At 67.3% G+C, this 57497-nt stretch carries 51 protein-coding genes and 1 pseudogene (1 of these 52 only partly in view); 14 read left to right on the top strand and 38 right to left on the bottom strand.

Going from position 1 to position 57497, the window contains the following annotated elements:
* Positions 1-253: 253 nt before the first annotated feature.
* Complete coding sequence (locus OU994_RS25235) at positions 254-748, top strand: GNAT family N-acetyltransferase (RefSeq protein WP_281608168.1); 495 nt, start codon at positions 254-256, stop codon at positions 746-748.
* 144 nt (positions 749-892) lie between these two features.
* Here the strand turns inward: OU994_RS25235 and OU994_RS25240 are convergent, their stop codons facing one another.
* The 7 genes from OU994_RS25240 to OU994_RS25270 all read right to left on the bottom strand — a co-directional run bounded on the left by OU994_RS25240 (position 893) and on the right by OU994_RS25270 (position 11996).
* Complete coding sequence (locus OU994_RS25240) at positions 893-2302, bottom strand: efflux transporter outer membrane subunit (protein WP_281608169.1); 1410 nt, start codon at positions 2300-2302, stop codon at positions 893-895.
* Positions 2303-2314: 12 nt separating this feature from the next.
* Positions 2315-5455, bottom strand: coding sequence for an efflux RND transporter permease subunit (locus tag OU994_RS25245; protein ID WP_281608170.1), 3141 nt, complete (start codon positions 5453-5455; stop codon positions 2315-2317).
* A 15-nt stretch (positions 5456-5470) separates the two neighbouring features.
* Complete coding sequence (locus OU994_RS25250) at positions 5471-6667, bottom strand: efflux RND transporter periplasmic adaptor subunit (RefSeq protein ID WP_281608171.1); 1197 nt, start codon at positions 6665-6667, stop codon at positions 5471-5473.
* A 458-nt stretch (positions 6668-7125) separates the two neighbouring features.
* Positions 7126-7899, bottom strand: a complete 774-nt coding sequence (locus OU994_RS25255; RefSeq protein WP_281608172.1) for a hypothetical protein — start codon at positions 7897-7899, stop codon at positions 7126-7128.
* Between the two features lie 129 nt (positions 7900-8028).
* Entirely contained in the window at positions 8029-9942 is a 1914-nt protein-coding gene (locus OU994_RS25260; RefSeq protein WP_281608173.1) for an MFS transporter, read from the bottom strand.
* Positions 9943-10032: 90 nt separating this feature from the next.
* Complete coding sequence (locus OU994_RS25265) at positions 10033-11343, bottom strand: ATP-binding protein (protein WP_281608174.1); 1311 nt, start codon at positions 11341-11343, stop codon at positions 10033-10035.
* The gene (locus OU994_RS25270) at positions 11343-11996 is read right to left on the bottom strand and encodes a response regulator transcription factor (protein ID WP_281608175.1); all 654 of its coding nucleotides are present in this window, start codon (positions 11994-11996) and stop codon (positions 11343-11345) included. Before OU994_RS25270 ends, OU994_RS25265 begins: the two co-directional genes overlap by 1 nt.
* 152 nt (positions 11997-12148) lie before the next feature.
* On the opposite strand from OU994_RS25270, the gene OU994_RS25275 reads away from it, so the two are divergent.
* Positions 12149-12796 carry an energy transducer TonB gene (locus tag OU994_RS25275; protein WP_281608176.1) on the top strand — a complete coding sequence of 216 codons (648 nt, stop codon included), beginning with the start codon at positions 12149-12151 and terminating at the stop codon, positions 12794-12796.
* A gap of 52 nt (positions 12797-12848) precedes the next feature.
* On the opposite strand, the gene OU994_RS25280 is transcribed toward OU994_RS25275, so the two are convergent.
* The gene (locus tag OU994_RS25280; protein ID WP_229420719.1) at positions 12849-13580 is read right to left on the bottom strand and encodes a class I SAM-dependent methyltransferase; all 732 of its coding nucleotides are present in this window, start codon (positions 13578-13580) and stop codon (positions 12849-12851) included.
* An 81-nt stretch (positions 13581-13661) separates the two neighbouring features.
* On the opposite strand from OU994_RS25280, the gene OU994_RS25285 reads away from it, so the two are divergent.
* Complete coding sequence (locus OU994_RS25285; protein WP_281608177.1) at positions 13662-14594, top strand: polysaccharide deacetylase family protein; 933 nt, start codon at positions 13662-13664, stop codon at positions 14592-14594.
* A gap of 218 nt (positions 14595-14812) precedes the next feature.
* Here the strand turns inward: OU994_RS25285 and OU994_RS25290 are convergent, their stop codons facing one another.
* The 20 genes and pseudogenes from OU994_RS25290 to OU994_RS25380 all read right to left on the bottom strand — a co-directional run bounded on the left by OU994_RS25290 (position 14813) and on the right by OU994_RS25380 (position 32598).
* The gene (locus OU994_RS25290) at positions 14813-15409 is read right to left on the bottom strand and encodes a 4'-phosphopantetheinyl transferase superfamily protein (protein ID WP_281608178.1); all 597 of its coding nucleotides are present in this window, start codon (positions 15407-15409) and stop codon (positions 14813-14815) included.
* Positions 15410-15856 (bottom strand): excinuclease ATPase subunit, encoded by a 447-nt coding sequence (locus OU994_RS25295; RefSeq protein WP_131144531.1) that lies wholly within the window; start codon positions 15854-15856, stop codon positions 15410-15412.
* A 40-nt stretch (positions 15857-15896) separates the two neighbouring features.
* The gene (locus OU994_RS25300) at positions 15897-17123 is read right to left on the bottom strand and encodes a beta-ketoacyl-ACP synthase (protein ID WP_281608179.1); all 1227 of its coding nucleotides are present in this window, start codon (positions 17121-17123) and stop codon (positions 15897-15899) included.
* On the bottom strand, positions 17120-17905 hold the full coding sequence (locus tag OU994_RS25305; RefSeq protein ID WP_281608180.1) for a 3-ketoacyl-ACP reductase FabG2: 786 nt from the start codon (positions 17903-17905) through the stop codon (positions 17120-17122). The genes OU994_RS25300 and OU994_RS25305 overlap by 4 nt, the downstream gene beginning before the upstream one ends.
* Positions 17902-18393, bottom strand: a complete 492-nt coding sequence (locus OU994_RS31795; RefSeq protein ID WP_373922630.1) for a 3-hydroxylacyl-ACP dehydratase — start codon at positions 18391-18393, stop codon at positions 17902-17904. Before OU994_RS31795 ends, OU994_RS25305 begins: the two co-directional genes overlap by 4 nt.
* Positions 18382-19554, bottom strand: a pseudogene (locus tag OU994_RS25310) (beta-ketoacyl-ACP synthase); the annotation flags it as partial. The pseudogene OU994_RS25310 and the gene OU994_RS31795, both read right to left, overlap by 12 nt.
* A 32-nt stretch (positions 19555-19586) precedes the next feature.
* A complete protein-coding gene (locus OU994_RS25315) occupies positions 19587-20165 on the bottom strand; it encodes a DUF3261 domain-containing protein (RefSeq protein ID WP_373922487.1) in 579 nt (192 codons plus the stop codon).
* Positions 20150-21397, bottom strand: coding sequence for an NAD(P)/FAD-dependent oxidoreductase (locus OU994_RS25320; protein WP_281608181.1), 1248 nt, complete (start codon positions 21395-21397; stop codon positions 20150-20152). Before OU994_RS25320 ends, OU994_RS25315 begins: the two co-directional genes overlap by 16 nt.
* Positions 21372-23750 carry an MMPL family transporter gene (locus tag OU994_RS25325; protein WP_281611716.1) on the bottom strand — a complete coding sequence of 793 codons (2379 nt, stop codon included), beginning with the start codon at positions 23748-23750 and terminating at the stop codon, positions 21372-21374. The genes OU994_RS25320 and OU994_RS25325 overlap by 26 nt, the downstream gene beginning before the upstream one ends.
* Before the next feature lie 2 nt (positions 23751-23752).
* Positions 23753-24409, bottom strand: coding sequence for an outer membrane lipoprotein carrier protein LolA (locus OU994_RS25330; protein ID WP_281608182.1), 657 nt, complete (start codon positions 24407-24409; stop codon positions 23753-23755).
* A gap of 8 nt (positions 24410-24417) precedes the next feature.
* Positions 24418-24855, bottom strand: coding sequence for a thioesterase family protein (locus tag OU994_RS25335; protein ID WP_281608183.1), 438 nt, complete (start codon positions 24853-24855; stop codon positions 24418-24420).
* On the bottom strand, positions 24848-26410 hold the full coding sequence (gene hutH, locus OU994_RS25340; RefSeq protein ID WP_281608184.1) for a histidine ammonia-lyase: 1563 nt from the start codon (positions 26408-26410) through the stop codon (positions 24848-24850). The genes OU994_RS25335 and hutH overlap by 8 nt, the downstream gene beginning before the upstream one ends.
* Positions 26397-27329 carry an acyltransferase gene (locus OU994_RS25345; RefSeq protein WP_281611717.1) on the bottom strand — a complete coding sequence of 311 codons (933 nt, stop codon included), beginning with the start codon at positions 27327-27329 and terminating at the stop codon, positions 26397-26399. The genes hutH and OU994_RS25345 overlap by 14 nt, the downstream gene beginning before the upstream one ends.
* A gap of 113 nt (positions 27330-27442) precedes the next feature.
* On the bottom strand, positions 27443-28198 hold the full coding sequence (locus OU994_RS25350; RefSeq protein ID WP_281608185.1) for a glycosyltransferase family 2 protein: 756 nt from the start codon (positions 28196-28198) through the stop codon (positions 27443-27445).
* The gene (locus OU994_RS25355) at positions 28191-29990 is read right to left on the bottom strand and encodes an AMP-binding protein (RefSeq protein WP_281608186.1); all 1800 of its coding nucleotides are present in this window, start codon (positions 29988-29990) and stop codon (positions 28191-28193) included. Before OU994_RS25355 ends, OU994_RS25350 begins: the two co-directional genes overlap by 8 nt.
* Positions 29983-30543, bottom strand: coding sequence for a hypothetical protein (locus tag OU994_RS25360; RefSeq protein WP_281608187.1), 561 nt, complete (start codon positions 30541-30543; stop codon positions 29983-29985). Before OU994_RS25360 ends, OU994_RS25355 begins: the two co-directional genes overlap by 8 nt.
* Before the next feature lie 4 nt (positions 30544-30547).
* Positions 30548-30817: an acyl carrier protein gene (locus OU994_RS25365; protein ID WP_281608188.1), complete on the bottom strand. Its 270-nt coding sequence runs from the start codon at positions 30815-30817 to the stop codon at positions 30548-30550.
* A gap of 9 nt (positions 30818-30826) precedes the next feature.
* On the bottom strand, positions 30827-31081 hold the full coding sequence (locus OU994_RS25370; RefSeq protein WP_130188152.1) for a phosphopantetheine-binding protein: 255 nt from the start codon (positions 31079-31081) through the stop codon (positions 30827-30829).
* The gene (locus OU994_RS25375) at positions 31074-31862 is read right to left on the bottom strand and encodes a 1-acyl-sn-glycerol-3-phosphate acyltransferase (protein WP_281608189.1); all 789 of its coding nucleotides are present in this window, start codon (positions 31860-31862) and stop codon (positions 31074-31076) included. Before OU994_RS25375 ends, OU994_RS25370 begins: the two co-directional genes overlap by 8 nt.
* Positions 31855-32598, bottom strand: a complete 744-nt coding sequence (locus OU994_RS25380) for a beta-ketoacyl synthase chain length factor (protein WP_281608190.1) — start codon at positions 32596-32598, stop codon at positions 31855-31857. The genes OU994_RS25375 and OU994_RS25380 overlap by 8 nt, the downstream gene beginning before the upstream one ends.
* Positions 32599-33060: 462 nt before the next feature.
* Between OU994_RS25380 and OU994_RS25385 the strand changes: the two genes are divergently transcribed.
* The 4 genes from OU994_RS25385 (at position 33061) to OU994_RS25400 (ending at position 37022) form a co-directional block, all read left to right on the top strand.
* On the top strand, positions 33061-34479 hold the full coding sequence (locus OU994_RS25385) for an ATP-binding protein (RefSeq protein ID WP_281608191.1): 1419 nt from the start codon (positions 33061-33063) through the stop codon (positions 34477-34479).
* Entirely contained in the window at positions 34469-35101 is a 633-nt protein-coding gene (locus OU994_RS25390; RefSeq protein ID WP_281608192.1) for a hypothetical protein, read from the top strand. Before OU994_RS25385 ends, OU994_RS25390 begins: the two co-directional genes overlap by 11 nt.
* Positions 35101-36480 carry a sigma 54-interacting transcriptional regulator gene (locus OU994_RS25395; RefSeq protein WP_281608193.1) on the top strand — a complete coding sequence of 460 codons (1380 nt, stop codon included), beginning with the start codon at positions 35101-35103 and terminating at the stop codon, positions 36478-36480. Before OU994_RS25390 ends, OU994_RS25395 begins: the two co-directional genes overlap by 1 nt.
* A 224-nt stretch (positions 36481-36704) precedes the next feature.
* Complete coding sequence (locus OU994_RS25400) at positions 36705-37022, top strand: BON domain-containing protein (protein ID WP_131144517.1); 318 nt, start codon at positions 36705-36707, stop codon at positions 37020-37022.
* Positions 37023-37288: 266 nt separating this feature from the next.
* On the opposite strand, the gene OU994_RS25405 is transcribed toward OU994_RS25400, so the two are convergent.
* Together OU994_RS25405 and OU994_RS25410 are read right to left on the bottom strand one after the other, a co-directional pair.
* The gene (locus tag OU994_RS25405) at positions 37289-38611 is read right to left on the bottom strand and encodes a homoserine dehydrogenase (protein WP_281608194.1); all 1323 of its coding nucleotides are present in this window, start codon (positions 38609-38611) and stop codon (positions 37289-37291) included.
* A gap of 77 nt (positions 38612-38688) precedes the next feature.
* Positions 38689-39918 carry a pyridoxal phosphate-dependent aminotransferase gene (locus OU994_RS25410; protein WP_131144515.1) on the bottom strand — a complete coding sequence of 410 codons (1230 nt, stop codon included), beginning with the start codon at positions 39916-39918 and terminating at the stop codon, positions 38689-38691.
* 179 nt (positions 39919-40097) lie between these two features.
* Here OU994_RS25410 and OU994_RS25415 point away from each other — a divergent pair, with 179 nt between their 5' ends.
* The 3 genes from OU994_RS25415 to OU994_RS25425 all read left to right on the top strand — a co-directional run bounded on the left by OU994_RS25415 (position 40098) and on the right by OU994_RS25425 (position 43385).
* Positions 40098-40484 carry an Mth938-like domain-containing protein gene (locus OU994_RS25415; RefSeq protein WP_281608195.1) on the top strand — a complete coding sequence of 129 codons (387 nt, stop codon included), beginning with the start codon at positions 40098-40100 and terminating at the stop codon, positions 40482-40484.
* A 224-nt stretch (positions 40485-40708) separates the two neighbouring features.
* The gene (locus OU994_RS25420; protein WP_131148909.1) at positions 40709-41152 is read left to right on the top strand and encodes a peroxiredoxin; all 444 of its coding nucleotides are present in this window, start codon (positions 40709-40711) and stop codon (positions 41150-41152) included.
* A gap of 334 nt (positions 41153-41486) precedes the next feature.
* A complete protein-coding gene (locus OU994_RS25425; RefSeq protein ID WP_281608196.1) occupies positions 41487-43385 on the top strand; it encodes a PhoH family protein in 1899 nt (632 codons plus the stop codon).
* A 388-nt stretch (positions 43386-43773) separates the two neighbouring features.
* Here the strand turns inward: OU994_RS25425 and OU994_RS25430 are convergent, their stop codons facing one another.
* Positions 43774-44682: an alpha/beta hydrolase gene (locus OU994_RS25430; RefSeq protein WP_281608197.1), complete on the bottom strand. Its 909-nt coding sequence runs from the start codon at positions 44680-44682 to the stop codon at positions 43774-43776.
* A gap of 137 nt (positions 44683-44819) precedes the next feature.
* On the opposite strand from OU994_RS25430, the gene OU994_RS25435 reads away from it, so the two are divergent.
* The 3 genes from OU994_RS25435 to OU994_RS25445 are packed head-to-tail and all read left to right on the top strand — an operon-like array spanning position 44820 to position 46947.
* A complete protein-coding gene (locus OU994_RS25435; RefSeq protein ID WP_281608198.1) occupies positions 44820-45932 on the top strand; it encodes a sensor histidine kinase in 1113 nt (370 codons plus the stop codon).
* Between the two features lies 1 nt (position 45933).
* On the top strand, positions 45934-46692 hold the full coding sequence (locus tag OU994_RS25440) for a LytTR family DNA-binding domain-containing protein (RefSeq protein WP_281608199.1): 759 nt from the start codon (positions 45934-45936) through the stop codon (positions 46690-46692).
* 54 nt (positions 46693-46746) lie between these two features.
* Positions 46747-46947 carry a heavy-metal-associated domain-containing protein gene (locus tag OU994_RS25445; RefSeq protein WP_281608200.1) on the top strand — a complete coding sequence of 67 codons (201 nt, stop codon included), beginning with the start codon at positions 46747-46749 and terminating at the stop codon, positions 46945-46947.
* A 3-nt stretch (positions 46948-46950) separates the two neighbouring features.
* Here the strand turns inward: OU994_RS25445 and OU994_RS25450 are convergent, their stop codons facing one another.
* From OU994_RS25450 to OU994_RS25460, 3 genes are all read right to left on the bottom strand, one after another.
* Positions 46951-47670, bottom strand: coding sequence for a glutathione S-transferase (locus OU994_RS25450; protein WP_281608201.1), 720 nt, complete (start codon positions 47668-47670; stop codon positions 46951-46953).
* Between the two features lie 66 nt (positions 47671-47736).
* The gene (cueR, locus tag OU994_RS25455) at positions 47737-48138 is read right to left on the bottom strand and encodes a Cu(I)-responsive transcriptional regulator (protein ID WP_281608202.1); all 402 of its coding nucleotides are present in this window, start codon (positions 48136-48138) and stop codon (positions 47737-47739) included.
* A 5-nt stretch (positions 48139-48143) separates the two neighbouring features.
* Positions 48144-50411: a cation-translocating P-type ATPase gene (locus tag OU994_RS25460; protein ID WP_281608203.1), complete on the bottom strand. Its 2268-nt coding sequence runs from the start codon at positions 50409-50411 to the stop codon at positions 48144-48146.
* Positions 50412-50570: 159 nt separating this feature from the next.
* On the opposite strand from OU994_RS25460, the gene OU994_RS25465 reads away from it, so the two are divergent.
* The gene (locus OU994_RS25465; RefSeq protein WP_281608204.1) at positions 50571-51524 is read left to right on the top strand and encodes an IS1595 family transposase; all 954 of its coding nucleotides are present in this window, start codon (positions 50571-50573) and stop codon (positions 51522-51524) included.
* Positions 51525-51661: 137 nt separating this feature from the next.
* Here OU994_RS25465 and OU994_RS25470 read toward each other — a convergent pair whose 3' ends face one another.
* From OU994_RS25470 to OU994_RS25485, 4 genes are all read right to left on the bottom strand, one after another.
* Positions 51662-52474, bottom strand: coding sequence for a FecR family protein (locus tag OU994_RS25470; RefSeq protein ID WP_281608205.1), 813 nt, complete (start codon positions 52472-52474; stop codon positions 51662-51664).
* Positions 52440-55496 carry a filamentous hemagglutinin N-terminal domain-containing protein gene (locus OU994_RS25475; RefSeq protein ID WP_281608206.1) on the bottom strand — a complete coding sequence of 1019 codons (3057 nt, stop codon included), beginning with the start codon at positions 55494-55496 and terminating at the stop codon, positions 52440-52442. The genes OU994_RS25470 and OU994_RS25475 overlap by 35 nt, the downstream gene beginning before the upstream one ends.
* A 15-nt stretch (positions 55497-55511) precedes the next feature.
* Positions 55512-57104, bottom strand: a complete 1593-nt coding sequence (locus OU994_RS25480; RefSeq protein ID WP_281608207.1) for a ShlB/FhaC/HecB family hemolysin secretion/activation protein — start codon at positions 57102-57104, stop codon at positions 55512-55514.
* A 268-nt stretch (positions 57105-57372) separates the two neighbouring features.
* Positions 57373-57497: the final stretch of a CHASE2 domain-containing protein gene (locus tag OU994_RS25485; protein WP_281608208.1), read on the bottom strand. Its footprint extends 2161 nt past the window's final position; the window shows 125 of its 2286 coding nt (coding positions 2162-2286); its start codon lies beyond the right edge, outside the window; it ends in the stop codon at positions 57373-57375.

Genomic DNA, 57497 nt, shown 5'->3' on the forward strand with positions numbered 1-57497 from the left:
CGGGTCGCTCGACAACGGCGTGGCAAATAAAAGTGATGGATTTTCGTGCCAGGCTAGGCGCAAATGCCCCGGGATAGTTACTTATCCCGGGGTATTTGCAACAACGCCTGGCGCGGAAAGCCGCGCTTTTATGCCATGATCAGTTGTCGAGCGACCGGCCTATGGCTGGCAGCCCCGGTTTGTCAAACGGATCGCCCGTGCACCGGCACGGATGCTATCATTTTCTACGACCGCCACTTGCGCAAGGATGACCATGTCAACCAGGACCTCACGCACGATCGAAATGCGGCCGGCGGAAGCCGCCGACCAGGTTTTCATGGAAGTGCTGTTCGCCAGCACCCGCACCGCCGACCAGCGGATGGGGGCTTGCGACGCCTCCACGGAGGCCCTGCTGATGGCCCTGCAATTCCGCGCCCGGCAAACGCAGCTGCATGCGTACTATCCGTATGCCGACGTGGCCATCATCGTCGAGCGCGAGCGGCCGATCGGCGCGCTGCACGTCAACTACGGCTCCGACGAAATCCGCATCCTCGACCTCAGCCTGCTGCCGGAGTGCCGCAGCCGCGGCATCGGCCTGGGGCTGCTGCGCAGCCTGCAGGCGCAGGGCGTGCGCATGCGCGTGCCCGTGCGGCTGGACGTCCTGCCCGGCACCCGTGCCCAGCGCCTGTTCCAGCGCTGCGGCTTCACGCTCAACGGAGCCAACGGCCTGTATCTCTGCATGGAGTGGATGCCGGCGTTGCTGACCTGACGGCTGTTCAGCCGCGGCCCAGCCTTTGCGGCGCGTAGCGGCTGCTCATCATTACTACCCCAGACCAGGATCAGGGGTCCGACCCGCCGGGTCGGACCCCTGGTTCATGCCGTTGGGTCAGTTGCCGTCAACGGCTCGCTGGCCTTATTGCCAGCCACCACCAAGTACTTTGTAAAGAGTAACTTGGTTCGACGCCTTCGCCAGCCGCGCACTGATATACGTCTGCTGGGCCGCGTACAGGTTGCGCTGCGATACCAGCGCGTTCAGGTACGATTCCGCACCCTTCTGGTAACGCTGCTCGTGGATACGGTAGCTCTTGCCGGAAGCTTCCACCAGCGCGGCCTGCGACGCCACGCGCTCATCGATCGTGCCGCGCTGGGCCAGCGCATCCGACACTTCGCGGAAGGCCGACTGGATCGCCCTTTCGTACTGCGCCAGCGCGATATCCCGGTTGGCCCTGGCCAGGTCCAGGTTGGCCTGGTTGCGGCCGCCGGCGAAGATCGGCAGGTTCAGTTGCGGGATGAACGACCACGTGCCGGCACCCGCCTTGAACAGGTTCGACAGGTCGCCGCTGGCGGCACCGGCCGATGCCGTCAGCGAAATGCTGGGGAAGAACGCGGCACGGGCCACGCCGATATTGGCGTTGTTGGCCTGCAGCGTGCGCTCGGCGGCCAGCACGTCCGGGCGGCGCTGCAGCACTTCGGAAGGCACGCCTTCCGGCAGTTCCGCCAGCTGCGTCACCGATTGCAGCGCGCCTTGCGGCAGCAGCTCGGCAGGCACCGGGGCGCCGGCCAGCAAGGCCAGCGCGTTCTGGTCCGCCGCCACCTGGGCGGTGTAGACGGCCACGTCGCTGCGCGCCGTTTCCACGCTGGTCTGCGCCTCATACATGTCCAGGCCCGAGGTGGCGCCCGCTTCGAAGCGGCGCTTGCTGAGCTCATAGCTGATCTGCTGGCTCTTCAGCGTGTCCTGCGCCAGGCGCAGGCGCTCCTGGTCCGCCGCCAGGGTCAGCCAGGCATTGGCTACTTCGGCCACCAGACTGATCTGCTGCGAACGGCGCGCCTCTTCGGTGCCCAGGTATTGCTGCAGCGCGGCTTCGGACAGGTTCTTCACCCGGCCGAAGAAATCCAGCTCGAAGGCTGGAATGCCCAGGCCCGCCGAATACTGGCGCGAGATATAGGCTTCGCCGGTCGCCGACGAGTTGGCCGGCACGCGCTGGGCCGTCTGGCCCACGCTGGCGTTCACGTTCGGCACGCGATCGGCGCGCTGCACGCCGTACTGGGCGCGCGCGGCTTCGATATTGAGGATCGACACGCGCAGGTCGCGGTTATTGGCCAGCGCCAGTTCGACCAGCTTTTCCAGCTGTTCGTCGGCGATGAATTCGCGCCATTGCACGTCATACGCGCCCTTGGCATCCGCGGAGGCCGCGGATGGCTGGTATGCGTCGCCCTGCGGCCACGCCGGGGTTACCGGTGCCGCGGGCCGTTCGTACGTCGGCGCCAGGCTGCAACCGGCCAGCAGCGCGGTCACGGCCAGGGTAATCAGAGTCTTGGTCATTTCTCTACTTCCTTAAACAGTGGTGCCGGCGGCGGGCTGCGCGTTCTTCGCCGCTTTCGACGCGAACATGCTGCGCACCATCACGAAGAACACCGGCACGAAGAAGATGCCGAGGAACGTGGCCGACAGCATCCCGCCCAGCACGCCCACGCCGATCGCGTTCTGGCTGCCGGAGCCGGCGCCGCTCGCCAGGGCCAGCGGCAGCACGCCCAGGCCGAAGGCGATCGACGTCATCAGGATCGGGCGCAGGCGCAGCTTCACCGCTTCCAGCGTGGCCTCGCGCACGTCCATGCCGCCTTCCTGCAGTTCCTTGGCGAATTCCACGATCAGGATCGCGTTCTTCGCCGCCAGGCCGACCACGGTCAGCAGGCCCACCTGGAAGTACACGTCGTTCGCCAGGTGGAAGCCCCACGTGGCGATCACGGTACCGATGATGCCCAGCGGGATCACCAGCAGCACCGAGAACGGCACCGACCAGCTTTCATACAGCGCGGCCAGGCACAGGAACACGATGAGGATCGAGATCGTGTACAGCAGCGGCGTCTGCGAACCGGATTCGCGTTCTTCCACCGACAGGCCGGTCCACTCGTAGCCGATGCCCGGCGGCAGTTGCGCGATCATCTTTTCCACTTCGGCCATGGCCGCGCCGGAGCTCACGCCCGGCGCCGGGCTGCCCTGGATGTTCACGGACGACAGGCCGTTGTAGCGTTCCAGGCGCGGCGATGCGTAGATCCACTCGCCGGTGGCGAAGGCCGAGAACGGCACCATCTCGCCGGCGTTGTTCCGCACGAACCACTTGCCCAGGTCTTCCGGCACCATGCGCGAATCCGCCTGGCCCTGCATGAACACCTTCTTCACGCGGCCGCGGTCGATGAAGTCGTTCACGTACGACGAGCCCCAGCCGACCGACAGCACGCGGTTCACGTCCGCCACGGCCAGGCCCAGCGCCGTCGCCTTCTGCTGGTCGATCGTCACCTTGTACTGCGGCGTATCTTCCTGGCCGTTCGGGCGCACGCCCACCAGTGCCTTGTTCTGCGCGGCCATGCCGAGCAGCTGGTTACGCGCCGCCATCAGCGCGGTGTGGCCCACGCCGCCCACGTCCTGCAGCTGCAGGTCGAAGCCGGAAGCGTTACCCAGTTCGATCACCGCGGGCGGCGCGAACGAGAACACCATCGAATCGCGCAGCTGCATCAGCGCGCCCATGGCGCGGCCGGCAATCGCGCTGACCTTGTTTTCATCGCCCGAACGCTCGGACCAGTCCTTCATCCGCACGAACGCGATACCGGTGTTCTGGCCATTGCCGCCGAACGAGAAGCCGGCCACCGCGAACACGGAAGCGACATTGGCCTTTTCCTGGTTCATGAAGTAGTTTTCGACCTTCTCGATCGTTTTCAGCGTGCGTTCCTGCGTGGCGCCGGTCGGCAGCTGGATCTGCGTGAACAGCACGCCCTGGTCCTCTTCCGGCAGGAACGAGGTTGGCAGGCGCATGAACACCACGGCCAGCACGGCCAGCAGCACGGCGTAGATGATCATCGACGGCGCGCGGCGGCGGATCATGCCGGCCACCACGCCCTGGTATTTATCGGTACTCTTCTCGAACGTGCGGTTGAACCAGCCGAAGAAGCCGCGGTTGGTCAGGTGATGGCCCTTCTCGACCGGCTTGAGGAACGTGGCGCACAGCGCCGGCGTGAAGATCATCGCCACCAGCACGGACAGCACCATGGCCGACACGATCGTGATCGAGAACTGGCGGTAGATCACGCCGGTGGAGCCGCCGAAGAACGCCATCGGCACGAACACGGCGGACAGCACCATGGCGATACCGACCAGCGCGCCGGAGATCTGGCCCATCGACTTCTTGGTCGCTTCCTTCGGCGACAGGCCTTCTTCCGTCATCACGCGTTCGACGTTTTCCACCACCACGATCGCGTCGTCGACCAGCAGGCCGATGGCGAGCACCATCGCGAACATGGTCAGCGTGTTGATCGAGTAGCCCAGCGCGGACAGCACGGCGAAGGTACCCAGCAGCACCACCGGCACCGCCATCGTCGGGATCAGCGTGGCGCGGAAATTCTGCAGGAACAGGTACATCACGAGGAACACCAGCACGATCGCCTCGATCAGCGTCTTGACCACTTCCTCGATCGACAGCTCGACGAACGGCGTGGTATCGAACGCCACGACGGCCTTCATGCCTTTCGGGAACAGCTTGCTCATTTCCTCGACCTTGGCCTTCACGGCTTCGGCGGTGTCCAGCGCGTTGGCGCCGGTGGCCAGCTTCAGGGCGATACCGGTGGCCGGCTTGCCGTTGAAGCGCGCCACGGTGGCGTAGTTCTCGCGGCCCAGTTCCATCTTCGCCACGTCGCGCAGGTGCACGGTGGCGCCGTTTTCCTGCGTCTTGAGCAGGATCGCGCCGAACTGCTCGGCCGTCTGCAGGCGGCTCTGCGCCGTCACGGTGGCGTTCAGCTGCTGGCCCGGCACGGCGGGCGCGCCGCCCAGCTCACCGGCGGAAACCTCGGCATTCTGCGCCTGCACGGCGGTGATCACGTCGGCCGGCGTCAGTTGATAGCTGGTCAGCTTGGTCGGGTCGAGCCAGATGCGCATCGCATACTGGGAACCGAACAGCGTGACGTCGCCCACGCCCTCCACGCGCGACAGCGGGTCGAGCACATTGGCCGCCACGTAGTCGCCCAGGTCGGCCTGGTTCATGCTGTTGTCTTCGGACACGAAGCCCAGCACCAGCAGGAAGTTCTTGGTGGCTTTCGATACCACCAGGCCCTGCTGCGTGACGGCGGTGGGCAGCAGCGGCGTGGCCAGCTGCAGCTTGTTCTGCACCTGCACCTGCGCGATGTCCGGGTTGGTACCGCTCTTGAACGTCAGCGTGATACCGATGCCGCCGGTCGAATCGGACGAGGAGCTCATGTAGCGCAGGCCGTCGATACCCTTCATCTTCTGTTCGATGACCTGGGTGACCGCGTCTTCCACGGTCTTCGCGGAGGCGCCCGGGTACGAACCGGAAATGGAAATCGAAGGCGGCGCGATGCTCGGATACTGCGCGATCGGCAGGCTCCAGATCGCGAGGCCGCCCGCGAGCATGATGACGATGGCGATCACCCACGCGAAGATGGGGCGATCGATGAAAAATCTTGCCATGAAATGGACTCCTGCTTAGTGGGCCGCGGCGGCCGGCTTGGCGGCGGCGGTGTTTGCCGCGGCCGGTGCCACGACGGCGGGCGCGCCCGGCTTCACCTTCTGGATGCCTTCGACGATCACGCGGTCGCCGGCGGCCAGGCCGGATTTCACCAGCCACTTGTCGCCCAGCGTGCCGGTGGTGGCGATCACGCGCTGCTCGACGATGCCCTGCTGGTTCAGCACCAGCGTGGTGGCTTCGCCTTTCTGGTTGCGCGTCACGCCCTGCTGCGGCACCGCGATGGCCTGCTCGTTCACGCCGTTCTCGACGATGGCGCGCACGAACATGCCGGGCAGCAGGTCATGCTTCGGATTCGGGAACAGCGCACGCAGCGTGACGTTGCCGGTACCCGGATCGACCGCCACGTCGGCGAATTGCAGCTTGCCTGCCTGCGCATAGGTGGAACCGTCGGCCAGCTTCAGCGTGACCTTGCCCTCGGCCTTCTTCACGCCGCCGCCTTCCAGCGATTTCTTCAGGCGCAGCAGGTCTTCGGACGATTGCGTGACGTCGACATAGATCGGGTCCAGCTGCTGCACGGTGGTCAGCGCGGTTTCCTGGCCGGCCGTCACCAGCGCGCCCGGGGTCACGTTCGAACGGCCGATGCGGCCCGAGATCGGCGCATGCACCCTGGTGTATTCGACATTGATGCGGGCCGTCTGCAACTGCGCCTTCGCCGATTCCACGTCGGCGCGTGCCTGCGCCTCGGCGGCCACCGCGTCATCGTAGTCCTGGCGGCTCACGCCTTCGATCTCCACCAGCTCCTTGTAGCGCTTCACTTTCGGGCCGGCCGTCAGCAGGTTCGCCTCGGCGCGTGCCAGCGCGGCCTTGGCGGCGCTGAACGTGGCTTGATAGGCGGCCGGATCGATCTGGTACAGCTGGGTGCCGGCCTTCACGTCGGTGCCTTCGGTGAACAGGCGCTTCTGCACGATGCCGGCCACCTGCGGGCGGACTTCGGCGATCTGGTAGGCGGACGTGCGGCCCGGCAGTTCAGTGATGACCGGCAGCGCTTCGGCCTTGACGGTGTAGACGGACACCTGCGGCGGCGGCATCTTGCCGCCCGGCGCGCCGGCCTGTTGCTGCTTGTCGGAGTCGCAGCCGGCGGTCAGCGCCGCCGCGCATGCGAGGAAAAGGATGCCGGCCGAACGCAGCGGCGGGCGGGAGAGCGAGTTGTTCATAAAGACTGAACCTTCTGATTTTGAGGGGGGTGCTCGGTAGAATGAACGATCATTCTAATACAAATTAGAATCCTACGCATTAACTGACTTTAGAGTCATGAGTCAAAGGGAGCGCTAACAAGCGTTGCCAGAAATCGGGGACAGTCCCCCGTGTTGTTTTGCAACCAGCTCAACAGTTGATGCTTCCCGGCATCTTCGGCGAATGTGGCCGAAGAAGAAATCGGGGACAGTCCCCCGTGTTGTTTTGCAACCAGCTCAACAGTTGATGCTTCCCGGCATCTTCGGCGAATGTGGCCGAAGATGCGCTAATACCGCCGAACGCCTCGGCTGAGAATGTTGCCAAAAATCGGGGACTGTCCCCGGTGTTGCCCGGTGTTGTTTTGAGACCAGCTCAGCAGTAAAAACAAAAAAGCCTCCCAGCCGGTGGCGGGGAGGCTTTTTGCGGAGAGACGGCCGGATCAGGTCGTCGTGGTCGGCGGCACGTAGGGCACGAACGTCATCGTGACGTTCTGCAGGTAGATGCCGGTGGTCGCTTCGAAGCCGGAGTCGATGCCGAGCAGCACCCAGACCTTGCCCTCGCCATCGGTCTTCACCCGGATGCCGGTGTTGTTGGTGACCAGTTTCGATGCGTAGGTCTGCTTGCCGTCGCAAGGCAGGCCGTTGGCGATGTTCCCCAGCATCATCGAGGCGGCGCCCGGCGCGGCCTGATTGCCGTGGTCGATGTTCAGGCGGGTGTCGCCGTTGGTGGTCACCGGTTTCGGTTCGGTCGGCGAAGCCGCCGCGATCACCCAAACCGATTCGCCCGGCGCGCCGCCGACACCCATGCAGCCGGAGTGCGCGTTACTGAGCAGGTTCATCGACGGGACCGTGAACGTGTACTCGGTATTCACCGCCAGGCCGGTGATCTGCTTCTTCACGTACAGCAGCAGGTCGTCGCTGCGGTTGGTGCCGCTGATGAAGTAAGCCTTGGTGTCCTTGTAGGTGGCGCCGTACTGGCTGATGTCGCGCAGCTCGAAGACGACATTGGCCGGCGCGGTCTCGGTGGTGTAGTCGCTCGATTCGCCGGTCCAGCCGCCGGTTTCCACCTTGAAGTCCTGCGTCACCAGCACCGCGCGGGCGGTGGGCGTGGTGCCGCCTGTGGACGTGCCCGCGGGATCGTCGTCGTCACCGCCGCAGGCGGCCAGCAGGGCCAGGGTCGCTACCGACAAAGCGGCTTTCCAGGTACGGGTCATTGCGTGATCTCTTTTCTGTGCAGGGGAACGGAGGCAACATTTTAGAAAGGAATAAGCAACTCGTGTGATCTATTTGTAACGAGTTGTACGGGCGCCCCCGGCGCCCCTGCCTGATCCCTTCCTGATTCATTACTTCCAGTCGCCGCGCAGCGCCAGCACTTCCTCCTGCAGCCGCTCCGGCGTGGCCGCATGCGGTTCCACCGGCACACCCACCGCCAGCGCGAGGCGCGAACGCAGGCCCTTGCGGAAGGCGCGCTCGAACACGTTGTCCTGGCTGCGCGACAGCAGGTGGCCCCACAGCCCGCGCAGCGCCATCGGGATCACCGGCACCTGCGAGCGCTCGATGATCTTGGCGATGCCACCCTTGAATTCGTTGATCTCGCCGGTCGTCGTCAGGCGCCCTTCGGGGAAGATGCACACCAGTTCCCCCTCGTGCAGCGCGCGGGCGATGTCCACGTAGGATTTCTCCAGCAGCCACGGGTCTTCCTTGGCGGGCGCGATGGGGATCGCCTTCCCGGTGCGGAAGATCCAGCCCAGGATCGGGGTCTTGAAGATGCGGTGGTCCATCACGAAGCGGATCGGCCGCGGGCTGGCCGCCATGATCACGACGGCGTCGACGTAGCTGACATGGTTGCAGACCAGTACCGCGGCGCCCTCCTCCGGAATGCGGCCAGGCTCGATCACCTTCACCTTGTGCACCGTGTGGATCAGCAGCCAGGCCAGGAAGCGCATCAGGAATTCCGGCACCAGCGAGAAGATATAGACGGCCACGATGCCGTTCATGATGGCGGTGGCCAGGAACAGTTCCGGGATCGTCAGGCCCTGCCCCAGCAGCAGGATCGCCACGCCGGCCGCGGCCACCATGAACAGCGCGTTCAGGATGTTCATGCCGGCGATCGTGCGCGACAGGTGCTTCGGATCGCAGCGCAGCTGGATCAGCGCGAACAGCGGCACGATGAAGAAGCCGCCGAACACGCCGATCATCACCACATCGAACACGATGCGCCAGCTGCCCGGCTGCGCCAGCATGGCCATCGCATCGACCGACGCCGCGGGCGCGGCATAGCCCTGGCTGGCGAAATACAGGTCGATGCCGAACAGCGACAGCCCGATCGAGCCGAACGGCACCAGGCCGATTTCCACCTTGCGCCCGGAAAGCTTCTCGCACAGCAGCGAGCCGGCACCGATCCCCAGCGAGAACACCGTGAGCAGCAGCACGAACACGCTGTGATCGCCCTTCAGGTACGTCATCGCGTACACCGGGAACTGCGCCAGCACCATCGCGCCGTAGAACCAGAACCACGAGTTGCCCAGCATCGACAGGAAAACGGTGCGGTTGCCGGCCGAGTACTTCAGGTTGCGCACGGTTTCCGCGAACGGGTTCCAGTTGATGCGCAGGTCCGGCGCCGGTGCCGGCGTGACGGGAATCCGGTAGCTGGCCAGCAGGCCCAGGACCGCGAAGCCGACGGTGCCGGCGGCCACCACCGGGATGCCCAGGCCGGCATGCATCACCAGCACATCGCCGAACACCTGCCCGAGCAGGATGCCGACGAAGGTGCCCATCTCCACCATGCCGTTGCCGCCGGTGAGTTCCTCGGGTTTCAGCTGTTGCGGCATGTACGAATACTTGACGGGGCCGAACAGCGTGGAGTGCGTGCCCATCGCGAACACCGCCAGCACCAGCAGCCACAGGCTGTGCGTCATCCATCCCAGCGCGGCGACGCCCATGATGGCGATCTCGGCCCACTTGACGAAGCGCACCAGCCGCGACTTCTCGAACTTCTCGGCGATCTGGCCGGAAGTGGCCGAGAACAGCACATAGGGCAGGATGAACAGGCCGGGGATCAGGTTCGTCACCATCGATGGCGACAGGGTCGTCCAGCTGGCGGCGTCGAACGTGAGCACGACGATCAGTGCCGTCTTGAACAGGTTGTCGTTGAAGGCGCCGAGGAACTGGGTCCAGAAAAATGGCGCGAAGCGGCGTTGGCCGAGCAGCGCGAACTGGCTGGTGTGCTGCGTGGCAGCGGGAGTTGTCTGGCTCATGGGCAGGCAGGGAATCGATCGAACCGACAACATACCGCACATCGCCGTGGACAACAACACACCGGCGCTCGCGCCGGCGCCCAGGCCTGGCTAGCCGAGTGGCAGGCGGATCGCAATGCACGTGCCGCCGCCGTCTTCGCCGCCGCTGCCGATCGAGAAGCTGCCGCTCACCGCGTGCACGCGCTCGCGCATGCCGGCGATGCCGATGCCGTCGGTGCGCACCCCCGGCAGGCCCACGCCATCGTCGCACACTTCGATGTCCAGCGCGTCGCCATGCCGCGCCAGCGCGACACTTGCATGGCGCGCCCCCGCATGCTTGACGATGTTCGACAGCGCTTCCTGGATGATGCGGTAGGCGGAAATCGCCAGCTCCGGCTCCACGCCCGCCATGTCGCCTTCGATGCGGCAATCGAAACGGCAGTCCGGCTGGCTGTCGCCGACCTGGCGCACCATTTCCTCGACGGCTCCGCGCAGGCCCAGCATGTCGAGCACTTCGGGCCGCAGCCGCCGCACGAGCGCCCTGCCATTGTTGTACAGCCCCAGCGCCAGCTGCGTCACGGAGGTGGCGCGGCGCGCGATTTCCTGCGCCACCTCCGCCGGTGCGGCCTGCCCCGCGAGCGACGCAATGCGCTGCGATTCCAGGCGCACGGCGATCAGCGAGGCATTCAGTTCGTCATGGATTTCCAGCGCGATGCTCTGGCGCTCATGTTCCACCGCCGTGTTCAGCCGCCGCAGCAGCCGGCGCTTCTCGGCATCCGCGTCGCGCAGCGCCTGCATGGAAGCCTGCAGCGACGTATCGAAACCTTCCGACAGGCGCCAGGCCAGCGCGCCGCACAGCACCAAGCCGAGCGCGGCGGCCAGCAGTTCGAGGCGGAAGCGCGCCGCCTGGCGGGCCAGCATCGCATCCGGCGTCATCCGCACCTGCACGTAGCCGACCGTTTCAAAAGCTGGCCGTTGTGTACCGTTCGCGGCGCCGAATACCACGCGGCCATCCGGTGCCCGCATGTTCAGCCACACCAGCCGCTTCAGGACGGCCGCCTCGTAGTAGCGGCCTTCCGGCGCCCCCGTGGCGCGGCCGCGTAGCCGCACCAGTTCGCGGCGCCGCGCATCGAACAGGGCGACTTCGCGGATCGCGGGGTCCGTTTGCAGCACGCCGCGCACGCTGCGCCGCAGTTCATTGTACTGGCCCGAGATCACCGCGTACTCGCTGCTGTCGGCCAGCACCCGCGCCAGCAGCGTGCCCCGCTCGGCCAGTTCGGCGCGCACTTCGTCCTGGCGCGACTGGTAGCTGAACCACAGCAGCGACAGGCACAGCGCCACCAGCGGCGCCAGCGTGATCGCCAGCAGCCGCGTGCGCAGGTTCCAGCAAAGGCGCCAGTGCCGGCGCAGGAAGGCCAGCATCAGGCTTGCAGCAGGCCGTAGCGCACGGCCAGGCGCGTGATGTCGGCGGCGCGGTGCACGCCCAGCTTGTCCTTGATCGCCTGGCTGGCGTTGCTGATCGTCTTCGACGATACCGACAGCCGGTCGGCGATTTCCGCATTGGTCAGGCCTTCCGCCATCAGCGTGAAGATTTCCAGCGCACGCTCGTCGAGCACCGATTGCGGCGACATGTCGCCCTGTACCGACAGGCTGGCGAGCCGCTCGGCGATGCGGGGCATGAAGTACAGCGCGCCCGCATGCGCGCGGCGCACCGCCGCCGCCAGCTCCTCGGGGTCGCAATCCTTGGTGATGAAGGCGCGCGCGCCGATCCGGTAGCACTCCTTGATCAGGCTGTCCTGGTCGAATTGCGTCAGGAACACGATGCGTGCTTCCGGCTCGCGCTCGAGGATGGATCGCGCCACGTCCAGTCCCGTCAACGCTTCGCCGAAGCGGATGTCCAGCACCAGCACGTCCGGCCGCAGCGCCGCATGCTGCTCGAGCACCTCGTCGGGACTTTTCGCCTGCGCCACCACGTCGATGTCCGGCCCCGCCAGCGACATCGCGAAACCGGTCATCACGATCGGGTGGTCATCCGCCAGCATCACCCGGATGCGCGCTTCCCCTGCCTTCTTCACTTTCCACCTCCACGCAATCGTATCTGCTCACAGGCAGAAGCATAACATTCCACACGATTACTCGTTAACCCCTTCCATTTTTGCCATTACATGGAATAGTATACTTCCAACACGTAGCAAAAACCTCTACCAACCATGGCAAGGAGAATGGCATGAACTTCGTCAGTCAACGCAGGAACCCCACCGGTATCGCCGTCGTCGTGCTGCTGCACGTGCTTGCCGGGTTTGTCGCCCTGCAGAATTCCACGGTGCTGGTCGGCCGTACGCCGCCCGGCGTCGTCGACCTGATTCCGGTGGACCAGACGCCGCCACCGCCGCCCCCGCCGCCCGTGCCGATGCCCGATCTGGTGCAGCCGCCGACCACCACGATCGCCGTGCCGGAGTTGCCGAACGATGTGTTCCAGCCCACGGACCAGGTGCCGATGGCGACGCGTCCGGCCAGCGAACCGGCGCCGCCGGCCACCGCGTCGACGGGCACGGCGGCGCAGCAGCCGGCGGAGCCCGCACCCAGGGCGCCCGTGCGGGTGGCGGCGGTGGTCGATGCGAAAGCCTGCGCGCGGCCCGAGTATCCGCGCAGCGCGCTGCGCAACGGCGACACCGGCACCGTCACGCTGGCGCTGCTGGTCGGTACGGATGGCCGGGTGGCCGAATCGAGGGTGGAGAAATCGAGCGGCGTGCGCGACCTGGATCGCGCCGCCCAGGCGGGGCTGTCGCTGTGCCGCTTCCAGCCCGGCACGGTGGATGGGGTGCCCCAGCAGTCCTGGACGCGGATGGACTACGTGTGGAGCCTGGAAGACTGAAGGGATGCCGGCCGCGCGGTGGCGCGGCCGGCATGAATCACGGCTTGCGCGATCACGGCTTGCGCGCCACCAGGTTGATCAGCGTTTCCTCGCGCACGGCGCGCGGCTTGATGCGGAACACGCGCTCCAGCAAGCCCAGGTCCTCGCGGCTCCACCACAGGAACGGGTACGACACGGCGCTGTCCGGCACGTCGAAGCCGGCGCCGCGCACCATCGCCAGGTATTCCGGCGCGGTCTTCTGCACGTCCATCGGGTGGCGGAACAGCAGCCGGATGATCCATGAATGGATGTAGCGGCGCGTCGATTCCGCGAACAGCAGCACGCCGCCCGGCTTGAGCACGCGGAAGAATTCCGCGATCGCCCGTTCCTGGTCGATCAGGTGGTGGAAGGTCTGGTGGCAGAACAGCAGGTCCACCGACGCATCGGGCATGGCGATGTTCGAGCTGGAACAGCAGATGAATTCGGCCGGGATGCCATGTACCGCCACCTCCATGCCGGACGCCTCGATCATCTCGGGGTCGATGTCCATGCCGATCAGCCGCTTCGGCGCGAAGCGCGCGTGCAGCTTCGGCAGCGAGCGGCCATAGCCGCAGCCCACGTCGGCCACCACGTCGAAGCGCGTGCGGCCGGCCGGCATCAGGCGGCCGAGGTCCTCCAGCGCGCGCTCCAGCACGTGCACGGTCCACGTCTCGGTGCGCAGGAACCACTTGCCGAACTCCGTTTCCGGCACGTGCGGGTCGGTGGGCAACGGAGCCGGCTGCATTTTCGGTGGCTGAACATCCATACAATTTTCCTCAAATTTGATGCGGGCGGGCCCGCGCTGACCAATCTATAATGCAGCCCGTTTTTATGTGAAGCCACCAACGTGCCGATCCGACCACTCTTCTGTTTCATCCTTGCCGCCGCCGCGCACCTGGCACATGCGGGCGAGGAGCCTGCGCCGGCCGCGCCGGCACCTATCCCATCGGCGCCGGTTTTTACATCTTCTGCGCCGGCTCCCATTCCGTCGGCGCTGGCCGCGCCGGCACCTATCCGTTTCCTGCTCAGCTTCGACGACGGTCCGAGCGGTTCGCGCGGCGACAACTCCACCGCGCGGGTGCTCGACACCCTGGACCATAACGCCGTCCAGGACGGCATAAAGGCCGTGTTCTTCACGCAAACCCGCCACTGGCACGGCGGCGGCACCGAGACCGGCCGCGCGCTGATCCGGCGCGAGCACGCCGCCGGCCATGTCGTGGCGCTGCATTCGGCCACCGCGCTGCACGCGAACCACCGCTTCATGGCCGCGCCGGAACTCGACGAGTCGCTGCGCCGCGGCGTGGACGACCTGCGCGAGCTCACCGGCAACGCGCCGCGCCTGGTACGCCCGCCGTTCTGGGCCTACGACGCCGCCACGCTGGAGGGCTACCACCGCCATGGCCTGCGCATGCTGCTGACGGACCTGAACGCCAACGACGGCAAGATCTGGGGCGTCAACTTCAGCTGGCACAAGCGTTCCAACATGCTCAGGATGCTGGCCGACACCCGCGCGCGCTGGGCCGCCGGCACCATGCAGGTGGTCGATGGCCACACGCCGGTCATCGTCACCTTCCACGACGTGAATACCTACACGGCGCGCAACCTCGAGGTCTACCTGCGCATCCTCGTCGACGTGGCGCGCGAACTCGACATGCCCGTCGCCGCCAAGCCGTTCTACGACGCCCACGATGCGCTGGAGCGGGCCGCGCTGGCCAGTACCGTGAACAGCGCCGCCGAACATCCGCGGCTGCCGGGCTTGTGGAACTGGCTGTGGCAGTAGCCTCCTACCGCCCTGGTGTCTGACACTATTTTCTGGGCGGTTCCCAGAGAACGGTGTCAGACACTGCTGCCGTTAAGTTAAGTGTTACCCGACACATTGAGAGCGCATGCATTCACCCCAACAGCGAAGGGCGGGGGTCAGACCCGCCGGGTCTGACCCCGGACTTTGCACTTGGGGTTTGCTTAACCAAGCGGCATACGTGTCAGACACCAGCGACCTCACAAGTCCACGATTTGCAACCGGGGCACATCCGCCAGCGGCACGGCGCTGCACACCACCACCGACAATTCATCGTGCGGCAACGCATGCGTGCCGCCCGCTTCCACGCTTAGCTTGATGCGCGCTTCCTGCGTACTCCACGCCTCATAGAACGCATCGACCCGCGCGCCATCGGGCAGCGCGGCAAGCCGCGCGCAAGTGGCCGCGTCGAACGCCTGTTCGGCCAGCGCAGCGACATCGCGCGCGGCATCCTTCATTTCAATATCCAGCCCCAGCGCCGTAGCGAAGCTGACCGCACAGCCGACCCAGGGCCCGCTGTGCGACACCGACAGTCCCGGCAGCGGCACCGCCGGCGCGACCAGCCACGGTGCCCGCCCAGGCGCGCCGCCCAGTTCCACCGTGTCCGGTGGCACATCGAGCAGCGTGCCGATGGCGATCCGCAGCAGCGCCCGCGCGGCGATGAACTGGCGGCGGCGCGCTTCGCGCACGAAGCCGCGTTCCCGCTCGCCAGCGCCCAGCCAGCGCCCGTATTCGTGCAGCCGCGCTTCGTCCAGCCCGTCGCAACGGGCCAGCCACACGTGCGCGGCTGCCGTCACTTACTTGGCCAGCTTGACGAAATCGCCCTTCAGCGCCACGCCGCTGACGATATTGCCGTCATGGCATTCGAATTCCGTCTGGCTCGACATTTCCTTGTGCTTGTAGTTGCTGACGATGTTCACCACCGCATCGGCGCCCACCGAGTCGGCCTTCTTCTTCAGTGCCAGCATCGCCGACAGGAAGGCCCAGTGGCAGGCTTCCTCGGGCGACTTGCCCACGCTGTTGGTCTTCTGGCTGGTGCTGTCGGACGTGATCTTCGAGGCCACTTTCGGGGTCTTCTGGTCGCCGAAGTAGAACTTCACCGTGTCGCCCAGGCGGCCCTTCGCATCGTTGCTGTTCAACGCGTTCTCGATCGGCACCATCATCGCGCGATCGGCCGCGGTGGCCGGCAGGGAGGCAGCGACGGCGCTTGCCGCCAGGACCATCGTCAACATTGCTTTTTTCATTTTTCTTCCTTTGTTGTGGTGAGTGAACTTTGAATTGTTTTCAGGGGCGCTTGAAGATCAGCGACGTATTGATGCCGCCGAACGCGAAATTGTTCGACATTACGTAATCGCACCGCAGCGCGCGGCCCTCGCCGACGATGTAGTCGAGTGCCGCGCATTGCGGATCGACGCCATCGAGGTTGATGGTCGGCGCGAACCAGCCTTCGCGCATCATCTCGATGCTGATCCAGGCTTCCAGCGCACCGCAGGCGCCCAGCGTGTGGCCCATGTAGCTTTTCAGTGAACTGATCGGCACGCCGCCGCCGAACACCTGTTGCGTGGCCTGCGATTCGGCCACGTCGCCCTGGGCGGTGCCGGTGCCGTGCGCGTTGATGTAGCCGATCGCGGACGGTTCCAGCCCGGCTTCCTCGAGCGCCAGCAGCATCGCCGTCTTCATCGTTGCCGCGTTGGGCTGCGTCACGTGCACGCCGTCGCTGTTGGTGCCGAAGCCCACCAGCTCGGCGTGGATCGTGGCGCCGCGCGCCAGCGCATGCTCGCGTTCCTCCAGCACCAGCGCGCCGGCGCCTTCGCCGATCACCAGGCCGTCGCGCTGCGCATCGAACGGCCGGGGCGACGTGTGCGGCGCATCGTTGCGCGTGCTGGTGGCGAACAGCGTGTCGAACACGGCCGCCTCGGTGGCGTCGAGTTCCTCGGCGCCGCCGGCCAGCATGGCTGTCTGCGCGCCGCTCTTGATCGCTTCATACGCGTAGCCGATGCCCTGGCTGCCGGAGGTGCAGGCCGACGACGTGGTGTACACCCGCCCGGTCATGCCGAAGAACACGCCGATGTTGACCGGCGCGGTGTGCGCCATCATCTTGATGTAGGTGGTGGCGTTGATGCCTTTCGTGGTGCGGTCTTCCATCATGCGGCCGAAGTCGCCGATGGCGCTGGGCGTACCGGCCGAGGAACCGAAGGACACGCCCATCCGGCCCGAGGTCAGCAGCGGATGGTCGAGCAGGCCGGCGTCGAGCAGCGCCAGTTCGCTGGCGCGCGTGGCCATCAGCGCCACGCGGCCCATGCTGCGCGTGGTCTTGCGGTTGTAGCGCGCGGTGAGCTCGAACGGCGCGGCCGGCGCGCCCAGGTTCGTGTTCAGGCCTTCATAGCTGGCCCACTGTTCCATCCGCACGATGGCGTTGCGGTACTCGCCCAGCCGCTGGCGCACGCTGGCCCAGTCGTTGCCGATCGGGCTGATGCCGGCCATGCCGGTGACGACGACGCGGCGGCTCATGCCAGGCCACCGTTGACGGAAATAACTTGCCGGGTGATGTAGCCGGCATCCTCGCTCATCAGGAAGCTGACGGCGGCGGCCACCTCTTCCGGCCTGCCGACACGGCGCGCCGGGATCATCTTCAAGGCTTCCTCCATGGGCACATCGCTCGTCATGTCGGTATCGATCAGGCCGGGCGCCACGCAGTTCACCGTGATCGCGCGCTTCGCCAGTTCCAGCGCCAGCGCCTTGGTGGCGCCGATGATGCCGGCCTTGGCGGCGCTGTAGTTGACTTGCCCGCGGTTGCCGACCAGGCCTGACACGGAAGCCAGGGTGACGATGCGGCCCGGCTTGCGGCGCTGCACCAGCGGCATCACCAGCGGGTTCAGCACGTTGTAGAAGCCATCCAGGTTCGTGCGCAGCACGAGATCCCAGTCTTCGCCGGACATCGCCGGGAAGGCGTTGTCGCGCGCGATGCCGGCGTTGGCGACCACGCCGTAGTAGCAGCCATGTTCGGCGATGTCCGCCTCCAGCGCAGCGGCGGTGGCGGCGCGGTCGCTCACGTCGAACTGCAGCACACGCGCCGGGTTTTGCGAACCCGGGTTCATGGCGGCGATCTGCGCGGCCACCGCCTCGGCTTCGTCGCGCCCGCTGCGGCAATGCAGCACCACGTCGTAACCGTCGCGCGCCAGGCGCAGCGCGATCGCCTTGCCGATGCCGCGCGACGAACCCGTCACCAGCACACTGGGCGGCGTGGCCGCGGGCTTGCCCATGGGCGCATTGTTAAGTTGATCCGTACTCATACCGCTGTTCCACCTGAAAGAAACTCATTGACATTGTCGGGCTGGAATACCGTCACGGTAGCCGTGGCCACGGTATTCCCCCCTGCGTCGATCCTGCATTCGAACGCGCCCAGGCCGTTGTCGCCCTGCAGCGCGCGGTGCGCGTGCACGTGCAGCACGCTGCCCACGTCGAACGCGGGAACGCCCGCCTCATACTTGCGCGACCCCAGCAGGAAGCCCACCTTGACGGCGTCGCCGCGGCGCCGCGCCAGCCAGCCGGCATGCGCCGCGATGGCCTGCGCCATGTACTCGATGCCGACCCAGGCGCCGACGGCCGTGCCGTCGCAGAACATGCTGTCCGGCCGGATCACCACCTCGGCGCACAGGTCGTCTTCGCCGACGCTGACGACACGGTCGAGCAGCACCATCTGGCCGGAATGCGGAAGGATGTCGGCGACCGGTGGAAGGGTCGCCGCATCCTGCGCCGGCGGCGCCGCGCGCCCCAGCACCAGTACCGCGTTCGAACCGCCGAACGCGAAGGAATTGCTCATCACATGGCGCACTGGCCGGCCCAGCGTGGCGCCCACCGGCACCAGGTTCAGGGCCGGCAGCGCCGCATCCGGCACGCCATCCCACAGGTGCGGTGGCAGCGCGCCGCGGTCGTTGTCCGGCTGCAGCGCCAGCCAGCACAGCGCCGCCTCGATCGCCGCCGCCGCGCCCAGCGTGTGGCCGGTGAACGGCTTGGTCGAACTGGCCGGCACTTCGCAGCCGAACAGCCCGGCGATCACCTTCGATTCCATCGCATCGTTCTGCGGCGTGGCGGTGCCGTGCATGTTGATGTAGTCGATGTCGGCCGGTTGCAGGCCGGCGCGCCGCAGCGCGTCGAGCATGGCGATGCGCGCGCCGCCGCCGGCCGGATCGGGCGCCGACATGTGATGCCCGTCGGACGATTCGCCCCACCCGGCCAGCGTCACCGCCGCCGGCTCGCGCGTCAGCAGGAACAGCGCGGCGCCTTCGCCGATATTGATGCCGTCGCGGTTGGCGCTCATCGGGTTGCAGCGCGCCGCGCTGACCGATTCCAGCGCGGAAAAGCCGGCCACCGTGAAGGTGCACAGCGAATCGACGCCGCCCGTCAGCACCGCGTCGCACAGGCCCATGCGGATCAGCCGCGCGGCGCTGGCCATCGCCTTGGCGCTGGACGAGCAGGCGCTCGAATGCGCGTATGCCGGCCCGGCGATGCCCAGCTCGTCGGCCAGCAGTGCCGCCGGCGAGCCCATTTCCTGCTGCCCGTAATGGAAGCCGGGCGCCAGCTCGCCATGCGCGGCGCGGTGCATCAGCGCCTTTTCCGTTTCGGCGATGCCGGACGTGCTGGTGCCGATGATGACGCCCACGCGATCGGCGCCGAAGCGCGCCACGGCCGCGTCCACGGCCGGCCGGATCTGCGCCAGCGCGGCCAGCGCCAGTGCGTTGTTGCGGCTGCGCTGCGCCGGCGGCAGGTGCGCGACCGGCGGCAGCGCCGCGCGCACCTGGCCCAGCGGCAGCTCGCGGCCCGGCGAGCATTCGGTGGCGGGCAGCGTGCCGGGCGTGCCGGCGAACAGGTTCGCCCGCACCTCTGCGAGGCCGGTGCCCAGCGCGCACACGATGCCGCACTCGTTCAGGTAGACGTTCATTGCACTCATTGACAACTCGATATCAAAACTCTTTACTCGGCGGCGAACTGGATCGTCAGCCGGTATTTATACCGCAGGTTGTCCAGCACCACCGTGCCGCTCCAGCGCGGGCTGCCGCTGTAGGCGATGCGCATGATGGGCTCGTCGTTCAGGTACAGCGTCCGGCGCAATCCATCCTCGGCGATGCGCCAGCCGGGCGGCAGCGCCCGCGCCACCGCTTCCACGGGCCACAGGGTCAGCTGCATGTCTTCCAGCACGTCGTCCGCGCGCACCTGGCGCGGCAGCATCACGTGCCGCCATTCCTTCACTTCCTTGCCGTCGTAGTGCACGGTCAGCACGCGCTGGCCGAACGCCAGGCCGACCATGTCGATCGCTTCCGGCTCGACCTGCAGCGCCACGTCCATGTCGTCGATGCGGCCGGCGCGTTCCACCTTCAGGTGCTGCTGCACGCTGATCGACTGGCCCAGCGCGGCCGGGTGCAGCTTCAGCCCGAGCCGGGCCGGCACCGGTGGCGACGACGCACAGCCGGCCAGCGCGGCGGCCAGCACCAGCGCCGGAACCAGCCGCCGGTTCGACCACGCCCTCAGGCGCGCCTTCAGCCCAGTTTGCACGCGGCCTCCAGCGCCGCCAGCCGGCGCGCGGTTTCCTTCACGTACGGGTTCGACTGGTCCCACGCGTAGCCGGCCAGGATCGCCGAGATCATGCGGCGGATTTCCGGCTGCTGGCGTTCATGGAAGATGATGGCCTGGAAGCCGCCCTCGTACCACGATTCGACGAACGCGCGGAAAGTATCGACACCCTTGCGCAGCGGCGCGCCGTAGTCGGCCTGCCAGTCCACCGTTTCGCCGGCGAACTGCCGCTTCAGCGCGGCGGCGGCCAGGCTGGCCGAGCGCACCGCGATCGTCACGCCGGACGAGAACACCGGGTCGAGGAATTCGCCGGCATTGCCCAGCAATGCATAGCCCTCGCCCCACAGCTTGTCGACGTTCGCGGAATAGCCGGTGATCTGGCGCGCCGGGGTATCCCATGCGGCATCCTTCAGCAGGCCGGCCAGCGACGGCTCCTCGGCCACGATCATCTGCAGCCGTTCGGTCGGCGAGCCCTGGTACTGCTCCAGGTACGAGGTTTCCGCCACCACGCCCAGCGAACAGCGGCCGCCGGCGAACGGGATGGTCCAGAACCATACATTGGTGTGCTTCGGGTGCACCGTGACGCGGATCTTGTTGCGGTCGAAGCCGGCATCCGGGCCGATGCCATCCTTGACGTGCGTGAAGATCGCGCCACGCACCGGGAAGTTCGATGGCGTTTCCAGCTTCAGGAGCCGCGGCAGGATGCGGCCGAAACCGCTGGCATCGAGGATGAAGCCGGCATCGACCTGGTACTGCATGCCGTCGGGATCCTTCACCGTGACGAGCGAGCGGCCGCCCGGCTGGCCCAGTTCGATGTCCAGCACTTCATGGCGGAAGCGGATCTCGGCGCCCTGCTTCGCGGCTTCCTTTGCCAGCAGGTGATCGAAGTCGGCGCGCTGCACCTGGTACGTGGTGCCCCAGCCTTCCGAATGCTTGTCGCGGAAATCGAAGTCCGTGTACACGCCGTCCTTCATGAAGGCGGCACCGTTCTTGTACTGGAAGCCCGCCTCGACGACAGCGCGCAGCATGCCCGCTTCTTCCAGGTACTGCATGCTCTGCGGCAGCAGGCTCTCGCCGATCGAAAAACGGGGGAACTGTTCGCGCTCGATGACGAGCACCTGGCGGCCCTGCTTGCGCAGCAGCGCCGCGGCCACTGATCCGGCGGGGCCGGCTCCGACGATCAGGATGTCAGCTGATTCCAATTGCTTCTGCATTTTCTTTCTCTTTGTTGAAGGTCACTACACCGAAACAGGGAACCGCCAGCCATACCAGCAGGGTACCCAGCAACATCGTCAGTCCGAACGCCTGCAGCGCCGGGGTGTTCGACAGGCCGAGCAGGCCGAACGCCAGCAGCGTGTTGGCGGCGGCGAGACCCACGGCCAGCCATGGCGTGGTGTCTTTCCTGTCCGGGTGTTCCTGCATGAAGATGCCGTAGTCGACGCCCACGCCCAGCAGCAGCATCAGCGCCAGCACGTGGAACAGCTGCAGGTTCTGGCCGGCATAGCCGAGGATGGCCAGCGTGGCCACGCTGGCCAGCGCGGTCGGCGCGATCACGCGCCATGCCTTGCCCCGGTAGCGCGGCAGCAGCAGCACGAACACCACGCAGTACGCGCCCAGCACGACGAAGCCCATGTTGACGCGATAGCGCCCCAGCACGGACGAGATCTCTTCCACCTTGTCGACCCACTGCACGCCGGCCAGGCCGTCGGCCAGCGGGCGCACGCGCGGCACGCTGGCCATCGACAGGCCGCGCAGCGCGACGATGCTGGCATATTCGCCCTCTTCCTTGCCGAGCCACAGGTGGCGCCACGGCTCGCTGGCCGGCGCCTTCATGAAGGCATCGACATCGAGCGGCGTGCCGGCCGCGCGCAATGCGTCGGCGGTGGCTTTTACCCAGCCGGCATCCTCGCCGGCCTGCCGCGCGACCGCGGCCAGCGGCCCTTCCGGTCCCAGCAGCTTCAGGTCCACCAGCGCGCGGCGTTCGGCCTGCGTGCGGGCCGACGGTACCCAGTTCGAGATGGCCTGGTAGCCCGACAGCTGGCCGGCGGCGATCAGCCGGTCGAGCCGCAGCTTCAGCGCTTCTTCGCGCTGCAGGACCGTTTCAGGCGACTCGCCGCGCACCAGGAAGAACTGCACGGGCGTGGCCGCGTCGAGCAGCTTGCCCAGCTTGATCTGGTCATCGACCAGGTGCTTAGGCGGATTCTGCAGCAGGCGGATATCGTCGTTGGCGCCCAGTTTCGCGATGCCGAAGGCGGCCGCCACGCCGAACAACGCCACGGCGATCCACGTACCGGCATTGGCGCGCAGCAGCGGCCAGCGCGCCAGTGCCGCGCCATAGGCATGCACCAGGGCGCCGCTCTTCAGGCTGCGCGGCCCGATCAGCTGGGGGAACCAGAACACCACCGTCAGCCACGCGAACACCAGGCCCAGCGCGGAAAACACGGCCATCTGCCGCAGGCCCGGGAACGGCGTCAGGGCCAGGCCCATGTAGCCGATGACGGCGGCCAGCAGCGTCAGCGCCAGGCCCGGCAGCAATTTCTTCAGCAGCGCGCGCGAATCCAGCGATTCACCGGCCGACAACCGGTTGCACAGGAAGTAGATACCGTAGTCCTGCGCCACGCCGACCAGGCTGGCCCCGAACACGAGCGTCATCAGGTGGATCTGGCCGAACAGCAGCCAGCACACTGATAGCGCGCCCAGCACGCCGACGCCGATCGACAGCAGGATCAGCACGATCGGCTTCAGGGTGCGGAAGCTCAGCCACATCAGCAGCACGATGCCGGCCACCGAACCCGCGCCGATGGTGTGCATCTCGCGGCTGGCCTGGGCACTGGCATTGGCGGCATGCAGGATCACGCCGGCCTGGATCACCTGCGCCCGCGGCGTGGCCTGGCGCGCCGCGGCGACGGCCTGCTCCAGCAGCGGCAGCACGCGGTCCTGCGCGGTCATCGACAGGGCCGGCACTTTCAGGGTCAGCGGCAGCAGCACGTACTCGGCGCCCCCGCCGCTGACGAACAGGTGGCCATCGCGCGGACGCACCGGCGTTTCCTGCGCCCGTTCCTGCACCCAGCCGGAGAACAGGCCGAAGGGATCGTCCTGCCAGGCGCCCAGCTTCGGGCCGCCGAACGGCGCATACAGCTTGGCCAGCGCCTGCTGGGTCCAGAACGCGGTGCCTTCCTTCTGCAGTTGTTCCTGCTGCGCCGGCGACATCAGCACCAGCCGGTGCCGCTGGAACAGCGACAGCCATTCGGCCTGCACGTTCGCGCCGGCGCTGGCCGCTTCGAACAGGTCGGGATGCTTCGCCAGCACGGCGGCATACGCATCGGCGGCGCGCTTGGCACCGTCCCATTCGGCGGCGCCGACCAGCACGATCACCCGCTGCTGGGCCGCGTCGACCATGTGCGCGAACGAGCGCTGCAGGATCGGGTCGCGTTCCTGCACCGGCAGCAGCGCCATGATGTCGGTGTCCGGCACGATGCGCTTGACCAGCCACAGGTAGCCGTTATGGCCCAGCAGCAGGGCCACGGCCACCAGCCACACCAGCGCGAGCGTGCGTCCCCTGGCCATCATCAGAACAGCGCCGCCTCGTCGGCGGTCATTGCCTTGTCGCCGGATTCGATCTTCGAGAACACGATGCTGGTACGGTCGCCCGACGCTTCGCTGATGACGATGTTGTTTACGTAGGCGCCGCCATCGAGCCGGATGGTGCCGATCGCCTTGGCGAGCGCCGGTTCGCGCGCTTCCAGCGTGACCTTCCAGCTGTCCGCGCCCACGGTGCCGTCCACCCTGAACAGCTGTTCGAGCTGCGCCAGGTCGCCGGCCAGCAGCGAGAACAGCACCTGGTTGATCATGCGCACCGTCGGTTCGGTCTTCGCGTCGAGCCGCATCGCCACGCGTTCGCCCTGGTAGTGGACGATCTCGCCCTTGGTCAGGCGCAGCGTGTTCGGGAACGGCTGCAGCGTGCGCCACAGCACGCCCTTTTCCTGCACCACGCAGAAGCGGCCATTGGCGGCCAGCGGCTTTTTCATGCCGGCCAGCGTCTTGCTCTGGTCGAAGCGGCCGCACATCACCTTCGGCTTGGCCAGCATGGCCTGGATCTTCGCCACCGGCACGGCTGAATTCGTGGCCGCATTCGTGGCGGAATTCGTGGCGGAATTCGTGGCGGAATTCGCGGCGGCGGCCAGGACGGGCAAGGCCAGCGCCAGCGGCAGCAAGTAAGTCAACATCGGTTTTTTCATGCGATCCCCAGTTTTTCCATCAGCACGGGCGGCGACACGTAGCACATTTCCTGCGTGGCCATGTTCACCGCCACCATCGTGGTGGTGGCGCGGTTCAGGCGCTTGCCCGATTGCGCATCCGTGATCAGGTAATCGATCTTCAGGCAGTTTTCCCACTCGACGATGTCGGCGCGCAGCCGGATCTTCTGGCCGAAGGTGGCCGGGGCCACATAGCGCAGGTGCATGTCGACCACCGGCCACGCAAAGCCGGACTGCTTCATCTGCGGGTAGTTGTAGCCGATCTTGTCGAGCAGCGCACAGCGCACCACTTCGAGGTACTTCACGTAATTGCCGTGCCAGACGATCTCCATCGGGTCCAGGTCGAAGAACTGGACTTCCATGTCGACCTCGGCGAACCAGCGGCTTTCCGCGAGTTTTCGTGCACCGTTACGCATACAGCTCCCATGCCTTGGCGCGGATGCTGGCCAGCAGCGAATGCAGGTCGCTGTCCAGGCGGCGGTCTTCGTCGATCGGCGCGATGTCCAGCGCCTCGATCATCGCGGCCAGGTGCGGCTGCAGCGCCAGTTCCGGACTGACGCGGCCACGCAGCCAGGCACCCTGCCGTACCGTGATCAGCAGGGCCGCCACGACCTGTTCGGTCAGTTCCAGCACGCGCAGGCAGTCGCGCGCGGCGATGGTGCCCATGCTGACCTTGTCCTGGTTGTGGCATTCGGTCGAACGCGAGAACACCGAGGCCGGCATGGTCAGCTTCAAGGCCTCGGCCGTCCAGGCCGAGGCGCTGATCTGCAGCGCCTTCAGGCCATGGTTGATGGCGGCGCGCGGCCCCGTGCTGCCGGACAGGTTGGCCGGCAGGCCGTTGTTGTAGCGCGCATCGACCAGCAGCGCCATCTGGCGGTCCAGCAGATCGGCCACGTTGGCCACCGCGTTCTTCATGCCATCCATCGCGAAGGCGATGTGGCCGCCATAGAAATGGCCGCCGTGCAGCACGCGCTCGTTGTCGCCATCGATCAGCGGGTTGTCGTTGGCGCTGTTCAGTTCATTCTCGATATTGCTGCGGAACAGCGGCATCGCATCGGCCAGCACGCCGATCACGTGCGGCGCGCAGCGGATCGAATAGCGGTCCTGCAGGCGCTTGCCGTTGCGTTCCCACACGGTGGTGGGCAGGTCTTCGCGCAGCATGGCGGCCACGCGGCCCATGCCGGGATGCGGCTTGACGGCGAACAGTACTTCGTCGAAGTGGTGGGCGTTGCCGTCGAGCGTGTACGAAGCCAGCGCCGTGATGCGCGTGGCCAGCTTGACCAGGTAGTCGGCGCGATCGTAGGCCAGGCAGGCCAGCGCCGTCATCACGGCGGTGCCGTTCATGATGGCCAGGCCTTCCTTCGGACGCAGGCGCAGCGGCGTGATGCCGGCTTCGCGCAGTGCCACCGACGCGCAGACCACCTGCCCGTTGCGCCATACTTCGCGCTCGCCGCACATCACGGCGGCCAGGTACGACAGCGGCGTGAGGTCGCCGGAGGCGCCCACCGATCCCTCGGACGGGATCTGCGGCAGCAGCCCGGCATCGAGCAGCCGGGTGATCTGCAGCAGCAGTTCGACCGAGACGCCGCTGAAACCCTTGGCCAGCGATGCCAGCCGCGCGGCCAGGATCGCCCGCGTCTGCGCCGGGTCGAAGAACTCGCCCAGGCCGCAGCCGTGGTAGGTGTACAGGTGATGCGGCAGTTCCGCCACCAGTTCGGGCGGCACGGCCACCGTGCACGAATCGCCGTAGCCGGTCGTCACGCCATACACGTTGCCGTCCTCGCGCAGCAGGCGGTCGAGGAAATCGGCGCCGCGCGCGATGGCGGCACGGAACGCCGGGTCGGGCGACAGCTCGGCGTTGGCGCGGCCCTGGGCGATATCGACGATGTCTTCGATGGTCAGCCGGTCGCGGTCGAAGCGGACGGTGCGTGGCGCGGCGTGCAGCACGGCAAAGTGTTCAGCGAGTTGCATCGTGGTTTTCCTGAAGTTCTTCCTGGGGGTGCTTCTGGGTATCGTGCTGGCCGGGACCAGCGTCCGGCAAGTGCCAGAAGTCGTAAAAATTGAACCACTGCAGCGGCGCGCGCGCGGCGTGGTGTTCCAGCCGGGATGCGTAGCCCTGCGCCATGGCGGCCAGCGCCTCGGTGCGCCCCTTGCGCGGCAGCCGCACGCCATCTCGGAAGCGCTCGATATGCACTTCGGTGACGCCGTTGACGCGCACGGTGAACAGCAGGTACACCGGGCATTGCAGGATGCCGGCCAGCAGGTAGGGCCCGACCGGGAACGGCGCCGGTTCGCCCATGAAGTCGGCGGTGGCGACGTGTTCGTTGCCGGTGACGGGAACGCGGTCGCCGGCGATGACGACGAACTCGCCGCGGCCGATGCGTTCCGACAGCATCATGGCGGTGGCCGGCGTCATTTCCGTCACCTGCAGCAGGTTGGTCTGGCTTTCCGGATTGAGCTTGCCCATCAGCCGGTTGAAGGCCTGGGCGTGCTTGGTGTGCACCAGCACGGTGGACTTGATGTCGTCGCGCTGGCGCGACAGCAGGCGCGTGAGCTCCACATTGCCAAGGTGCGAGCAGACCAGCACACCGCCGGTGCGCCGGGCGATAGCCTCCTCGATCACGTCGGCGCCATGGAACTGCACGCCGTCGAGCCGGTACAGGCCGCCCCACAGCAGCAGCTTGTCGAGCAGGTTTTCGCCGAAGCAGGCGAAGTGCGCCAGCACGCCGGCGACCGGCTTGCCCGTGTGGGCCCGCACGCGGCGCAGGTAGTCGCGCGAGGCGCGCCGTGCGCGGCCCTGCGTGAGCAGGTACCACGCCAGCACCGGGTACAGCGCGACGCGGAACGGCCAGCGGCCGAACATGCGGCAGATCCAGAACAGGAAGCGCATGCCGGCGACGAAGCTGACCTCGTCGATCGAGGCCCAGTGGCGGCGGCTGTCGTCCGCGGCTGCCGTCTTTGCTGCCGTCTTTGCGGCTGCCTTCGCGGTGGTCCTTGCGCTGCTCACCGGCGCCTCCATTTGCGGGCCAGCAGCAGCGGAATGCGCGGCAGCATGCCGAAGAACAGCGCTGTGTGCATGCCCGAGATCAGCACGTTGTCGCGCCAGACCAGGAAGTGCGATACGCCATCTTCCGGATAGCGCACGCGCGTGGGCAGGTTGACGATGTCCACGCCGCGCCAGTACAGCCGCACCAGCACGTCGGTATCGAAATTCATGCGGCGCCCCAGCTGCCTGCGCGCCGCCAGCGCGTTGATCGCCGCCACCGGGTAGACGCGGAAGCCGCACATCGAATCGCGGATATCGAACGAGAGCGTGTTGATCCACACCCAGACATGGGTGGCGTAGCGGCCGTACAGCCGCGCCTTGGGCACCGACGCGTCGTAGACCGGGCAGCCGCAGATCACCGCGCCGGGCCGCGCCCGGCCCAGCTCCAGGAAGCGCGGCACGTCGTTCGTATCGTGCTGGCCGTCGGCATCGATCTGCAGCACGTGGCTGTAGCCCAGCTGCGTGGCGCGGGCGATACCGGCCATCACGGCGGCGCCCTTGCCGCCATTCACGGCCAGGCGCACCAGCGTGACGCGGCGCGGTTCGGCGGCGGCGATCCCGTCCAGCACGCGCGCGCAGGCGGCCGTGCTGCCATCGTCGACCAGCACGCAGTGCAGCCCGTGCGCCAGCAGCCGCGCCGTGACGGCGCCGATGGCGCCTTCATGGTTGTAGACCGGCACCACCACGCAAGGATTGAACAGGGCATCAGCCATGCGCGGCCTCCGGGCGGAACAGGATGCGGCCGCTGGCATGCTGGCCGGACGGCGAGCGGAAGGCGAACGCCAGCTGGCCCTTGGCCGGGTCGTGCAGCAGTTCCAGCTCCACCGGCTGGCCGGGCTGGATCACATGCTGGAACTTCAGCGCGTGCATGGCGCGGAACACGGGCGGCAGCGAAAAATGCTCGCGGCCATAACGGATCGCCCATTCCACCTGCGCCACGCCGGGCAGGATCGGCGCCTGCGTGAAGTGGCCGTCGAAGTACACCAGGTTGGCGGGCGCGACGATCTCCAGCAGCACGCGGCGGCCATCGACATCGCGCGCCAGCTCGCGGACCTGCGGCAGCCGTGGCGCGGCGGCCGGTGCCGACTGCGGATCGGCAGGCCCCACATTCAGCAGCGCGAGCAGCGCGGCCACGGTGGTCTTGCCCTGCGCGTTGACGGGCAAGGCGTCGAGGTAGCGCCAGCGGCGCGGCAGAGCGACCGCGTCCACCACGCCCGCCAGCACGGCGCGCAGGCGGGCGTTCAGCGCCAGCTTGCCTTCCCGCTCGAGCAGGCTGCGCCCGGCCGGCGTCGGCACCACGAACGCGGCCAGCACCTGGCGATGGCCGGCATCCGGTTCGCACAGTGCCACGCGCGCTTCCGCCGCCAGGCCGCAGGCCAGCAGCGCCGCCTCGATGGCGTCGAGCGAGATGCGTTTTTCCTCGATCTTGGCGATGCGGTCGCCGCGGCCCAGCAGCTGGAAGCGCCGCTTGCCGTCGTTGCCCAGTTCCTGGGCATGGTCCGCCAGCGGCAGCCAGGCATCATCGGGCAGGTGCGGCGAGCGCACTTCCAGGAAGCTGTCGCGCAGGCGCCAGGCCACGGTGGGGAACGGTGTCCAGCCATCGTCGCCGACGGCCGGCATGGCGGCGCGCTGGCGCCAGGCGATGCCGCCCGTTTCCGAACTGCCGAAGACTTCGACCGGCACGCTGCCCAGCAGGCTGCCGCAGGCATGTGCCGTGTCGGCCGGCAGCGGGCCGCCGGACGAGAACACCATGGCCACGTGGCGCCGCGCGCCCTGCCAGTCCAGGTGCGCCGGCAGGCGTTTCAGGTGCGCCGGGCTGGCGACCAGCACGCAGCGTTGCGCGGCCAGTGCCGGCGCCAGCGCTTCCGGGAAGGCGATGCTGGCGGCGTGGATCGGCCGGCCGGTATTCAATGCCCAGAGTACCTTGAACAGCAGGCCGTAGATGTGCTGGTGCGACACGGTGGCGATGACGGCGGCGTCGCCGGCACGGGCACCGAACAGCGTCTCCAGCGTGGCGACTTCGCTGGCCATCTGGCGCAGCTTCTTGGGAATGGCCTGCGCCGCGCCGGTACTGCCCGAGGTGAACACGACGAGCGCGTCGGCTTCGGGATCGAGTTCCAGCCATGGCGCGGCGTTGCCTTCCGGCGTGGCATCCACAGTGGAATCCACGGCGGGCGCCAGCGGCGCGCACGCGGCCGGGAATTCGCCGAGGAAGCCGTGCACGTGTTCGCGCAGGTTGGCGCAGGTGGCGTCCAGGGTATCGGCGGCCAGCCAGACGGTCTTGCCGGCGTGCCAGGCGCCCAGCAGCGCGGCGGCGAATTCGATGCTGTCGTCCAGGTACAGCGCGAAGCGGCTGCCGGGATGCCCGGCCAGCAGGGTGCGCCACGCCTGCGCGCGCGCCAGGAAGTCGGCCGTGCCGACAGCGGCGCCTGCGCGCACGCCAACGGGAATGGATGACGGCCGTGCGGCAAGCCGCACGGCCAGCGTGGTCAGTGATTCAAACATGATGCAGCCGCTTGAAGCGCATCCGCACGAGGAATTCCCCGCCGAACAGCACCCCCATCAGGATGTAGGAAACCAGGCCAGTATACAGCGACCAGGCCGCGTCGCTGGCCCACATTGCCGTGCCCAGCGCCACGGCACCATTGAAAACAAAGAAGCCGCACCACACTTGCGTGACGGTGCGCATGTAGGCGCTGGCGACAGGTGGAAATCCGGACGATGACTGCGCTTCACCCGACAGCCGGGCCATCCGCTCGATCGCGGAGACGGGCGTGGCGAGGCTGGCGCCGAAAGCGCCCAGCAGCGCCAGGTTGACCAGCACCGGATACAGTTTCAGCGGCAGCAGCAGGTTGCTCCATACCGCGCAGCCGACCAGCACCAGGGCGCCGGCCACCGACCAGCGCGCCGGTGCCGAGATCTTCAATGCCGGCAGGCGCGCGGCGGCCGCCAGCAACAGCAGCAGCGCGAGCCAGCGCGGCTCGAACCGGCCATGGCCCAGCCAGATGGCCAGCGGATACAGCACCGTGAGGGCCACGGCCACGACATTGCTCAGCATCCGCTCAGGCCACCGGCTCCGTCATGCCGGCCAGCGCGTCGACCACGTCGCCGATCGTGCGGATCGTCTTGAACACTTCCGGCTGCAGGCGCTTGCCCGTCAGCTGCTTCAGTTTCACGGCCAGGTCGACGGCGTCGATGCTGTCGATGTCCAGGTCTTCGTACAGGTTCGACTCGGCGGTCAGCGATGCCTTGTCCAGCTCGAACATCTCGGCCAGCAGGTCGATCACCCAGCTCTGCAGCTGTTCGCCGCTCATGGTGGTCAGGTCAATCATGTGCACTCCTCATTGCTTGCGATTGGTTTCGATCATCGCCGCCAGGGCCCGCACGGAGGCGAAATGGCGGCGTGTATCTTCCGAGTCTGCCGAGAGCGAAATGCCGTATTTCTTCTGCAGGGCCACGCCCAGTTCGAGCGCATCGATCGAATCGAGGCCCAGGCCGTCGACGAACAGCGGCGCGTCCGTGTCGATGTCCTTCGGGCTGATATCCTCCAGCTGGAGCACGTCGATGATCAGTTCTTTCACTTCTTGTTCAAGCATGGCCTTGGTACTTCCCCGTAAAATAGTTCTGTAAAAATTCCGTCAGCCGGCGCGCCGCCATTACGTCGCTGCTGTCGTGGATGAAGGGTTCCACCGCCACGTCGTCCTGCACTTCCAGGGAGAAGCGCACGCGGCGCGGCGGTACCCGCCACCATTTTTCGCCCTTGCCCAGCGTGGGCGGATCGCAGCGGATCACCACCGGCGTGATGGCGCGCGCACCGCGCACCGCCACGTTGGCGGCGCCCCGCTTCATGCTGATGACGCCATTCGCAGGGGTGCGCGTCCCTTCCGGGAACACGATCAGGTTGTTGCCGCGCTCCAGCGAAGCGATGCAGGCCTTCACCAGGCCATCGCCGTCGCCGCCGCTGGTGCCGCCGTCATTGCTGATGTAGCCCGCGGCGCGTACCGGCCCCCGTGTAAACGGGTTGTTCCACAATGCGCCCTTGACGATGCAATCCGCATTGCGCACGAACGCCATCAGGAACACCGTGTCGATCAGTGTCGGGTGGTTCGCCAGGATCAGCAGACCGCGCCGCTCCAGCTTTTCCAGCCCGCGCACCTCATAGCGCAGCACGCCCAGCGCGCGCATCACGTCCACATAGGCCCGAAATGCCAGGCGGATGATGGCGCGCGCCGCCGTGACGCGCCGCTCGCGCCGCCACACCAGCAGGTACAGCAGCGGGAATACCGCCAGCCGCAGCAGCAGGCCGCCCACGCCGAACAATGCGAAGGACAGGCCGGTGGCGCCTACGCGCCAGGCCCGCCCCAGGCCTTCAATCACCGCGGCTCCAGCGCCAGCGCCGCCGGCCGGCGACCCGTTCGAGCTGCGGCGCCCCGGCGGCGTAGAAGCGCAGCACGTCGAGCGTGCCGGGCAGGCCGCCATGGTCTTCCGCGGCATCGCTGGCGGCCCATTGCAGCGACAGGCGCTCCGTGCCGCCATCGGCCGCCATCAGCCATGCGAAGGCATGCGGCTGTTCGGCGCGGTCGGCGAACGGCGCGAACGCCTCGGGCAGCGGGCAATCGGCGGCCACCAGCAGCACCGCCGGTTCGCCATCGGCCAGCAGGCCGCAAGCCTCGATCACCGCGTGCTCCAGCGTGCCGCTGCCGGCCGCGAGCGCGATGTGGTTGGCCTGGTCGCTCCGCGCGATCGAAAACAGGCCGGCATTGGCGTTGTGGACCGACATGCCAAACGCCGTCGGCGACAGCGGCACGCCGCGCGCCAGGTCATCCAGCAAGGCGATCGCCCGCGCCGTTTCGCCATGGCGCGAGCAGAACACGGTGGGAACGCCGGTACGCTCGCCCAGCGCCGTGTAGGCGACATCGAGCGCCATCTTGCCCAGCTGGCCAAGGCGGCGCCGCAACATCGGCGGCATGGCGCGCACGCCCGGCTCGCCCGCATGGGCGATCGGTGCCGGCGCCGGCGCCGCGGCCCAGGCTGCCCATTCTTCCGCTGCGGCCAGGCCAGGCGCCCAGGCGGCATGCCCGAGAATGGAAAAACTGACCCCTGCCCTGTACATTGACTATCCCCGTCGCGGTGGTGAAACTCTTTCGTGCGCCACTGCGAGTTATTCTGTGGCAGGAGTTAAGCGGAAATTATAAGCGAGCCCTGCAGTAAATAACAAAAACTATCCGCCGCTGAGCGTTGCGTTTGGGTCATTCGCGCCCGACTGTTGCTTGGATGAATCAGCAACGCGGGAGTTTAACAATGCCGGGGCACTTAAAAGTCAGCGAATTGTCACCAACCCTGCTTTTTTTTGTAACAACGGGCCGTAAATGCATGGATTCGCGTGGATTCTCACCAATTGTCACGCTATGATTCGCCCCCGCGCCTTGCAACCATGCCAGATTATTAATATCAGAAAAGCTGGTTGATAATTGCTCGGCGGAATTGCAAACACTGTCACCTGAGCAATAAAGCAACAGCTCGGCAGTGAATTCAACTATTATTACTTGGTTAACATTCTCCGCGAGTGCCGCCCTTGCCAAAGCTTTCGTTCCGACTGCTGTCGCTGATCGCCTTCCTGCTGATTGCGGCGCTGCTGAGCGCCACGTCGGTGCTCGCGCTGCTGACCCTGAACCAGCTTGCCGAGCATAGCCGCGAAACAGGCAACGACGCCATCGCCCTGACGGCCAATGCGCAGCGCGTGGCCGAACGCAGCGTGGCGATGGAGCGCAGCGCGCGCCAGTACCTGGTGCTGGACGATGTGGCCTTCCTCGACCGGTTCCGCGAAGCCTGGCGCGATGCGCTGGCGGCGCTCGACGCGATCGCCGCGGAGCTGCCCGGTGAAGCGCCGTCCGCGTTCGCCGACTGGCGCCGCAATGGCGAAGCGGCACGCGCCGCGCTGGGCATGCCGACCACCCACCGCGGCGCGGCGCAGTTGCGGCTCGATGCCGCGCTGGCGCAACTGCCGGCGATCAACAGCGAACTGGCGCACCTGGCCCAGGCCGAGGTGGACCGCCGCAATGCCGCGATCACCGAAGAACTGGAGACACGCCGCAACGTGCTGCGCGGCCAGCTGGCACTGTCGATCGCGCTGGCCGCCGTGCTGTCGATCGCGTTCGGACTGTGGCTGGCGCGCCCGCTGCGGCAGATCGAAAGCGCGATCGGGCAACTGGGCGGCAACCGCTATGACACGCCGATCGACGTGGCCGGCCCGGACGACCTGCGCCGCATGGGCCGCCACCTCGACTGGCTGCGCCAGCGGCTGGCCGACCTGGAAGCGGACAAGGCACGCTTCCTGCGCCATATCTCGCACGAACTGAAGACGCCGCTGGCGGCGATGGTCGAGGGCGTGGCCCTGCTGGAAGATGAAGTGGCCGGTCCGCTGGCGCCGAAACAGCGTGAAATCACCCACATCCTGCGGCAGAATACGGCATCGCTGCAAAACCAGATCGAGGACTTGCTGCGTTACAATGCCGCCAGTTTCGACGCCCAGCACCTGCTGCGCGAGCCGGTCGACATGGCCGCGCTGGTGCGCCGGGTGGTCGACAGCCAGCGCCTGCAATGGCAGGCGCGCAGCCTGGTCGTGATGGTCGAGGGCGGCGCACCGGAGATCGCGGCGGATGCCGCCAAGCTGGTGATCGTGGCCAGCAACCTGCTGTCGAACGCCGTGCGGTTTTCGCCCGAAGGCGGCACGGTGCGCTTCATCGTGGCCCGGGAAAACGGCATGCTGCGGCTGGATTGCATCGACCAGGGCCCCGGCGTGGCGCCGGCCGACCGGCAGCGCGTGTTCGAACCGTTCTACCAGGGCGAACGCCAGCCGCCGGGCGCACGGCGCGGCAATGGCATCGGCCTGTCGATCGTGCGCGAATACGTGATCGCGCATGGCGGCACCCTGCAACTCCTGCCCTCCTCGCCCGGGGCCCACTTCCGTCTCGAACTGCCTTATGAAAACTGATCCAAGTCCATTTCGCGCGGCGGCGCCGTTGCCGCCATCGCGGCTGCTGCCGCTGCTGTCCCTGTTGTCCCTGCTACTGCTGCTGTCGGCCTGCGGCACGCAGCACGGCGTGCTGACGCAGACGCACTACGGTGCTCCGCTGGCCGTGGCGCCGCTGCCGATCAAGGTGGAACCGGTGGCGCTGCCCGACGAGGTGATGCCGCTGCTGGTGTACCACCAGTCGCTGCGCAAGATGACCCAGGGCGAGTTGCTGAAGGAGCTGTCCGGGCTGCTGCAGCAGCAGCGCACGCCGAAGGTGACGCTGCAGACCGGCATGATCCTGATGCTGACGCGGGGCGGCGGCGACCTGGCGCGCGCCCAGGGATTGTTCGATGGCGTGGCGGCGTCGAACGAGTCGGGCACGCAGGGGGTGCGCGCGTTCGCGCAACTGCTGTCGAGCCACTGCGCGGAAGCGCGCCGGCTGTACGACCAGGCCGACCGGCTGTCCACCCAGCTGAAGGAAACCACGCGCAAGACCGAGCAGCTGAGCGATACGGTCGAGGCGCTGAAGGCGATCGAACGGGGCTTGCCGGTACGCCCGGCCAACGGCGCGAACGGCGCCTCGACACCGGGAGCACGCTGATGGCCGCCACGGGAGCCCACCTGCTGCTCGTCGACGACGACGACGACCTGCTGCGCCTGCTGTCGATGCGCCTGATGGCGAACGGCTACCGCGTGACCGCCGTCGGCAGCGCCGAAGCGGCGCTGGCCCGGCTGTCGATCGAACTGCCGTCGCTGGTGATCAGCGACATCCGGCTGCCGGACCGCGACGGGATGGCGCTGTTCCAGCAGATCCGCAACCAGCACCCGGCCCTGCCGGTGATCCTGCTGACCGCGCACGGCACGATTCCCGACGCGGTGGAAGCCACCACGCTGGGCGCCTACGCCTACCTGACGAAACCATTCGACGCCAAGATCCTGCTGGACCGGATCAGCCAGGCGCTGGCGCTGACCGCCCCAGCCACGGCCGGGCCGGATGGCGACGACAGCTGGCGTGCCGAGATCATCAGCCGCAGCCAGGCGATGGCCGAATTGCTGGCCGAGGCGCGGCTGGTGGCCGCCTCCGACGCCAGTGTGCTGATCCGCGGCGAGAGCGGCACCGGCAAGGAATTGCTGGCGCGGGCGATCCACCGGGCCAGCCGGCGCGCGAACGCACCATTCATCGCCGTCAATTGCGGCGCGATTCCCGAGCAGTTGCTGGAGTCGGAACTGTTCGGCCACGTGAAGGGCGCGTACACGGGCGCCGTCAGCAGCCGCGAAGGCCTGGTGCAGGCCGCCGACGGCGGCACGCTGTTCCTCGACGAGATCGGCGACATGCCATTGCTGCTGAAGGTGAAGCTGCTGCGCGTGCTGCAGGAACGCGTGGTGCGCCAGCTGGGCTCCGACGTGGGCCGGCCGGTCGACGTGCGCGTGCTGTCGGCCACCCACCGCGACCTGGACGCGGCGATGGTCGAGGGCCAGTTCCGCGAAGACCTGTACTACCGGCTGAACGTGATCACGCTGACCCTGCCGGCACTGGCCCAGCGGCGCGAGGATATCGGCCTGCTCGCCACCCGCTTCCTGCAGATGCTGGCGTCGAAGTACGGCAAGACCGTCAACGGCTTCGCGCCGGATGCGCTGGAGGCGCTGACGCGGGCCGCCTGGCCGGGCAATGTGCGGCAACTGTATAACGTGGTCGAACACGTGTGCGCCCTCGCGACCGCGCCGCTGGTACCGTTGACGCTGGTGCACCGGGCGCTGCGCGTGCCGACGCTGGAAGTGCTCAGCTATACGGAAGCCAAGCAGCGCTTCGAACGCAACTACCTGGTGCAGTTGCTGAAGCTCACGGATGGCAATGTCTCCGATGCCGCACGGCTGGCCGAACGCAACCGGACCGAGTTCTACCGCCTGCTGTCGAAGTACGACCTGAACGCGGCCCAGTTCCGCGAAGGCGGCACTGTCGCTGAAGAGCGACAGGACTAATCCCATAAGAATCAAATAGTTGGCTTAGCTGTACCGGGGCCCTGTCGCCGTTTCACGACAAAACGGCCCCGAATTGTCTCGAATTGTAATTCTTGTCGGCAAGATAACCTTGCCGGAATCTCCAAGCCCTTGATTATGCTCGATTTTTTCGAGCTGGCACGGCGCTTGCAAGTAGTAGCGCAACGTCACACGGCGTTCCTTAAACTACGATGGAGATTCATACCATGACGAACACCAAACTGATCGCCTCCCTGCTGGCTGCCGCTTCCCTGTCTTTCGGTTCCGCCGCCTTTGCCGCCGAGCCGCAACAGGATGCCGCCATGGCAGGAGCCGCCGCTGCTGCCGGCGACTCTGCGCTGACCTCGAAAGTCAAGGCTGCGCTGGCTGACCAGAAACAGATCGGTGTTTCCGCCAACCAGGGCGTAGTGACGCTGACCGGCTCCGTGCCGAGCACCGACGAAGGCACCAAGGCCATCCAGGCTGCTTCGGCCGTCGAAGGCGTCAAGGAAGTGAAGAGCGAACTGACCGTCGCATCCAAGTAATCACCAGGAGAGCATCACCGATTTTTCGGCCCCGGAGCAGGGGCTTGTATGGAGTAGTAGTACCGGTAGTAAGTAGCATCTGAGAGTAGCAGAAGTACCTCCCCTTCCAGCGGGCGCACGCAAGTGTCGCCCGCTTTTTTTTTGCTCCCAAGAACCGTTGTAAAACATCTGGGGACAGTCCCCCTGAGAGGGACAGTCCCCAGATGTTTTACAACAGACGTAAAAAAACGGCCCGCAGGCCGTTTTTTTGTGGCAGAGAAGCCGGATCAGGCCAGGTTCTCGAGGCGGATCTTGGTCACGCTGCCCAGCACGGTCGGCAAGCCTTCCATGCGGGCGATGGCGGCCAGGACTTTCTTTTCCTGCGTCTGGTGCGTCAGCATGATGATGTCGGCCTGGACTTCGCCTTCGCCCGGCTCCTTCTGCATCATCGCGTCGATCGAGATGCCGCTGTCGGCCAGGATGCGGGTCAGGTCGGCCAGCACGCCCGGCTGGTCGGCCACGCGCATGCGCAGGTAGTAGCTGGTGGTGATCTCGGCCATCGGCAGGATGGCGATATCGGCCAGTTCGTCCGGCTGGAAGGCCAGGTGCGGCACGCGGTGTTCCGGGTCGGCGGTGGCGAGGCGGGTGATGTCGACCAGGTCGGCGATCACGGCCGACGCGGTCGGCTCGGCGCCGGCGCCCTTGCCGTAGTACAGCGTGGCGCCGATCGCGTCGCCCTGCACCAGCACGGCGTTCATCGCGCCTTCCACATTGGCGATCAGGCGCTTGGCCGGGATCAGCGTGGGGTGCACGCGCAGTTCGATGCCGTCCGCCCCGTCGACGCGGGTGCGCTTGGCGATGCCCAGCAGCTTGATGCGGTAGCCCAGTTCCTCGGCGTAGCGGATGTCGATGGCTTCCAGCTTGGTGATGCCTTCCACGTGCGCCTTGGCGAACTGCACCGGGATGCCGAACGCGATCGCCGACAGGATGGTCGCCTTGTGCGCCGCGTCCACGCCTTCGATGTCGAAGGTGGGATCCGCTTCGGCGTAGCCCAGCGCCTGCGCTTCCTTCAGCACCGTGTCGAAGTCCAGGCCCTTGTCGCGCATCTCGGACAGGATGAAGTTGGTGGTGCCGTTGATGATGCCGGCCAGCCATTGCACGCGGTTGGCCGTCAAGCCTTCGCGCAGCGCCTTGATGATGGGGATGCCGCCGGCGACGGCCGCTTCGAACGCCACCATCACGCCCTTTTCCTGGGCCGCCTTGAAGATCTCGTTGCCGTGCACGGCCAGCAGCGCCTTGTTGGCGGTGACCACGTGCTTGCCGTTGGCGATGGCGCGCATGACCAGTTCGCGGGCGGTGTCGTAGCCTCCGATCAGTTCGACGACGATGTCGATCGACGGGTCATCGACGATCTCGAAGGGATCGGCCACCACCCGCACTTCGCCGTTGGTGCGTGCCTTCGCGCGCTCCAGGTTACGGGCCGACACGGCCACCACTTCGATGCCGCGGCCTGCGCGGCGGCGGATCTCTTCCTGGTTGCGCTTCAGGACGTCGAAGGTACCGCCTCCGACATTGCCCACGCCCAGCAAACCTACTTTGATCGAGTTCATGTTTCCAGTTTCATTGCTGGCGCGCGGTTCGCCGCGCGCCGGGTTGATCGGTCAGCCGATGTCGTCAGTCGTCTCGCTCAGCCATGCCCGTGCTTGCGGCGGTAGCCTTCGAGGAAGCGCGCAATACGCCCGAACGCTTCCGTCATGTCGTCAGTATTCGGCAGGAACACGACACGGAAGTGGTCCGGCGCGATCCAGTTGAAGCCGGTGCCCTGCACGATCAGCACCTTGGTCTCGGCCAGCAGGTCGTAGGCGAATTGCTGGTCGTCCGCGATCGGGTAGATCTTCGGATCGAGGCGCGGGAACATGTACAGCGCCGCCTTGGGTTTCACCACGCTGACGCCGGGGATATCGGTCAGCAGCTGGTAGGCCAGGTCGCGCTGCTTGAGCAGGCGCCCGCCGGGGCCGACCAGGTCCTGGATGCTCTGGTAGCCGCCGAGCGCAGTCTGGATCGCAAACTGGCCCGGTGCGTTCGCGCACAGGCGCATCGAGGCCAGCATGTTCAGCCCCTCGATGTAGTCCCTGGCATGCCGCTTTTCGCCCGAGACGACCATCCAGCCGGCCCGGTAGCCGCAGGCGCGGTAGTTTTTCGACAAGCCGTTGAAGGTCACGCACAGCACGTCTTCGCACAGCGAGGCGATCGACGTGTGGCGGGCGCCGTCGTACAGGACCTTGTCGTAGATTTCATCGGCGTAGATGATCAGCTGGTGCTGGCGCGCCAGCTCGATGATCTGCAGCAGTACCTCGTCCGGGTACAGCGCGCCGGTGGGATTGTTCGGGTTGATGACGACGATCGCGCGCGTGTTCGGCGTGATCTTCTTGCGGATATCGTCGATGTCGGGGAACCAGTCCTGCTGCTCGTCGCAGATATAGTGCACCGGGCGGCCGCCGGACAGGCTCACGGCGGCGGTCCACAGCGGGTAATCGGGCGCCGGCACCAGCACTTCGTCGCCGTTGTTGAGCAGCGCGTTCATCGACATCACGATCAGCTCGGAAGCACCATTGCCCAGGTAGACGTCGTCGATCGTCACGCCGGCGATGTTCTTGCCCTGCGTGTAGTGGACCACCGCCTTGCGCGGCGCGAACATGCCTTTCGAGTCCGTGTAGCCGGCCGCGTTCGGCAACTGGATCTTCATGTCCTGCACGATCTCGTCGGGCGGATCGAAGCCGAACACGGCCAGGTTGCCAATGTTGAGCTTGGTGATCTTGTGGCCTTCTTCCTCCATCTGCCGGGCCTTCTCAGGCACGGGACCACGGATTTCATAGCAGACTTCTGCCAGCTTGTTCGATTTCTGAATCGGTCGCAAAATCATCCCCGGAAACGCGAGTGTTGCACGCAGCGAGAAATACCAATGCTGCATTGCGAAAATGACCCATTCTGCCGAATAAAGTTCGATTAGGCAACCGCGCCGGGCCGATGGCGATGGCAAAACGTTACAATAGCGTCTCTTTCGCGAATCCAGATGAACATGAAGCGGCGAGTCCCATGAAGCTCCATTCCAGCAACACCCAGCAATACCAGACCGTCACCGGTTATTTCGCCGGCGGCGTGGAAATCAATGCCCAGCCGTTCGACCACAGCCTGCTCGTGCTGCCTGAAAAGGCGCCCCAGCCATGGCCGGTGGCGCGCTTCGAGGACCTGACCGTGGCGCATTTCGAGCAATTGCTGGCCGAAGGGCCGGACGTGGTGATCCTCGGCACCGGCGAACGGCAGCGTTTCGTGCACCCGCGCCTGTCGGCGCCGCTGACCTCGAAGCAGATCGGCGTCGAGTGCATGGACACCAACGCGGCCTGCCGCACCTACAACATCCTGATGGGCGAAGGGCGCAAGGCGCTGCTGGCCCTCATCATCGAGAAAGACGCGCCCCGGTAAGGACCCGGCCCGGCATCGGGCCATCCCTTGATTTACCGTATGGCGCCGCCATATCAAAGCTGCATCGCCCGACGCTCGCGTCGCCGGTGCACACCAATGCTTCCAGGAGAACCAGCGTGGCCGATAGCCCCGAACAAACCGATGCTCCCGTGGTGACCGTACTGCCCGCCGCACTGCCTGGCGCACTGCCCGGCGCACTGTCCAACGCACTGCCCGACGCATCATTGCCCAACTTCAGCGCCGCGATGACGAGCGGCCAGACGTTCACGCTGTCCGGGCGTCCCGCTCGCGCCACCGTGCTGTTCTTCTACCCGAAGGACAATACGCCCGGCTGCACCACGGAGAACATGGCGTTCCGCGACCTGCATGAACAGTTCACGGCGGCCGGGGTGGAAATCTATGGCATCAGCCGCGATTCGCTGCGCTCGCACGAAAGCTTCAAGGCCAAGCTGGGACTGCCGTTCGAACTGATTTCCGATCCCGAGGAAGCGGTCTGCCAGGCCTTCGGCGTGATGAAGCAGAAGAAGATGTATGGCAAGGAAGTCCGGGGGGTCGAGCGCAGTACGTTTGTCATTGACGCCCAAGGCAGGTTGGTGAAAGAATGGCGTGGCGTGAAGGTACCCGGTCACGTCGATGAAGTGCTGGAATTTGTAGCGCGCCGGGGCTAAGTATCGGACTCGGTTACAAGCCCGGCATCAAGCCCGGCACCAAGCTCGGTAGCAAACCCGGGATCGAAGCAGGTCCCGAACCAGGTTTCGGACCAGGTTTCGGACCAGGTCCTGAACCAGGCATCGAGTGCGGCGCGCACATTCCGGTTAACCCTAACCGTAGTACGTGCAGCCAGATTTTGAGTCGACAGCGTTCTCCTCTCCTTGTTGTAGCCACTCCGGTGGTTCCGCTATCCGGGCACCCTGCTGCCCTCTTGGCATCCCCTGTATTCCCCATCGACCTGTCTGCGTGGCCCATCCGGCCGCGCGGGACATTTTTTAAGACGAGATCCTGATGCCACTGCCAAAATTGCCCACCAAGCCGGCCACCCTGCTGCTGGCAAAAGATTACCCGAAGGCGAGCGGCGCCAACCCGGTACCGTTCCCCGAACATGACGAAGTGCCGAAGAAGAAATCCGCGCGCGGCAAGTCCGCTTCCGAGCGCAGCGAGCAATCGATTCCTGTGCTCGATGTCGTGACGCCGACCGTGCTGGCCGAGCCGCTGCCGCCGGTGGCGAAGAAGACCGCCCGCAAGGGTGCCGCGAAGACCGCGGCCGAAACACCCGCCGTGGCGGCACCCACCCCGGCCAAGGTGAACTACCCGGCGCCGGTCGCCGCCGCCCCTGCCCCCGCTGCTGCGCCGGTAGCCGCCGAAGCCGCGCCGGCAACGGCCAAGGCACCGCGCGCGAAAGTCACGCCGATCAAGGCCGAGGCACCGCATCCGGCCAAGCACAAGCCGGTCGAGGTGACGATCAAGTCGTCGACCAGCCGCCATGCCGACCAGATCGGCGGCACCAAGCTGTTCGTGCTCGACACCAACGTGCTGATGCATGACCCGACATCGCTGTTCCGCTTCGAGGAACACGATGTGTACCTGCCGATGATGACGCTGGAAGAACTGGACAACCACAAGAAGGGCATGTCCGAGGTCGCCCGCAATGCGCGCCAGGTCTCGCGCACGCTCGATGCGCTCGTCGCCAACACGGATGACGATGCGATCGAACAGGGCATCCCCCTGTCCAAGCTGGGCAACAAGGATGCCAAGGGCCGCCTGTTCTTCCAGACCCGCCTGCAGATCGCCGACCTGCCGGAAGGCCTGCCGCAAGGGAAGGCGGACAACCAGATCCTGGCCGTCGTCCGCTCGCTGGAAGCGGACCAGGAAGGCCGCGCCGTGGTGCTGGTGTCGAAGGACATCAACATGCGCATCAAGGCGCGCGCGCTGGGCCTGCCGGCCGAGGATTACTTCAACGACCACGTGCTGGAAGATACCGACCTGCTGTACTCCGGCATCGTGCAGCTGCCGGACGACTTCTGGAACAAGCACGGCAAGGACATGGAGTCGTGGCAGGAAAACAAGAATGGCTACAGCACCACGTTCTACCGCGTGACCGGGCCGTTCGTGCCATCGCTGCTGGTGAACCAGTTCGTGTACCTGGAACCGAACAACGGCGAAGCATCGTTCTACGGCCAGGTCAAGCAGCTGAACGGCAAGACGGCCGTGATCCGCGTGCTGCGCGACTACTCGCACAACAAGAACAATGTGTGGGGCGTCACCGCGCGCAACCGCGAGCAGAACTTCGCGCTGAACCTGCTGATGGATCCGGAATGCGACTTCGTCACGCTGCTGGGCCAGGCCGGTACCGGTAAAACCCTGCTGGCGCTGGCTTCCGGCCTGGCCCAGGTGCTGGAGACCAAGCTGTACAACGAGATCATCGTCACCCGTGTCACCGTGCCGGTGGGCGAGGACATCGGCTTCCTGCCGGGTACCGAGGAAGAAAAGATGGGCCCGTGGATGGGCGCGTTCGACGACAACCTCGAGGTGCTGAACAAGTCCGACAACGACGCCGGCGAATGGGGCCGCGCGGCCACCCAGGACCTGATCCGTTCGCGCATCAAGATCAAGTCGCTGAACTTCATGCGCGGCCGCACGTTCGTCAACAAGTTCCTGATCATCGACGAGGCGCAGAACCTGACGCCGAAGCAGATCAAGACGCTGGTGACGCGCGCCGGGCCGGGCACGAAGATCCTCTGCCTCGGCAACATCGCGCAGATCGATACGCCGTACCTGACGGAAGGCTCGAGCGGCCTGACCTACGTAGTCGACCGCTTCAAGGGCTGGGCCCACAGTGGCCACGTCACGCTGGCGCGCGGCGAACGCTCGCGCCTGGCCGACCACGCGAGCGACGTGCTGTAAGCACTCCCGCTCCATCCAGCCCCGCCCGCGCAAGCCGGCGGGGCTTTTTACTGCCCGCAATGTTTCTTGAAACCAGGGTCAGACCCAAATGCCGTTAAGTCAAGCGTTACCCGATACGTTGGAAACGCATGCATGCACCCCAACAGCGAAGGGCTGGGGTCAGGAAGGAATGCTGGCGTGCATGCCAGCACCGTTCCGCAGGCGTGAAGCATGCTTCACGAAACCCCTGCTTCACCCCGCCGGGGCGTAGCCGGGGTTTCAAGGAGCATCGCTCCTTGCCGGCGTAGCGGTACTGGCCTATCAGCCAGTACTCCACCCTGACCCCCGAATTTGCACTTGGAGTGGGCTTATCTAAGCGGCACTAGGATCAGCCCCCGGTTTTCTGCAACTATTTCGTCGACTTCAGGTAGGCACGCAGCCCATGGGTGAAGACCAGCGGGAATACGCTGGCGTGGTCTTCGTCGGCGAACACTTTCACGGTGGTGGACAGGCCGCGGTAGCGGTGCGCGGCGAGCGATGCCTGGAACTCGCGCAGGTCGGCGACCATGTCGGCCTGCTCCTTGCTGCGCGAGCGCGACTTGCCGGGCGCCAGCGTTTCCCGGGCGCCGATGCCGAAGAAGACCGAGGCCGGCATCTCCTTGTGCGCGGCGGCGTAGGCCTGCTCGCGGTCGAACATCACGCCGCGGTCGAACCACAGCGACGGGCTGCCGAGGATGTAGTGCTCGAAGGTGCGCGGGTTGGTCAGCAGCACCTGCAATCCCAGCAGGCCGCCGTACGAATGGCCGACGAAGATCTTGCGGCCCATGTCGGCCCGGTAGCCCGCCGCGATCAGCGGGAAGACGTCGCTGGCGATGAAGCGGGCGTAGGCGGCGGCCTCGCCGAAGGCGGGGGCACGGCCCGGCATGTCGGAGTGGTAGCGGGTGGCGCTGGGGCGCGGCACGCTCGGCGTGTAATCGCGGCCGCGGCTGTACGAGCCCGAGTCGCCCTGCGCATACGACAGCCCGACCACGATCGCCTCTTCCATGCCGGCATGCCTGTGCAGCCGCGAGGCGATATTGCGCGCGACCGGGAAGGCGTAGCTGGCATCGACGACGAAGACGACCGGATAGCGCCGGGTCGAGGTGCGATACGAGTCCGGCAGCGCCACGAACACCTGGTAGTCGCGCTTGAGCGCGGTGGCGTGCACGTCGCGCACCTCGGTGTTATCGAGCGTGTAGGGGATGGACGGGGCGGATGGCGTGGCCGGCGCGGCGGCACAGCTCCAGCACAGGGTGAGCAAAGCAAGCAGCGTTTTCAATGCAACGTCTCCTTCATGATCGGGTCGCCGATTGTGCCGCGCCCTGCCCGCGCCGCCGAGCCGCGTGGGACGGATTGCGGCATGCGCGGGACGGCCGGCCCCGGCGCGCCGCGAGGCCGCTGGTATACTTTTCGCCGATGACTACGCACAGCGCTTCCTTCTTCCACCTTCCCAGGCCCGCCGCGCGGACCGTGATCCTCAGCGCGCTGGTCTGGACAGCCATCAGCGCCCTGGGCGCGCTGCAGACCTACAGCGACAACCTGCGCACCGGCGTGGCCAGCCGCTACCCGGTGCTGCTGGCCACCTGGTTCATCGAATACGCGGTTCCGCTGATGGTGCTGTCCGCGGTGCTGGTCACCGCGCTGGGGCGCTGGCCCGTGCTGGTGGCCCGGCCGCGCAGCGTGGTGCTGCTGTTCATCGGCCTGGTGCTGCTGTTCCAGCCGGCGCAATGGCTGTACATCGCCTGGCTGCGCGACTACCTCGACATCGCCAGCTTCGGCGACGTGCGCCGCATGCTGATGAAGATGCTGCTGGTCGGCTGGTTCACCACCACCGCCACCTTCGCCGCCATCCTGGCGATCCACTACTGGCGCCAGGCCAAGGACCGCGAGCTGGCCTGGCAGCGCGCCCAGAACGACATGCTGAACCTGCGCCTGCAGCTGGAGGAACAGCGCATGCTGGCGCTGCGCGCGCAGCTGGAACCGCACTTCCTGTTCAACGCCCTCAATGCCATCAGCGCCCTGGTCCGCGCCGGCGACAAGCCCGTGGCGCTGGCCGGCATCGGCCGCCTCAGCACCCTGCTGCGCTATGCGCTGGCGGCCAGCACGGACAACACGGCGACCCTGGCGGCCGAACTCCAGTTCGTGCGCGACTACCTCGACCTGCAGCGCCTGCGCTACGGCGACCGGCTGCGCGTGGCCATCGAGGGAGCCGGCGACGCGCTGCTGGACGAAGTCGACTGCCCGCCCCTGTCGTTGCAGCCGCTGGTGGAAAACGCGCTGCGCCACGACATCGATTGCCACGATGGCCCGGGCGACATCACGCTGTCCTTCGCCCGCGACGGCGACGCCATGGTCGTCACCGTCACCAACCGCGTGCTCGCACAAGCCTCGCCGAACCCCGGCGCCGGCCTGGGACTGGCCAACACGCGCGACCGGCTGCAGCGCATCACGCCCGGTGCCGCGCTGCATGCCGGCGTGCGCGGCAAACGCTTCGTGGCCGAGCTGCGGCTGCCGCTGGCGAAGGAATGAGATGCCGATCCGCTACCTGATCGTCGACGACGAGGAACCGGGCCGCGCCAACCTGCGCCTGGCCCTGGCCGACCATTCCGGCTGGGAACTGGTGGCCGAATGCGACGGCAACGGGGCAGCCCGCGCCAGCTTGGCACAGCACGAGGTGGACGTGATCTTCCTCGACGTGCAGATGCCCGGCGAGACGGGGCTGGTGCTGGCGCGCGAGCTGTCGCGGCTGTGCGAGCCGCCGCTGATCGTGTTCGTCACCGCCTATGGCGCGCATGCCGTCGATGCGTTCGAAGTGCACGCGCTGGACTACCTGCTGAAACCGCTGGACGATGCGCGGCTGGCCCAGGCCGTGGAACGCGCCGCGGCGATGCTGCGCCAGCGCCAGCGCGAAGCCTATGGCGCCGCACTGCGCGACCATGCCGAGGCCGGTGCGTCGCCTTACCCGGAGCGCATCGGCGTACGCTCGGTGGGCCGCATCGAGCAAGTCATCGTCGACGAGATACTGTGGATGGAAGCCGCGGGCAATTATGTCGAGCTGCATCTGCCGGCCCGCACGGTGCTGCACAGGATCACGCTCAACCGCCTCGAAGCCCTGCTCGACCCGGCGTGCTTCCTGCGCGTGCACCGCGGCGCGATCGTGCGGCGCGACCAGATCGCCAGCCTGGTCAGCGGCGGCGAAGGCAGCCACAAGCTGATGCTCCGCTGTGGCGGCGTGGTGCCCGTCAGCGCCAGCTACATGGCGGCGCTGAAGGCCGCGCTGCACGCTTGACCTTCCCCCCGTGGGAAGGGTTACAGTGGCGCCATCGTCAATCGAGGAGTCATCATGTACGAACTGCAAGTGGAAAACATGAGCTGCGGCCACTGCGTCGCGGCGGTCACGAAAGCCGTCAAGGCCGTCGACGGCAATGCCCAGGTCGATGTCGACCTGGCCGGCAAGGGGGTGAAGGTGCAATCGGGCGCGCCGCTCGACGCGGTGAAGGCGGCCATCGCGGACGCGGGCTACCCGGTCACGAGCGCGCACTGACCGCTACTTCTCCAGTTCCGGATAGCGGCGGAAGATCCCGTCCTCGTTGAAGGGAATCCGCCGCTTCGACTTCAGGTACGCGGCGATGTTCGGCCGCGCCGCCACCTCGTCGCGCAGCGCCACCAGCCGCGGCCACTGCGGTTCGAGCTGCGCCATCGTCTTGGGGAATGCGTAGCGCAAGCCTTCGAGCAGCTGGAACAGCGACAGGTCCACGTAGGTCAGCCGCGCGCCGACAGCGAAATTGCCGCGCGCCGGATTCGCCGCCAGCACGCTCTCGAAATAGCCCAGGAACTTCGGGATCCGTTCCGCGCGAAAGTCCTTCGAACGGGCGCGCGCTTCCTTCTTCTGGTCCTCGTAATAGCTGTTCACCGAGATCGGGTGGTGCGAGTCGTGCGCCTCGGCCACGATGTCGGCGATCGTCAGCTGCAGCTGGTTGCACCACAGCCGGCCCTTCTCGGTGCGCGGCGCCAGGCCATGGCGGGCACCGAGGAACAGCAGGATGTTGGTGGTCTGCCCGATCAGCAGTTCGCCGGCGCGCAGCACGGGCGGCGCGAAAGCGGCCAGCGGCTCGCAGCGGAAGTCGAGCGACGCGTTCACCTGCGGCATGCCTTTCGCGCCGCGCGCCACGTCGCGGTAGTCGATGCCGGCTTCTTCCAGTGCCAGCCGCACGAACTCGCCGCGGCCCTGGATGGTGGGCCAGTAATACAGGGTATAGGGTTCCACAGCGCCTCCTTGGTCGGTTGGCGGCGATTCTAGCCCGGCGCGGCAGAGTACGGCGCCATCGTGACGCTACGCCGCTTCGGTCCCGGCCGCGATGCCGCGCAGGATCGGGCAATCGGGCCGCTCGTCGCCATGACAGCAGGCGGCCAGCGTGGCGATCGTGTCGCGCATTTCCGTCAGTTCGCGGATGCGCTCTTCCAGTTCGGCCACGTGGTCCAGGGCGATGCGTTTCACGTCGCCGCTGGCGCGGCTGCCATCCTGCCACAGCGACAGCAGGCCGGCGATGCGTTCCAGGGAAAAACCCAGCTTGCGCGCGCGGCGGATGAAACGCAGCGTGTGGATTTCCCTGTCGCCGTACACGCGGTAGCCGCTCTCCGTGCGCTGCGCCGCCGGCACCAGGCCGATGCTTTCATAGTAGCGGATCATCTTCGCCGTGACGCCCGAGGCGGCGGCTGCCTGCCCGATATTCATGCCTTTTACTCCTGCTTCCGATGGCGAGAGTCCCCGCGCTGCGGTTGCCAGCGCCCGGGTTGCCAGCGCGCGGGTTGCCAACGATTGAGCAGCAGCGCATTGGTGACCACGCTGACCGACGACAGCGCCATCGCCGCACCCGCCATCACGGGGCTCAGCATGCCCAGCGCCGCCAGGGGAATCCCGGCCAGGTTGTAGACGAAGGCCCAGAACAGGTTCTGGCGGATCTTGGCGAAGGTGCGCCGCGAGATGTCGAGCGCATCGGCCACCAGCGCCGGATCGCCCCGCATCAGCGTGATGCCGGCCGCCTCCATCGCCACGTCGGTGCCGGTAGACATGGCGATGCCCACGTCCGCCGCCGCCAGCGCGGGGGCATCGTTGATGCCGTCGCCCACCATCGCCACCCGCGCACCTTGCGCTTTCAGTTCCGCGATGTGCGCGGTCTTGTCGGCCGGCAGCAGGTTTGCCGCCACGCCGCCGATCCCCACCGCCGCGGCCACGGCTTGCGCGCTGCCGGCGTTATCTCCGGTCAGCATCGAGGTGGCGATGCCCTGCGCATGCAGCCGCGCCACCGCCGCCTGCGCGGTGGCCTTCGGCGGATCGTTGAACGCGAGGAGGCCCAGCAACTGCCGCCCGCCCGCATCGGCCAGCCAGGACACGGTATGGCCGGAGCGTTCCAGCGCATGCGCCTCGGCCAGCAGCGGCGCCAGGTCGACATGGCGTTCCTCCATGAGCCGGGTACTGCCCAGCACGAGGTCGCGCCCGTCCACCGCCGCCGCCAGGCCACGCCCGGGCCACGCCGTCACCGCCTGCGCCGCGGGGACCGCCGGCAGGTCCGCCGCGCGCTCCAGGGCCGCATCGAGCACGGCGCGGGCCAGCGAATGTTCGCTGCCACGCTGCAGCGCGGCGGCCAGCGCCAGCAAGTCCGGTTCCGCGATGCCATGCGCGCGCAACGCGGCAAGCACGGGGCGGCCCTGCGTCAGCGTGCCGGTCTTGTCGAAGACCACCGTGGTGACGCCGTGCGCGGTTTCCAGCGCCTGGGCATCCTTGATCAGGATGCCGTGGCGGGCCGCCACGCCGGTGCCGGCCATGATCGCCGCCGGCGTCGCCAGACCCAGCGCGCACGGGCAGGCGATCACCAGCACCGCCACCGCGTTGATCGTTGCTGTTTCCAGGTCGCCGGACGCCAGCCACCAGCCGGCCAGCGTGAGCGCGGCGATCGCCAGCACGACCGGCACGAACACGGCGCTGACGCGGTCCACCAGGTGCTGCACCGGCGCCTTGGCCGCCTGGGCATCCTCGACCAGGCGGATGATGCGCTCGAGCGTGGTCTCGGCGCCGGTGGCCGTGGTGCGCACCAGCAGCAGGCCGGCGCCATTGATCGCGCCGCCCGTCACGCGGTCGCCCGGCCGGCGCGCTACCGGCAGGCTTTCGCCGGTGACCAGCGCTTCGTCGACGTCGCTGGCGCCTTCCACCACCTCGCCATCGATGGCGATCCGCTCGCCGGGCCGCACCACCACGAGGTCGCCGGGGCGCACGGTGTCGACCGGCACGTCGCTGTCGATGCCATCGCGGCGCACGCGGGTCGATTCGGTCCGCAGCGTGCGCAGGGCGCGTATCGCCGACGTGGCCTGGCGCTTGTCGCGCGCTTCCAGCCACTTCCCCCGCAAGACCAGCGTGATGACGACGGAAGACGCTTCGAAGTACAGGTGGGCGGCATGGCCGGCCAGCATCAGGTAGACCGACAGCCCGTAGGCCGCGCTGGTGCCCAGCGCCACCAGCAGGTCCATGTTGCCGGCCCCTGCCCGCACGGCCTTCCAGCCGGCCCGGTAGAAGCGCGCGCCGAACAGGAATTGCACGGGCGTGGCCAGCAGCCATTGCAGCCAGGGCGGCGCCATCGCGTCGATGCCCAGCGGGGCAAGCAGCATCGGCGCGGCCAGCGGCAGCGACAGCAGGGCCGCCAGCAGCACCGGCAAGCCTTCGTTGGCGCCGCGCAGCCAGCGCAGCGCGAAATTGCCGCGATCCGGCGCCTGCTCGGCGGGAGCAGCCGCCGCGGCGACCGGCCCCGCTTCATAGCCCGCGTGCTCGACGGCCGCGCACAGCGTGTCGAACGGCAGCGGCGCGTCGGTCTCGACACGGGCGGTTTCGGTGGCCAGGTTGACGCTGGCGCTGCGTACGCCCGGCACGGCGGCCAGGGCCTTTTCGACACGGCCCACGCAGGCCGCGCAACTCATGCCGCCAATGCGGACGTCGTGGGAAAGCTGATTGCTCATCGGGATACTCCTGCTCCATGATGTCGCCATCATCAAGTATCCCATGATGGGAAGGTCAAGGCATTTCGCTTGGCGCTGTGCCCGCTAATTCGGGGAACTTCCCAACGGAATCACGGTCTGACTTCCTGTTGAGATACTTCATGTATATCAGGGGGCGACATGGGCACGGCGGATGTTGGAGTACTGATCGAAGCGTTGATGCAGCAACAGCTCTCGGAAGATCAGGTCGCGTTGCTGCAGGGCTTTCTGGCCAGCGTCGAGCAACCAGGCCAGTGTCATCGCCTGATCGAGGAAGCCGCCGGAAAGCCACCATGTCCACATTGCCGGTGCCAGCGGTCCCACCGTTGTGGACAGGCCAGTGGTTTGCAGCGCTATCGCTGCGTGGCGTGCCGGCGCAGCTTCAACGCCTTGACCGGCACACCCCTTGCCCGTCTGCGGCTGCGCGACAAGTGGTTGCATTATCTTCAGTGCCTGATCGAGTCGATCCCCGTGCGCTCGGCGGCCGAGCGCTTGGCGGTAGCCAAGTCGACCAGCTTTCGATGGCGCCACCGTTTCATCGCCGCGTTGCTCCGGGCGCCTCTTCCGCAGTTGTCCGGCATCGTCGAGGCCGACGAGACCTACCTTCTGGAATCACAAAAAGGCTCGCGACACCTGGACCGGCCGCCACGCAAACGCGGCGGCAAGGCCAGCCGGCGCGGCATCAGCAGCGAGCTGGACTGCATCCTCGTTGCCCGCGACCGCAACCGGCAAACCTGTGACTTCGTCACGGGCCGCGGCCCGGTCAGTGCCGGCCAGTTGATGAAGCACCTGAAGCCTGTACTGGCGCCCGATGTGCTGCTCGTGACCGATGCCGCCAAGGCCTACCAGGCATTTGCGAAGCAGGCCGGCATCACGCACGAAGCGATCAACGTGCATGCCGGCATTCGGGCACGCGGGGCACTCCATATCCAGGGTGTCAACGGATGGCACAGCCGCTTCAAGACCTGGCTGCGGCGATTCAATGGTGTCGCGAGCCGCTACCTGGCCAATTACACCGGCTGGCTACGTGTGCTCGATGCCGCCGACCTGACGGCACCGCGGCAATGGTTAAGCGTTGCCGTGGTGCAAGCCTAGGATCGTCGGCTCTTTTGTCGCGCCCGGCATCCAAGAAAGTCCCGTGATCAACGGCAAGGCTACTTAACGCGAACAGCGCCTTTCGCTTGCCCCCACGACAGGCTCAGCGCAAGGACAGGCTCAGCGCAACGGCAGGCTCAGCGCACCTCGCAGTCGACGCTGTTCGGCGCCGCGCTGCCGGGCCCGCTGTCGCCCGGGCCGATCGGGCTGTTGAACTTGACCGGCGGCGTGAACTGGATGCCGGGATTGGCCGGCAGCAGCTGCGGCGGCCGGGTAATGCCCGGCACGTAGCCGAACTGGCCGGCGTTGAAAGCGGCGCCGCCGGCACCGTTGGCGACGAAGATCATGCCGTCGAGTACCTGCACGTACAGGCCCGGTGGACGCGCGGGTTGGGCGCCGGACGGCAACGCGGGCGCGGCGCCATCCGGTGGCGCAACGAATTCGGCGATGAACGTGGTGCCGCGGATGCCGATCGTGGCGGCCGGCGTCTTCATCTCGAACTTTTCCTTGCTGCGCTTGCCCAGCAGGCCGGTGACCGAGCGCAGCCCGCCCTTGACGAGATTGAACGTCGCCGCGTCGCCTTCCGGGCGCTCGGCCGCGAAGCTGAAGTTCTCGATCGTCATCGTGGAGCCGGGGCGCAGCGTGATTTCACTGTTGTCGATGACTTTCACCATCGCGTAGGTGTTCTTTTCCGTCACCAGCGTGTCGCCGTTCTCGACCTCGGATTTCAGCGCGAGGATCTTCACGGCGCCGTTGGCCTTCTTCGCCAGCAGCGGGCCGGACAGGCGCACCACGACGCCGGCCACCGGCGCCGCCCACGCCAGCTGCGCGCAGCCCAGCAGCAGGCACAGCCACAGGACATGCCAGGGCGACAGGCACCACGGCGCCGGCGCGGGCCGGCGGCCGATGGCCGTGTCAGTTGCAGTAGTTCTTGACCACGGGTTTGTCATTTCTGGATCCTTGTTGCGCGGTGGCATTGCCTCCGCCGGTGTCTTCTTCATCCTCGGCCGGCGCCGCGTCGCCGCTGCCTGGCGCGGCAGGAACGGAACGCGCGTCGCTTTTCTTCACGTCGCGGGGGACGGTCGCGATGAACTCGTTCAACGCCACCTGCACGGGCTTGACCGGTTCGGTCGCCGTCGGCGGCGCGATAGCCTGGCAAGCCGGCAGCTGCGGCGCCAGCCGGCATTGATCCACCGACACCGGCGACGGTGGCGAAGGCGGCGGTGGCGGCGACGGCGCCGGTGCTGGCGGCGGCGGTACCGGTGCGGGCGGTGGCGGGGGTTCCGGTACCGGTGCCGGGGGCGGCGGAGGTTCCGGTGCCGGTACCGGCGGTGGTGGCGGAGGCTCCGGTGCCGGCGCTGGTGGCGGCGGAGGCGGCTCCGGCGCCGGCGATGGCGGCGGCGGTGGTTCCGGCGGAGGTGGCGGCGGAGGTGGCGATGGCGGTGGCGGCTCCGGTGCCGGTGCTGGCGGCGGAGGTGGTTCCGGCGGTGGCGGTGGTGGCGGCGGGATATTCGTGTTTTCCTGCAGCGTGAGCGTCCCGCGCGTGGCCAGGGTGGCGCCCGGCGACACCGTGATCCGGTCGCCGGCCGTCAGCCGGATCCCGCCCGTGTCGGACGTCACGCTTGCGGTGCCGCCCACCGTCAGCCGGTCCGCCGGGGAACCGCTGCGGGCCGCTTCCAGCGCGATGTCGCCGCTGCGCGAGACCACGGTACCGTCCACCGTGAGCGGGCTGTGCGCGGTGATCGCGATGGCGCCGCTGCCGGACTGCACCAGCCCTGCCGCGCCGATCGTCGTCGCGCCATGATTGCGCAGCGTGATCGCGCCGCCGTTGCCCAGGTCGAGTTTCAGGCGGTGCACGGTCAGCGCGTTCGCGTAGCCGGGGCGGTTGTTGGTGATGACGATCGGCGTGCTGCCCTCGGTGGCGGTGCCGGCGACGTCCAGCAGGCCGACCGCCGTCAGCAGCGGCGCCCCGGCCGCGCCGACGCTGCCGCCGGCCGTGACCGCGAGCGTTTCGCCGGCGATCGTGCCGCCGGCCGATGCCAGCGAGCCGGCCACCGCGAGGACGATATCGGTGCCGTGGATGCCGTCGATGCCGGCCAGCCGCGCGATGGCCAGGTCGCCGCCGTTGCGGAAGGCGACGGTGCCCGCCGACGCGACGGCCAGCTGGTCCACGTGATTGGCGGCATGGTCCAGCGCCACGGCGGTGCCCGAAACCGCCAGCGTGGCGGCCTGGATCGGCGCCGATTGGGCGACAGCCCCGCCGGTGGCCACCAGCGTGACGCCATCCTTCACGCGCAGCGCGCCGTCGACCGCCACGCTGGCGCCCTGCAGCGCCAGCATGCCGCCGGCGACCGGCGTGCCGGACAGGTCCAGCGCGCCGGTGACCGTGAGCTTGCCGCGGTAGCCGTCGCGCGTGCCGATCGCCAGCCTGCCCGCCTGCACGGTGTTCAGTTCGGCGCTGTCCAGGTAGGCGGCGCCCGCGCCCAGCGTGATCGCGGCCGTGTCGGAATAGGTATCGATGGCCACGTCGCCGGCGCCGATGCCGGCACCCGGGTCGATCGCCACGTCGTCCGAGCGCAGGATGACGCGCTGGCCGGCCAGCGCGGCGCCCGCCCCCAGCACGATGCGGCCGGCCGAGGCGGTGTTGGCGAGGTACAGGGTACCGCCGGTGCGCATGGCCGAGGCCACCGAGATGTCGCCGCGCGATTCGAGGAACAGCGCGGTGTTTTCCAGCGCGATGGCATCGGCGACCGCGATGCCGCCCGTGTGGGCGCTGTTGCCGACGTTGATTTCCCACGCGTCCACATTGGCCAGGCCGGCCTGCGCCAGCACCAGGCTCGATGCGTCGCCGCGGCCCAGCGCGATGGGCCGGCCGGCACTGGCCGTAGTGAAGGAAACGAAGCCGTTGCCGCCAGTGTCCACCTTGCCATCCAGGCGCACTTGGTCGGCCACGAACGATACCTGCGGCATGGCGCCTGCATCGCCGCCGGCATGCACCAGGGTGCCCGCATCCATGGCGACCTGCCCGCCGGCGGCGGCCTTCAGCAGCACGCCGGCGCCGGCGTCGATGCGCGCCTCGCCGGTGACAGTCACCTGCCCGCCCAGCACCTGTACGTCGCCCCCGCCGGGACTCCGGGCACTGGTCACGCTGCCCGCTTCGAGCAGCGCCGTGCGGCTGGCCTTCAGCACGATCCGGCCGTTGGCACCGACCGCCGCGCTGTCCGCGTTGACGGTGCCGCGCTGGCTCAGCAAGGCGCCGTAGATGCCCACGCGGCCGCCCGCGGCAACGATACCGCCCAGGTTCAGCGCCTCGTCTTCCGGCGCCGACACCACCACGTGCACGGCCGGGTCGTTCGAGTCCACCAGCTGCACGCTGCGGCCGGCGGCCAGCAGCACGTCGCCGTTCGGCGCGCTGATGAGGCCGGTGTTGTGCACGTTCGGCGCGACCAGCAGCACCTGCCCGCCCTGCGGCGTGGTGATGGTGCCCTGGTTGACGACACTGCCGCCGGCGCCCTCGAAGATGTGCTTGCCGGCCAGGAAGTCCCCGTTCGACAGGTTCAGCGCCGATGCCACCAGGCCGTTGACGTCGACCCGCGCATCCGGGCCGAACAGCACGCCGTTCGGGTTGACCAGGTAGACCTTGCCGTTCGACTGCAGCGAACCGAGGATGGTGCTGGGGTCGCCCCCGGTGATACGGTTCAGAACCCGGCTGTCGGCGCTTTGCTGGATGAAGCGGGTGATTTCGTCGCTGCCCACCGAAAAGCTCTGCCAGTGGATGATCGTGTTCGGCGCGTTGGTGATCGAGAACACCTTGCCGTCCTGGCTGAACGCGGCCTGGCCGGCCACCACCTGCGGCAGCGTGGGATTGGCCTGCGCGTGATGGACAGCGGACAGCCAGGTGGCGCAGCAGGCGGCGATGGTGGCGGCCAGCAGCTTGCGCCGCAAGGGCGCACGGGAAAGGATGTGGTTCATGGTGATTCCGTTGCCTCAGTAGGAAAGGCCGAGCCGCACATGCAGGCGGTTCGCATCGTCACGGCCGGTGGCGCCGCCGCGCAGCACGTGGCCATAATCCAGTTGCAGGTTGACGTGGCCGGGCAGCATCACGCGCAAGCCCAGGCCGGCGCTGGCGATCGCGGTGCTTTGCAGCTCGCCGGGCAGCGCATGGTTGCGCTTCACGTAGGCGGTGTCGTGGAAGGCCAGCGCGCGGCACTGCCAGGCCAGCTTGCCGCACAGGTTCGGCGTGTACAGTTCCAGGTTGCCGCCGGCGCCCGCGTCGCTGGCGATCTCGCGCTCGGCGAAGCCGCGCACCGAGGCCACGCCGCCGGCACCGAACTGCTCGCCCGGCACCAGCGCGGCGCCGGTCAGCTGCGCGTTGACGATGGCGCGCGCCTGCCATTCGCCCGGCAGCAGCCGGCTGTAGCTGCCGGACAGGCGCAGCAGCGTGTAGTCATCCCTGGCATGGCTGCGGGCGCGGGTGAAATCGGCCTGGCTGCCGCGCGAGCCGCCCGGCACGTTGCGCACCAGCGTGGCCGAGTCGGCCAGCTCGCCGTCCGGGAGCGTCCACGTGCCCACATACGCGGCGCTGAGCGGGCGCACCGTCACGTCGTTGCCCAGTTCCTGCCCCAGCAGCACGATGCTGTTGCGGAACGCCTTGTAGTCGATGCCGAATACCAGCCGGGCATCGTAGCGGCCACGCCGGGCCAGGGCGTGCGCGTAGCGGGCGCCGTACACCGCGCCCTTGCCGCTGACGGCCAGGTCGAACACGCCGGCCGTGACGCTGCCCGAATCGATGTTCGAATAGCTGCCGAAGACATCGAGCGAGCCGCCCAGCCCGTACAGCGGCACGTGGTAGCCGACGCCGTACACCTTGACGCGCCCCGGCCGCTCGACCGTGGTGGTGTACTGCAGCGAGAGCACGTGGTCGCGGTTGAACAGGTTGGCATGCTGCAGCACGAAGCCGGCATGGGTCCTGCCGGTCTGGCTGGAGCCGGTGTTGTCGAGGTTGGCCATGACTTTCCACGGCTGCTCGTCGGCCACGTCCAGCACCGCGTCCACCTCGTCGCCGGCGCTGCCGCCCTGCAGCTTCAGCGCGGTCTTCCTGGCCGGATTCTCGTTGGCCAGTTTCAGGCTGGCGGAAATGGCGGCGATGTTCGGCGTCTGCCCGCCCTGCAGGCCGGGCACGCTGCGGCGGATGTTGGCCTCGTCGAAATAACGGTTGTTCTTCACGGTGACGCGGCCGATCTTCGCCTGCACCACGCGCAGCCGCACGACGCCGCCATCGAGTTCCTGTTCCGGCAGTTCGACGGTGACCACGCTGTAGCCGGCCTGCTGGTACGCCGCTTCGAGCGCTTCCAGCGCGCGCTGCACGTCGCCGAAATCGCGCTCCTTGCCGGCATGGGGCGCCACCGCCCGCTCCACCACGGCGGCCGGCAGCAGGGTGTTGCCGGTGACGTCGAAGCGGTCGATCTCGAAGCGGAGCGGCGCGGAGCCGGTGTCCTGCATGGCGCTGGCGGTACTGGGCGCGCCGGCTGCGGCGGCAAGGATCGCGCCTGCCAGCAGGCGCGCGGAGCGGTGATTCATGGTGTGCGTTGGTTCCGGATATGGCTGTCGGCCCGCGCAGCGCTGCGCGGCCGCGGTTGAGCGCGCATTATCCGGCATTTATACAAAGAAATATCAATTTCAGTATGGCACTGACCGGAAGTGCAACGAAAAAGCGACAGATTGCCAGCGGTTGATAAAATCAAGGCAACGAGAACCAAGGCAACGTTGCCGGGACTGCGCGCACGCGCACCGGCCTTGGCCGAACCAGGACAACGTCGCGGGCATTTCGCGCAGGCGCGCCGCGACCCTATTTGCTGTCGAACGTGGTCACGCCATCCCAGTCCGGGCCCGGCGGGTGCTGCCGGTAGCGCGCCACGCGGCTGGCGTACAGCGTGTACAGCGCGCGTTCCGGGAAGCGCGCGCACAGGCCGG

The sequence above is a fragment of the Pseudoduganella sp. SL102 genome, from assembly GCF_027856995.1.
Taxonomy (GTDB): Bacteria; Pseudomonadota; Gammaproteobacteria; order Burkholderiales; family Burkholderiaceae_D; genus Rugamonas; species Rugamonas albidiflava.

Excerpts from the sequence above, each read along its gene's own strand:
- cueR (WP_281608202.1), bottom strand. The coding sequence starts at position 48,138 with ATGAATATCGGGCAGGCAGCCGCCGCCTCGGGCGTCACGGCGAAGATG.
- hutH (WP_281608184.1), bottom strand. The coding sequence starts at position 26,410 with ATGCAACTCGCTGAACACTTTGCCGTGCTGCACGCCGCGCCACGCACC.
- OU994_RS25295 (WP_131144531.1), bottom strand. The coding sequence starts at position 15,856 with ATGAAAAAAGCAATGTTGACGATGGTCCTGGCGGCAAGCGCCGTCGCT.
- OU994_RS25335 (WP_281608183.1), bottom strand. The coding sequence starts at position 24,855 with ATGCGTAACGGTGCACGAAAACTCGCGGAAAGCCGCTGGTTCGCCGAG.
- OU994_RS25365 (WP_281608188.1), bottom strand. The coding sequence starts at position 30,817 with ATGATTGACCTGACCACCATGAGCGGCGAACAGCTGCAGAGCTGGGTG.
- OU994_RS25325 (WP_281611716.1), bottom strand. The coding sequence starts at position 23,750 with ATGGCCAGGGGACGCACGCTCGCGCTGGTGTGGCTGGTGGCCGTGGCC.
- OU994_RS25345 (WP_281611717.1), bottom strand. The coding sequence starts at position 27,329 with ATGCGCTTCCTGTTCTGGATCTGCCGCATGTTCGGCCGCTGGCCGTTC.
- OU994_RS25480 (WP_281608207.1), bottom strand. The coding sequence starts at position 57,104 with ATGAATCACCGCTCCGCGCGCCTGCTGGCAGGCGCGATCCTTGCCGCC.
- OU994_RS25320 (WP_281608181.1), bottom strand. The coding sequence starts at position 21,397 with ATGCAGAAGCAATTGGAATCAGCTGACATCCTGATCGTCGGAGCCGGC.
- OU994_RS25440 (WP_281608199.1), top strand. The coding sequence starts at position 45,934 with ATGCCGATCCGCTACCTGATCGTCGACGACGAGGAACCGGGCCGCGCC.
- OU994_RS25475 (WP_281608206.1), bottom strand. The coding sequence starts at position 55,496 with ATGAACCACATCCTTTCCCGTGCGCCCTTGCGGCGCAAGCTGCTGGCC.
- OU994_RS25465 (WP_281608204.1), top strand. The coding sequence starts at position 50,571 with ATGGGCACGGCGGATGTTGGAGTACTGATCGAAGCGTTGATGCAGCAA.
- OU994_RS25245 (WP_281608170.1), bottom strand. The coding sequence starts at position 5,455 with ATGGCAAGATTTTTCATCGATCGCCCCATCTTCGCGTGGGTGATCGCC.
- OU994_RS25350 (WP_281608185.1), bottom strand. The coding sequence starts at position 28,198 with ATGGCTGATGCCCTGTTCAATCCTTGCGTGGTGGTGCCGGTCTACAAC.
- OU994_RS25435 (WP_281608198.1), top strand. The coding sequence starts at position 44,820 with ATGACTACGCACAGCGCTTCCTTCTTCCACCTTCCCAGGCCCGCCGCG.
- OU994_RS25250 (WP_281608171.1), bottom strand. The coding sequence starts at position 6,667 with ATGAACAACTCGCTCTCCCGCCCGCCGCTGCGTTCGGCCGGCATCCTT.
- OU994_RS25460 (WP_281608203.1), bottom strand. The coding sequence starts at position 50,411 with ATGAGCAATCAGCTTTCCCACGACGTCCGCATTGGCGGCATGAGTTGC.
- OU994_RS25280 (WP_229420719.1), bottom strand. The coding sequence starts at position 13,580 with ATGGATGTTCAGCCACCGAAAATGCAGCCGGCTCCGTTGCCCACCGAC.
- OU994_RS25265 (WP_281608174.1), bottom strand. The coding sequence starts at position 11,343 with ATGCTGGCCTTCCTGCGCCGGCACTGGCGCCTTTGCTGGAACCTGCGC.
- OU994_RS25305 (WP_281608180.1), bottom strand. The coding sequence starts at position 17,905 with ATGAGTACGGATCAACTTAACAATGCGCCCATGGGCAAGCCCGCGGCC.
- OU994_RS25405 (WP_281608194.1), bottom strand. The coding sequence starts at position 38,611 with ATGAACTCGATCAAAGTAGGTTTGCTGGGCGTGGGCAATGTCGGAGGC.
- OU994_RS25300 (WP_281608179.1), bottom strand. The coding sequence starts at position 17,123 with ATGAGCCGCCGCGTCGTCGTCACCGGCATGGCCGGCATCAGCCCGATC.
- OU994_RS25390 (WP_281608192.1), top strand. The coding sequence starts at position 34,469 with ATGAAAACTGATCCAAGTCCATTTCGCGCGGCGGCGCCGTTGCCGCCA.
- OU994_RS25370 (WP_130188152.1), bottom strand. The coding sequence starts at position 31,081 with ATGCTTGAACAAGAAGTGAAAGAACTGATCATCGACGTGCTCCAGCTG.
- OU994_RS25395 (WP_281608193.1), top strand. The coding sequence starts at position 35,101 with ATGGCCGCCACGGGAGCCCACCTGCTGCTCGTCGACGACGACGACGAC.
- OU994_RS25445 (WP_281608200.1), top strand. The coding sequence starts at position 46,747 with ATGTACGAACTGCAAGTGGAAAACATGAGCTGCGGCCACTGCGTCGCG.
- OU994_RS25400 (WP_131144517.1), top strand. The coding sequence starts at position 36,705 with ATGACGAACACCAAACTGATCGCCTCCCTGCTGGCTGCCGCTTCCCTG.
- OU994_RS25355 (WP_281608186.1), bottom strand. The coding sequence starts at position 29,990 with ATGTTTGAATCACTGACCACGCTGGCCGTGCGGCTTGCCGCACGGCCG.
- OU994_RS25240 (WP_281608169.1), bottom strand. The coding sequence starts at position 2,302 with ATGACCAAGACTCTGATTACCCTGGCCGTGACCGCGCTGCTGGCCGGT.
- OU994_RS25330 (WP_281608182.1), bottom strand. The coding sequence starts at position 24,409 with ATGTTGACTTACTTGCTGCCGCTGGCGCTGGCCTTGCCCGTCCTGGCC.
- OU994_RS25235 (WP_281608168.1), top strand. The coding sequence starts at position 254 with ATGTCAACCAGGACCTCACGCACGATCGAAATGCGGCCGGCGGAAGCC.
- OU994_RS25425 (WP_281608196.1), top strand. The coding sequence starts at position 41,487 with ATGCCACTGCCAAAATTGCCCACCAAGCCGGCCACCCTGCTGCTGGCA.
- OU994_RS25260 (WP_281608173.1), bottom strand. The coding sequence starts at position 9,942 with ATGAGCCAGACAACTCCCGCTGCCACGCAGCACACCAGCCAGTTCGCG.
- OU994_RS25275 (WP_281608176.1), top strand. The coding sequence starts at position 12,149 with ATGAACTTCGTCAGTCAACGCAGGAACCCCACCGGTATCGCCGTCGTC.
- OU994_RS25255 (WP_281608172.1), bottom strand. The coding sequence starts at position 7,899 with ATGACCCGTACCTGGAAAGCCGCTTTGTCGGTAGCGACCCTGGCCCTG.
- OU994_RS25470 (WP_281608205.1), bottom strand. The coding sequence starts at position 52,474 with ATGACAAACCCGTGGTCAAGAACTACTGCAACTGACACGGCCATCGGC.
- OU994_RS25415 (WP_281608195.1), top strand. The coding sequence starts at position 40,098 with ATGAAGCTCCATTCCAGCAACACCCAGCAATACCAGACCGTCACCGGT.
- OU994_RS25360 (WP_281608187.1), bottom strand. The coding sequence starts at position 30,543 with ATGCTGAGCAATGTCGTGGCCGTGGCCCTCACGGTGCTGTATCCGCTG.
- OU994_RS25380 (WP_281608190.1), bottom strand. The coding sequence starts at position 32,598 with ATGTACAGGGCAGGGGTCAGTTTTTCCATTCTCGGGCATGCCGCCTGG.